We start from the raw sequence: 57,137 nt of genomic DNA, 5'->3' as shown, positions 1-57,137 counted from the left end.
AAATTACATAATGTCATATGACATAATATGAATTTCGAAGAGTGTCGAGCCCTATTGCTGCTCGGCGAGCATGCGGTAGCGGCGTTGGCTGGCCAGCATGTGGGCGCGCATTGCCTGGCGGGCGCGTTCGGGATCCTGATCGGCGATTGCCGCGAGGATTTCGACATGTTCGGCATAAACCTTCTGAAGATAGCTGCGGTCATTGGCTTCCGGCAGTGTCGGAAACTGGCCGCGGGGGATGGCTCTGGGGCCGAAATGGCGCAGGACATCGACATAGAATCGGTTGTTCGTGGCGGCGGCAATCGCCATGTGGAAGGCGTAATCCGCTTCCACGGTTTGCTGTCCGGTTTCGATCAGGTGCGCCATTCTGCGGTTGGCTTCGCGAATCGCCGCCTCCTGCTCGGCCGTGCGGCGATAGGCGGCGATTGCCGCCGCTTCACCCTCGGCGGCCATGCGAAACTCCAGCAATTCCAGGGTTTCCGGAATGCTTTTGATTTCCACCGGCGTCAGTGACAGGACCGAATGCGCCTTCGGATCCGCGACGAAGACGCCTTTGCCCTGGATCGGCTTGACGAAGCCTGCCGACCTCAGATCGGCAATGGCCTCGCGCACCACGGTGCGGCTGACGCCGAATGTCGCTTCAAGCTGCGGCTCGGTTGGCAACTGGTCGCCGACCCGTAGCTTCCCCGTCTCGATCTGCGCCCGCAACTGATCGATGACCTGCTGCGCCAGTCTTTGCCGGCCACCGCCGAGTGTCGTCATTGTCCGTTCCCCCAATCCCTTTGCATCAAGTCTCCCGCTCGGGTCTTGCAAATCATATCAGACTTCGATAAATCATAATACGACATACGGGCGACATAATATGTCTTTTATAGTAGTCTAGGGAGGACTGACAATGAAGCATTTTTCTAAGGGCTTATTCGTCGGCGCCGTGATCGGCGCCCTGACGATCGCTGCTCCGCTCTCGCAGGCCGCCACACCGCAGGACCAGTTGGTGGTCGGCACATCGCTGGCGCAGGTTCTGTCGCTGGATCCGCAGCAGGCGACCGAAGGCAAAGCGGTCGAGATCATGTCGAATCTCTACGATCGGCTGGTCGCCAGCACCGCGGACGGCAAGATTCTTCCGCAGCTGGCAGAAAGCTGGAAGGTTGACGACAAGGGCATCACCTTTACGCTGCGCAAGGCCAATTTCGCCTCCGGCAATCCGGTCACCTCGAAGGATGTCGTTTATTCATTGGCGCGGCTCTTGAAGATGGACCAGGCGGCCGCCGCCAACCTCAAGCGCGTCGGCTACGACAAGGACAATGTCGAAAAGCTCGTCAAGGCCGTCGACGACCAGACGGTGCGGATCGATCTCTCCGAACAGGTGACGGCAGAGCTTCTGCTCTACCGGCTGACGACCACCACCACCAGCGTGGTCGACAGCGTCGAGGTCGAGAGCCACGCCGTCGATAACGACTACGGCAACGCCTGGATGCGAACCCATTCGGCTGGCTCCGGTCCGTTCACCCTCAATCGCTGGTCTCCGAACGAACTGGTAATCCTCGATGCCAACAAGGATTATATGACCGGCGCGCCAAAGATGCGTCGCGTCATCGTCCGGCATGTGCCTGAAAGCCAGGTCGAACGGCTGATGCTCGAACGCGGCGATATCGATATTGCGAGCGCCCTGACCGCCTCGGATCTCGCGACGTTCCAGGACAAGAAGGGCTTTGCCATCCAGCGTATTCCGACGGGCGGTTTCTACGTGCTGTCGATGAATGCCGGCAACAAATACCTCTCCAACCCGAAGGTTCGCGAAGCCATTGCTTACGGCATCGACTATAAGGGCATCGAAAAGACCATCATGGGTCCTTACGGGCGGGCGAGAAACGTACCCGTTCCGGAGAATTTCGAATACGCCATCCCGAACCCCGATTGGCATCTCGACGTCGAAAAGTCCAAGCAGCTGCTGAGCGAGGCAGGCTTCAAGGACGGCTTCTCGCTGTCGCTGAAGACGATCGCGCAAACGCCGCGCATCGATCTTGCCACCGCCATCCAGGCATCGCTTGCCCAGATCGGCATCAAGATCGACATCCAGCAGGGCAACGGCTCGGAAATCATTGCCGCCCATCGCGCCAGGGATTTCGATCTGCTGATCCCGCAGACCAGCGCCTATATGCCGAACGTCCTCGGCTCGATGGAGCAGTTCTCCTCCAATCCCGACAACTCGAAGGAAGCCAACAATGCCGGCAATTTCGTCTGGCGCTCGGCCTGGGACATCCCGGAACTCACGGCCCTGACGGCGAAAGCATCGATGGAGCCGGACGCCAAGAAGCGCGGCGAAATCTATGTTCAGATGCAGAAGATGTTCGTTGAACAGAAGCCGGCGGTGCTCCCACTCTTCGAGCGCTTTGAGCCGATCGTCCTGTCCACCAAGGTCGAGGGATATGTGGGGCATCCGTCTCAGCTGACGCGTCTCGAGAACGTGACCAAGGTCGAAACCCAGTAATACTTCCCAGGACAGCCGATCATGAAGGAACTCTCCGTAGCCGAATTTGGCCGACGGCTGGCGCATTTGCTGGTCAGCCTGTTCATCCTCTTATGTGTGACCTTCGTGATCGGCCGCGTCTTGCCCACCGATCCGGTCGGCGCGATTGTCGGCGAGCTCGCCGATCCCTCAGCCTATGCGGCGATGCGGGCGCGTCTGGGGCTCGATCTGCCGATCTACCAGCAGTTTTTCCTCTATCTGAACGGGCTGGCCCACGGTGATTTCGGCACCGCCGTCCTCACCGGCAATCCGGTCTCTGCAGACCTCGCTCAAGCCTTTCCGGCAACGTTTGAACTTGCGACGCTGGCGGTGATCATTTCGACCTTCGTCGGTGTCCCGCTCGGGCTGGTCGCAGCACTCTTTCGCGACAGCTTCATCGACAAGACGGCCCGCGTGGTCGCGCTCGTCGGTAATTCGATCCCGGTTTTCTGGTTCGGCATCGTCGGGCTCGTCATCTTCTATGCCGGCCTCAACTGGGTCGGCGGGCCGGGCAGGATCGATGTCTTTTACGAAGGCCTCGTCACGCCGCAAACCGGGCTGTTGTTGATAGACAGCCTGCTGCAGGGCGAGACGGAAATCTTCTGGAATGCGCTCGGCCATATCATTCTTCCTGCCGTCATCCTCGCCTACGCGGCGATGGCCTACATCACCCGCATGACGCGCAGCTTCACCCTGGAGCAGTTGAGCCAGGACTATGTCATCGCTGCCCGAGCCAAAGGGGTGAGCCCGCTCGGCACGATCTGGCACCACGTCCTGCCGAACATTGCGGTGCAGTTGATCACCATCCTGGCCATTTCCTATGGCGGTCTGCTCGAAGGCGCCGTCGTGACCGAGATCGTTTTCTCCTGGCCAGGCATTGGCCAGTACATGACGAACGCGCTGATGATCGGCGACATGAACGCCATCGTCGCCGGCACCATCATTGTGGGATTCATTTTCATGTTGTTGAACTTCCTGGCCGACGTCGCCTACGCCGTCTTTGACCCGCGCATGCGGGAGGCGGCCCGATGAGCGATGTCATCCGCAGCGAGATTCATATCCGCCCGCCAAGTGTGTCGACCCGTATCGCGGCGTCGTTTGCGCGCGCCGGCCGCAAATTGGCCCACGAGCCGCTCGGTCTTGCCGGTTTCGTCATCCTCGGTCTACTTTGCATTGTCGCGATCTTCGCGCCGCTCCTGGCGCCCTACGATCCGGCCATACAGTCGCTTGGCGAGGCCTTGCAGCCGCCGAGCCTCGCGCATCTGGCGGGCACGGACGAATTCGGTCGAGACATCTTGAGCCGCCTGATCTTCGGCACGCGCATCACCATCCAGACCGTGCTGTCGATCTCCTTGATTGTCGGGCCGATCGGCCTTTTGATCGGCGTCGTTGCCGGCTTCTTCGGAGGGCGCACCGATGCGCTACTGATGCGCGCCACCGACATCGTTCTCTCTTTCCCGTCGCTGATCCTGGCGCTCGCCTTTGCTGCGGCACTCGGCGCCGGCTTGACCACGGCAATCATCGCGATCTCGTTGACCGCATGGCCGCCGATTGCGAGGCTCGCGCGCGCCGAGGCCCTTGTCGTCAGAAACGCCGACTATGTGGTCGCCGCCCGCCTTTATGGCGCCTCGCCGATGCGCATTCTTCTCCTCTATATCGCGCCGATGTGCGTCCCGTCCGTCATTGTTCGCCTGACGCTCAACATGGCAGGTATCATTCTGACGGCGGCTTCGCTTGGCTTCCTCGGCCTTGGCGCCCAGCCGCCGGCGCCGGAATGGGGCGCGATGATCTCCAGCGGCCGCAAGTTCATGCTCGATTATTGGTGGGTTGCCGTGATGCCGGGTATCGCCATCCTCCTCACCAGCCTTGCCTTCAACATCGCCGGAGATGCTCTGCGCGACCTTTTGGATCCCCGCCATGCAAGATCGTGATCTGCAGCCCGTTCTTTCCGTCGAAGGATTGACCGTCCGTTTCGGCCGAGGCGCCGTGCCCGCCGTTTCCAATGTCAGCTTCGACGTCGGGCGCGAACGCGTCGGGATCGTCGGAGAATCCGGTTCCGGCAAATCGACGACGGGTCGCGCGATCATGCGCCTTTTGCCGCCGGCCGCGGTGGTCTCGGCCGAACGCATGGATCTTAGCGGCGATCCGTTGCTTTCAAAGAGCGAGCGTCAGATGGGAGCGCTGCGCGGCAAGGACATCGCGCTGATCATGCAGGATCCGCGCTATTCGCTGAATCCGGTGCTTTCGATCGGCAAGCAGATCGCTGAAGCCGCCCGCCTTCACCTCGGTCTTCACAAGAAACAGGCGTATGAGGCTGCCCGCGCCATGCTGGAGCGCGTGCGCATCAGCGATGCGGACCGGGTCATGGCGCTTTATCCCCACCAGATCTCGGGCGGCATGGGCCAGCGCGTGATGATCGCAATGATGCTGCTGGCGCGGCCGAAGCTTGTCATCGCCGACGAGCCGACCTCGGCGCTCGATGTCAGCGTCCGCAAGGACGTGCTGCTGCTGCTCGATGAGCTGGTGCGCGAGAACAATTCCGGACTGCTGTTGATCAGCCACGACATTCGCATGGTGGCAGCCTTTTGCGAGCGCATCATCGTCATGTATGCCGGCCGGATCGTCGAGACCCTGACCCGTCTCGAAGACGCCAGCCATCCCTATACCCGCGGGCTGATCGCTGCGCTGCCCGATCCCAGGAATCCGGTTCGCCGGCTTGCGGTCCTCGACAGGACGAAACTCGATCTGGAGACGGCGCAATGATCAATGTGCGTGACCTCGATGTCGTCTTTGCCTCCGGCAAATCAAGCAACCATGTCGTCAGGGGCATCAGTTTTCAGGTTGGCCAGGGGGAGACGCTCGGCATTGTCGGTGAATCCGGATGCGGTAAATCGACGGTGCTGCGTTGCCTCGCCGGTATGGAGTCTGGTTGGACCGGTCACATCGAGCTTGGCGGCAAACCGATCGGCAAGAAACGCTCCCGCGAGGAGCTGAAATTCGCGCAAATGGTGTTTCAGGACCCTTACGGATCCCTGCATCCGCGCCATCGTATCGGCACCGCCCTGGCGGAACCGCTGCGCGCTATGGGCCATTCCGATATCTGGTCGAAGGTCGAGAGGGCGTTGATCCAGGTTGGTTTGCCGGCGAGCTTCGCAAACCGCTTTCCGCACGAGCTTTCCGGCGGCCAGAGGCAGCGGGTGGCCATCGCGCGGGCACTGATCCTGTCGCCGCCCATCCTGTTGCTCGACGAGCCGACATCGGCGCTCGATGTCTCGGTCCAGGCTGAGATCTTGAACCTACTTGCCGATCAGCGCGAGGAAAAGGGCCTGACCTATCTGCTGGTCAGCCATGACCTCGCCGTCATCGCCCATATGTGCGACCGGGTGCTGATCATGAAGAATGGTTGCTTCGTCGACGAACTCACCAAAGCGGATCTACAGGCCGGCAACACGCATGATGCCTATGCGCGAGAACTGTTTGAGGCGAGTTTTATCGAGGCTTGATAATCGACCACTGTGGTGTGGAATTGTCCGGTTTGCGCTAATGGCTGCCCCTCACCCTAACCCTCTCCCCGTAAAAAAACGGGGAGAGGGGACGTGCCACGCGAGAGCGAGCGTGGACGATGAGGGTGCGGCATATACCCTTCGCCCCGTTTACGGGGAGAAGATGGCGGCAGCCGGATGAGGGGCGGTCCCTGCAATCTCCAGGGCCGAGGCGTCGAAGATGACATAGAATCAACGCCATGCACTTGGTGGCGTGGCTCGTCAGCGACCTTCCGTAACGGCAGACACATGCCTGACCGCTGCGACGCTACCCCTTTCGACGAGATGGCAGGCAAGCTCGACCCGCCGCCGCGGCGCCGCAAGGCCGAGCATCATGTCGCGCAGCAGATCGAGCGCGGTGCGCCGAGTTCGCGCATCGGAATATGCACCGTCGAGAGCGGCGGATTGAGAAAGGCCGACTGCGGCAAGTCGTCTATGCCCATCACCGAGATGTCCTGCGGCACGGCGTAACCCATCGCCTGCAATCCGCGCACCGCGCCATTGGCAAGACTGTCGCCCGCCGTCAGGATGGCGGTGAAGGAGAGACCCTTCCCGCGGACAAGACGAGTGATTGCTTCGGCGCCGAGTTCCGGCAGCCAGTCGTCGACCTCGAGCACCAGATCGGCATCGGCGGCCAGCCCATGATGCTGCAGGGCATCGCGCCAGCCCTCAAAGCGCCGCTCGATCGTCCGCCGACCCGGCCTCAGCATGAACAGGATGCGTTCATGCCCGGCCTTGATCAGCCGCTCGGCGGCAATGAAGGCGGCCGAGCGGTTGCAGGGCGTCACACTCGAAAGCCGCATATAGGGATCGTCGCTGTTGACGAGCACGACGGGCTTTCCGAGATTGGCGGCCTCCGCCAGCATCTCCTCTTCGTCGACAGTCAGGATCAGCATGCCGCCGAAGCTCGGATCGTCACGTATCTCGGCGAGGACGCGGGCCTCATCCCCCTTGTCGGCAACCGGGCGTATCGCCAGTTCGATGCCGAGGGCGGCGGCACGCGCGTTCAATCCTTCTAGCACATAGAGCGTGAACTGGTTGCGGACATAGTCGATCATCGCCGCGCCGGAGGCGACGAGCATGACCTTCTTGCCGGCGACGCTTGCCGGCAGGGCGTAGCTGACCGCACTTGCCGTTTCCAGAACCAGCTTGCGAATCTCCGGCCTGACGCCCTTTTCCCCTGCCAGTGCACGAGACACCGTGCTGATCGAGACGCCGCATCGGGCGGCAATGTCGTCGAGGCGCGTGCGCCTGCCTTTTTTCTCTTCCGCCGCCATGTCATCTCCTCACGCCCTCTCCATCATGCAAAAATCTTTCAGATTGCGCAAATGGAATGCCTATGCACAATTGTTGCCTGAGGAGTCCGCGACAAGCGGCAGAGCAGGGAGGCTTTGAAATGTGGCTAGACGGCCAGTCCATGCGTCGGGCGTTTTACCCGTACCAAGGCTTGAGCGGGCTGAAATATGACCACTGAGCAGCAATCCCATCTCCGCCGCGCAACGCCAAAGGCTAGCCCGATCGTCTACTGGCAGCTCGCCCATCTGTGGCAGGAGCGCTACGACGTCGCCGACCGTCCGATGGAAGGCAGCATGGATCCATTTTTCTTCGTCACCAAGACGAAGAATTTCATCCCGCATGAATATCCCTGCCGCACCGAATTCAAAAAATCCTTCTCCGGCCGGCGGCCGCAACCGGCTGCCGAATTCGATGCCGTCCGCTGGTGGCTTCCCTTCCCCGTGTCGATCTCTCCGGCTTCTGGTTCCGCCCGACACGCATCGGCTGCTGGGCGCGCACCTTCCTCGATGCCCGCTCAGTGGGGCGTGCGACGCTTCGCCTGTCGACCTGCGGCGGCGCGATCCTCTTCGTCAATGGCAGGGAGCAGGGCTTCATGGCGCCTTACCAGCGCAATCTCGAAGCCCAGCAGCTGTTCGAGGTCGAGCTGGCGGCCGGCCCCAACGAGATCCGCGTCTATTTCGACGATCTCGCCGAGCGTGACGCCCGTTTCTATTTCCAGCTGGATTATGTCGAAGGGCCTGAGGTCGAAACATCAGTTCCCGTTCCCATCGCCGCCGGCGATGCGGATGCGCTGGAGGTCATCCTCGAAGGCATGCGCTTCGACCGCACTGCCTATCTCGGCGAAGACGTGACGATCCTCTTCCCCGCGCCGCTGCCGGTGGCGCTGACCTGCCATGTCGAGATCGAAGGCGACTTCATGTCGATCGAGCGCTTCGATTATGATTTCGAGCTGGAAGCGGGAGCAACGAAACTGGCGCTCGGAACCTCGGCGGATATGCCCGCCGATTTCCGCCATTTCCGCATCACGTTCAAAACAGGTACGTTTTCGCTCGGTCGCACGCTCGGTGTCGAGATCTGTCATCCTGAGCGGCAGGGGGAGGCACCCGCCGCCCTTGAGGACCGCGTCGCCGAGGCGCTGGCCGAGGTTGCCGCCCATTCCGAGCCCGACACGGTCTGCGCTTTCGCACGCCTTGCGCTGGGGCAGGGCGGCGAGGAAACCGAGGCGATGATCTCGGCGATGCTCCCGGTCATCGAGGATTGCCACGACTGCGCCGATTTCGTACTGGTGCCGCTGCTCTTTGCCTATACGCGCTGGAGCGATCTGCTGTCACCCGCGCTGCGCGACAGGATCGAGCATGCCGTCCTCAATTACCGCTACTGGATGGATGAGCCTGGCAACGACGTTCAGTGGTATTTTTCGGAAAACCACGCGCTTCTCTTCCATACCGCCGCCTATCTCGGCGGCAGGCTGTTCCCCGATGCCGTCTTCGTCCGTTCCGGCCGCACCGGCGCCGAGCAAATGAAGGTCGGCGAAGGGCGTGTCCGCGCCTGGCTCGATCATTTCGAGCGCTGGGAAATGGCCGAATGGAATTCCGTTCCCTATTTCCCGATCGACCTCAAGGGCCTGACGGCGCTGACCGCCTGTGCGCCGGATGAGACGATCCGCAACCGGGCGAGCGCCAGCATCGTCCGCCTGATGGAGATCGTCGCCCGCTCGGCCCATCATGGCATGCTGACCGGCAGCCAGGGCCGCTCTTACGAACATACGCTGCGCCCCGGCCGCTCGGTCGAACTCTCCGCTATCGCCCGGCTGCTTTGGGGCCGCGGCTGGTACGGCCGGCGCGTCCACGCTTTGCCGCAGCTTGCCGTCTGCATTCGCGATCATGGCCTGCGTTTTCCAGAAGCGCTTGCGGCGATTGCGGCGCACCAGTCCGACGACGCGCAGGAATGGACCTTTTCCCAAGGCGAAAACCGTTTCGCCGCCCTCTACCACTACAAGACCCGTGACACTGCGCTCGGCACCATCGCCCATTATCGTCCCGGCGCCTGGGGCTACCAGGAGACGGTGCTGCATCTGCGTCTGGGCGACCGGCCGGAAGCGCAGATCTGGATCAACCATCCCGGCGAGACCATCCAGTTCGGGTATGGCCGGCCGAGCTTCTGGGGTGGCTGCGGAACATTGCCGCGTGTGCATCAGTATCGCGATCTGGCGATCCTCGATTTCGAGATCCACGAGGGCCAGCCTGATTTCACCCATGCCTGGTTCCCGCTCGAGGCCTTCGACGACACGGTGGTCGACGGCAATCTGGCGCTCGCCCGCTCCGGCAACGGGATTGCGATGCTGATCGGCAACGGAGCATTGGGGCCGGTAAAGCAAGGCCCGACGACGGATATCGAGCTGCGGCTGGCCGGCCGCAACGGCCGCTGGATCGTCCGTCTCTCGGATCTCGGGCGCGAGGGTGGCCTTGGCGGCATGCAGGCGCGTTTCGCCGCGCTCTCGGCCCGCCGCGACGACGAGGGCGCACTGATCGTTATCGATCCGGATTATGGCCGGGTCGTCTTCGAAGAAGACGGCACCGTGCACGCCGAAGGCCGTATTCTTCGCCCGATGGACTGGTCGGTGCGGGGAGACGCGGTACATCTGAAGATACCGGGCAGGCAGCCTCGGCGAGCGGCCTCGTAGACGACGCGTCCGGCAGGTGGAGGACCGGCCGGACGCAGGAATTGATCGATCAAGAGGAGGAAAAAATGACCAGAATGAAATCGATCGGCGCGGCTTTTGCTGCAGTTCTCTTGAGTTCTGTTGCCGCCCATGCCGGCGACGTGCGCATCATGTGGTATTCCGACGGCGGCGAAGGCGAGGTGATCAAGGACCTGCTCTCGCGCTTCTCCAAGGCCAATCCTGATGTCAACGTCATCCTCGACGAGGTCTCCTACGACGTCGTCAAGGAACAACTGCCGGTGCAGCTTGAAGCCGGGCAGGGGCCGGATATCGCCCGCCTCACCAATCTGAAGGCGCAGGCACAACACTGGCTCGATCTTCGCCCCTACCTCACCGACGCGAAATACTGGGAGGATAATTTCGGCGCCCAGGCCGACTGGATGCGTCCGGACGGCTCGACTGCCATCACCGGCTTCATGACGCAGCTGACGCTGACCGGCGGCTTCGTCAACAAGACGCTGTTCGAACAGGCCGGCGTCGAGATCCCCGGCCCGAAAGCCACCTGGGACGACTGGGCAGCGGCGGCCAAGAAGGTTGCCGACAGCCAGAAGGTCTTCGCCATGGCGATCGACCGCTCCGGCCACCGCGTCTCCGGCCCGAATATCTCCTACGGCGCCAACTATATCGCTGCTGACGGCAAGCCGGCGCCGATCGATCAGGGCGCCAAGGACTTCCTCAGCCGCTTCGTCAAGTGGAACGAGGACGGCACCATCAACAAGGATGTCTGGGTCAGTGCTGCCGGCACCACCTACCGCTCCGCCGCAGAGGACTTCATCAATGGCGGCCTTGCCTATCTCTATTCGGGCAGCTGGCAGGTTTCGGGCTTCTCCCAGAAGATCGGCGACAATTTCGACTGGGTGATGGCGGGCAGCCCCTGCGGCACGGCCGCATGCTCCGGAATGCAGGGTGGCGCCGGTCTCGTCGCCGTCAAATACACCAAGAACCCGAAGGACGTCGCCAAGGTGATGGATTACCTGGCAGGTGCCGACGTGCAGAAGGAATTTGCCGAACGCAGCCTGTTCATTCCAGCGCATAAGGGTGTCGCCGCCGGCCAGATTGACTTCAAGACCGACAATCCGCATGTGCAGGCGGCGCTGAAGGCCTTCGTTGAGGCGGCCGGCCAGACGGCGGCACCCGCCATGAAGCTGCCCGGCTGGAAGTGGTCGGATGCCTATTACAGCGCCATCGTTGCCCGCATCAGCCAGGTGATCGCCGGCGAAATGAAGCTCGACGACGCCTATGCCCGCATCGACGAGGATATCAAGGCCAAGGTCGCCGGCAACTGACGGAAGAACAGATGACGGCGAAGACGGTTTCTTCTGAACCACCGGCGAGAACCGGTCTGCGGCAGGCGCTCTTGGCGCCTGTCCGGCTTGCCATGGGGATCGTCGACATTCCCATGCGTGGCTGGCAGAAACTGACCGGGCTGAACGGCATGGCGGGCGTCTTCCTGGCGCCGAACATGCTGATCTTCACCGTCTTCGTGCTGCTGCCGCTGGTCATCAACTTCATCTACTCGACGACGAGCGGCAGCGCCATCTTCCTGCAGAACAGGACCTATGTCGGCGCCGACCAGTACCGCATCCTCTTCGATTGCCGCAGCTATCTCGATCCCTCGACCTGTGCCGCCGACACCTTCTGGGCGGCGGTGCGCAATACCGCCGTCTTCGTCGTCTTCCAGGTGACTGTGATGCTGATCGCGGCGCTCGCAACGGCGCTGATCCTCAACCGCGAGCTTTCCAATCGCGGCTTCTGGCGCGCCGTCTTCTTCTTCCCGGTGCTGCTGTCGCCCGTCGTCGTCGGCCTGATCTGGAAATGGATCCTGCAGCGCGAAGGCCTCTTGAACTATGCGCTGAGCCCCTTCGGTTTCGAACCCTTTTCCTGGCTCAGCGATCGTTTCTGGGCCTTCTTCTTCGCCGTCTTCGTCTCGGTCTGGGCGCATATGGGCTTTTATGCGCTGATCCTGCTCGCCGGCCTGCAGGCGATCCCGAGGGATCTCTATGAGGCAGCCGCGATGGACAGCGCCCGTCCGACCCGCATCTTCTGGCGCATCACCCTGCCGCTGCTGATGCCGAACCTTATCGTCGTCCTGGTTTTGGCGCTGATCCGCGCCGTGCAGATCTTCGATGAGGTCTTCGTGCTGACCGGTGGCGGGCCGGGCACCAGCACCATGTACATCACCCAATATATCTACGAGACCGGCTTTGCGAGTTCGCTGCGCAATCCGGGGCTGGCGTCCGCCGCTTCGATCCTGATGGGCATCGTGCTCGTCATCCTGACATTGGTCCAGCTCGGCGTCAGCAGCCGCAACGAGAAGAAGGGGGCTCGCCAATGAGCGCTGTCTCTGCTTTTCTGCTCCGTCGCCGCGGCCGCGGTTGGCACTGGACGGATGTTGTCACCTGGAGCTGGTTGATCTCGGGCGTCTTCCTGATGTTCGGCCCGGCCGTCTGGCTGGTCTTCTCTTCTTTCAAGACGCCGGCGGCCCTTGCCGAATTCCCGCCGTCCTTCCTGCCCTATGTCACCGAACAGGCAGTGGTGCCGGGTTACGACAAGCCGTTGCCGCTCTATAATGTCACGATGCCCGATGGCAGCACGCGTGTGCTCGCCGAAGTCCGCCGCATCGGCATCATCGGCCAGATGGTCGATCCGAAACAGCCGGGCGAAATCGTCAAGGCGAATATCAAGGACCGCACACCGGTGCGCCAGGTCGAATTCGCCGGCGGCAATTACACCGAACCTTTCCAGCGCTTCGATTTCTTTCTGTTCCTGCGTAACTCCGTCTTCGTCACCGTCGTCGCGACGGCCATTACGTTGCTCGTCAATTCCATGGCCGCTTTCGCGCTATCGAAATACCAGTTCCCCGGCCGCACCGCCGTCATGCTGATGATCCTGGCGACGCTGATGGTGCCGCTTTCGGTCATCGTCGTGCCGCTCTATTCCGTCATCGGAACGCTGAACCTCTTCGACAGTCTCTGGGGCGTCATTCTGCCGACAGTCGCCACCCCGACGGGCGTCTTCCTGCTGCGCCAATACATGCTGACTATCCCCGACGAATTGCTCGATGCCGCGCGCATGGACAAAGCAAGCGAGTGGCAGATCTACTGGCGCATCATCCTGCCGCTGTCGGCGCCGGCGCTGGCGGTGCTGGCGATCTTCTCGGTCGTCTGGCGCTGGAACGATTTCCTCTGGCCGCTGATCGTGCTGTCGCGCAAGGAACTCTATACGCTGCAGGTCGGCCTCAATGTTTATGCCGGCGAACTCAATGTGCAATGGCACTACATCCTCGCCATGACCGTCGTCTCGATGATCCCGGTCGTGCTGATCTTCGTCTTCCTGCAGCGCTTCATCACGACGGGCATCGCCGGCTCGGGGCTGAAATAGGCCAATCTTAATATAAGAAACAGGAGAGTGCATGAGCGGGCTCGAGCTCAGGAAAATCGTCAAGAACTTCGGCGCCGTCGAGGTCATTCGCGATGTCTCGCTTCATGTCAACGACGGCGAGTTCGTCGCTTTCGTCGGCCCTTCCGGTTGCGGAAAATCGACGCTGCTGCGCCTGATCGCCGGCCTCGATAAGCCGACTGGCGGCAGCATTGCCATCGACGGCAAGGATGTTACCGCTATCAGCGCCGCCGATCGCGGTCTGGCCATGGTCTTCCAGTCCTATGCGCTCTATCCCCATATGAGCGTCCGGGAAAACCTCGCCTTCGGTCTCGAGAACACCAAGGTGGCGAAAGCCGAGATCGAAGCGCGCATCACCGACGCCGCGCGCATGCTGGAGATTGAGCCCTTTCTGCAGCGCCGCCCGGGCCAGCTCTCCGGCGGCCAGCGCCAGCGCGTCGCGATCGGCCGCGCCATCGTGCGGCGGCCGGATGCCTTCCTGCTCGACGAACCGCTATCCAATCTCGACGCTGAACTGAGGGTCAGCATGCGGGCCGAACTCGCAGCCCTTCACGCCCGCCTGAAGGCGACGATGATCTATGTCACCCATGACCAGGTTGAGGCAATGACGCTGGCCGACCGCATCGTCGTCTTGAGAGGCGGCAGGATCGAGCAAGTGGGAACACCGCTCGAACTCTACAACAAGCCGGCCAACCGCTTTGTCGCCGGCTTCATCGGCGCGCCGCACATGAATTTCCTCGAAGGTGCGATTGTCGGTCACGAGGGCGGTTTCGCTGAGGTCGAAACCGTCGGCGGCCATCGTCTCTCGGTGATTGCCAAGGAGGCACGCCCGACGGGCGAAAGGGTCAGCATCGGCATCCGGCCGCAACACATCACCCTTGCCGATGAGGGCTCAGCGGGCAGGCTGGACACCCGCATCACCCTTGTCGAGGAACTGGGCTCGGAGACCGTCGTCCACGCCGACGCAGCCGGGAAGAAATTGATTGCGGTTTTTGCCGGCCAGCAGCGGATGAAATCGGGCGACAGCCTGCCGCTGCATCTCGATCCCGATGTGCTGCACCTTTTTGGCGAGGACGGCCGGCGCCTGTCCTGATGGGCTGAACCGCTCGTCAGCTTCCAGTCAGGCGCTCCCAATTCGCATGCGCGAACTTCGACCTGTCGGCCGTATCGAGGTCGAGATCTTTGACAAACCGCCGCGCATCGCTTCCGCGAAATTCCATACCAGACACGCGACGACGCCCGGGATTCCGCATCCTTCGCGTCTGGTAAATTCACGTCATGGGCAACGAACTCTTATATGGCCAGATACTCCGCTCGGCGAATCGAGGATTGTGCGGTCCATCCGAGGAAGGCTAGGCTGGCTGCATGCGGCTTTGGCCGCCTGTCTTCCCCCACAGCCGGGTGATATTTCCGTATTCTTGACTTAAGTCAAAGAAGGACGCAGCTCGCAGGTTCATTGTTCGCTTCTGAAGGTGGCTGAACAGACAGCCCGCGGAGGATCGTTCCCAATGGCGAACACAACCCTGCATGCCCGTTCCGAGACATCCCCGGCGACGTCGGCTCATGTTTCGGTTCCGGTGCTTGGCGCGACACTCGCCGCCTTCGCCGCGATCTCGTTCCTGCTGTGCATGCTGCTCGGCTTCGTCGCGCCTGAACGGGGCCTGCACCGACCATGGCTGCAGTTCTATCTCGGCCTGACGGGATTCGATCTTCGAAGCCTGGTGCTGGGCCTCCTTCAAAGCGTCATCTTTGGTGGCTATGCAGGAGCATTGATCGCTGCGATCTTCAACTTCATCAGCCGGCGCTTCGGCTGAGCAGCGAGTGGAGCCGCGCATATGGCCGCCGACCGCCGCAGGTTCCCATGGATGAACGCAGTGCTGACCTTCCTGGTCGCACTTGCGCTTCTGATCGCGCCCACGGCAGGCGTGAAGGCGATGCAGTGCCATGAACGTCCGGCTCACGGACACTCAGGGATCGAGCATTCCTCCGTGCTGACAAAGGACGCCCACGTCTCGCTCCAAGGCGGCCTTCACACCTCCGACCACAAGGCCTGCTGCACCGTCCAGTGCAGCTTCTGCATCGTCCTCGCCAGCTTCGACAGGACTCAAGCTCCCGCCGCCACGGGTTCGTTCCTCCGTTTCGCATGGGGCGACCAGACCGGCAGCGGTCTGGCGCTTCCACCGACGCTCGGTCCACCTCGTCTTCCGGTCTGAGGATGCCGGAGGCTGCCTCGTCGCGGCATCCGGTTGCTTCGACGGGCTTCCCTCGGGACGCCCATGACTCAATGGTCGGCACAGCCGACCCGGAAGCCAGGACCAACTACAATGAATCGCCGTGAATTTCTCAACGACCTGATGGTCGGCGCAGCCGCGCTCGGCACATCGGCCATCCTTAATCCCATGCGCGCCTTTGCACAGGCCGCTCCCGCCACAACGTCTCCTGCGCCACGCGCCTTGTCGGTCGGCTACAGGACCATCGACGTCAAGGGCAAGTCCGCCCGAGTCTTCGGCCTCGTCCAGGTGGACGGCAGACCGGGACTGGCGCTTGACGCCGGAACCGAATTCGACGTCGCCTTGTCGAGCGCCATCGACCAACCGACGCTGATCCACTGGCACGGCCTGACGCCGCCCTGGGCGGCCGACGGCGTGCCCGACAATCCGGCCGCGCTCTTGCAACCCGTCGAAACCCGTCGCTACACCTTTCCGGTCGGCGCGGGCGGCACGCACTGGATGCACGCCCATACGCTGCAGGAGCAGAACCTGCTCGCCGCTCCGCTGGTCGTGCGGACGGCCGACGACCTGAAGCGTGACGAGCAGGAGGTCGTCGTCCTGCTCCACGACTTCTCCTTCCTGCCAGCGCAGGAACTGCTGGCGAAGCTGAAGGGGAACGCCGCGTCCGACGCCATGCCCATGCAACACGGCTCGATGCAGGGCATGGCCGGGATGCAGCACATGATGTCCGGCAACGACATGGCGGGCATGGCGATGCCGGGTATGGCGGCCATGGACCTCAACGACATCGACTACGACGCCTATCTCGCCAATGACCGCACGCTCGACGATCCCGAGATCGTCAGGGTCGACAAGGGCGGCCGCGTCCGTCTGCGCATCATCAACGGCGCGACGGCGACCGCCTTCACCATCGACACCGGCCGCCTTTCCGGCGAACTGGTCGCCGTCGACGGGCAGGGTGTCGAACCGGTTGGCGGGACCTCCTTTCCGGTCGCCATGGGCCAGCGTCTCGACATCCGTGTGAGCATGCCCAAGGAGGGCGACGCCTTTCCCATCCTTGCCCTTCGCGAAGGGGCCGTCGAGCGCGCAGGCGTCATCCTGGCCACTACCGGGGCGGACGTCCGAAGGATTCAGGTCGCGGGCGATATGAAGGGACCTGTCCTTGGGCTCGATCTGGAACAGCGCCTACGTCCCGTCGCTCCCATTGCCTCCCGTGCGGCAGACCGCCGCTTGGAGCTTTCGCTGAGGGGCGACATGGTCGCCTACACCTGGGGCATCGACGGCGCGGACTGTCTCGTCGTCAAACGCGGGGAGCGGATCGAGGTCGCGATCAACAATATGTCGATGATGGCGCATCCCATGCATTTGCACGGGCATCATTTCCAGGTGGTCGGCATCAATGGAGCGCCGGTCGCCGGCGCGGTCAGGGACACCGTCCTGCTGCCGCCGATGGCGAGTGTCGTCCTGGCCTTCGACGCCGACAATCCCGGTCGCTGGCCGCTTCACTGCCATCACCTCTACCACATGGCGTCGGGCATGATGGCCTACGTGACCTACGACGGCATTGGCTGAACGCGGATCAAGAGACCGCGACGGCTTCCCCGAACTTATTCGAGCGAGGCATCCTCATGAACGACAACCATCTCACGTCGGCCTGGAGCACTTACAGCCGTACCGTTTTCATCGCCTTCGCCGCGGTCGCCCTGGCGCTCATCGCTTACGAGCACCGCGTGCACGTCCTCGGTATCCTACCCTGGCTTCTCATCCTGGCCTGTCCGCTCATGCACATGTTCATGCATCACGGGCACGGCGGTCATTCCGGTCATGATCATTCGCGTCACGATGCGCGCATGACGCCGCACAAGCCGAAGGAGAAAGAAGATGTCTGACACTCCCGCCTATGGACTCTGGAGTCTCGTGATCATCAACTCCGTGGTGTTCATCGTCTTCGCCGCGAGCTTCACCCGGCTCGAGACGAAACGTGACTGGCGATCGCTCGGCGCTTACTCCGCCTTCGTCGTGGCACTCTTCACGGAGATGTACGGCTTCCCGCTGACCATCTATCTGCTGTCCGGCTGGCTCGGCCGACAGTTTCCAGGCGTCGACTTCTGGTCCCACGACGCTGGCCACCTGCTTGAAATGATGTTCGGCTGGCGCGTCAACCCGCATTTCGGACCGTTTCACCTCGCAAGCAGCGTCCTGATCATGGCCGGATTCTGGTTGCTCGCCTTGAGCTGGCATGTGCTCTACGCCGCCCAGCAGAACCATCGCCTGGCGATCACGGGGCCATACGCGCGCGTCCGGCACCCGCAATACGACGCCTTCGTCGTCATCATGATCGGATTCCTGCTACAGTGGCCGACCCTGGTGACGCTCGTCATGTTCCCTGTTTTGGTGTGGGTCTACGTGCGCCTTGCGAAGCGGGAGGAGGAGGCTTCGCGGGCCGAGTTCGGAGCTGCATGGGACGCCTATGCCCAAGCGGTTCCCCGGTTCCTTCCGAGGTTCGGCCGCGGAACGGATGCCGCTGGAAGCCATCGTGGAGGAGCTGTCCATGACTGACCACAACGTCCATGAAGGCCATGCCCATGGCGGCCATCACCATCACGAAGGGCGGTCGGCCACGCCAGCGGCCACCAGGCCGCCGGAGGCTTCGGAGGGCGTGATCTATACCTGCCCGATGCATCCACAGATCCGGCAGGTGGGGCCTGGCACCTGTCCGATATGCGGCATGACGCTCGAGCCGGAGGTCACGACGAAGGAGACCGGGCCGAGTGCCGAACTTGTCGATATGACCCGGCGGTTCTGGATCGGACTCGCCTTGTCGCTGCCCGTTCTCGCGCTCGAGATGGGCGCCCATCTCACCAACCTGCACATGCTGCTCGGCGCGCAGCTCGCCAACTGGATCCAGCTCGTGCTTGCGACGCCCGTCGTGCTCTGGGCCGGATGGCCGTTCTTCGAGCGGGCCTGGGCCTCGCTCCTCAACCGCAGCCTCAACATGTTCACGCTGATCGCGATGGGAACGGGCGTGGCCTGGATCTACAGTATCGTCGCCACGGCGGCGCCGGACATCTTTCCTGCCACGTTCCGCGCCGCCGACGGCTCGGTCGCGATATACTTCGAGGCGGCCGCAGTCATCACCGTACTGGTGCTGCTCGGCCAGGTTCTCGAACTCCGGGCGAGGGAGCAGACCGGCGGCGCCATCCGGGCGCTGCTCGACCTCGCGCCGAAGACCGCCCGCCGCATCCGGGAAGACGGATCGGACGAGGACGTTGGGCTGGATGTCGTCGCGGTCGGGGACCGTCTGCGCGTACGGCCGGGCGAGAAGGTCCCGGTCGACGGGGAGTTGCTGGAGGGGCGCAGCTCCGTGGACGAATCCATGATCACCGGTGAATCCATGCCGGTAACCAAGGAGGTCGGCGCCAAGCTGATCGGCGGCACGATGAACCGGAGCGGCGGCTTCGTCATGAAGGCCGGCAAGGTCGGGCGCGACACGATGCTCTCGCAGATCGTTCGCATGGTGGCCGAGGCCCAGCGCTCCCGCGCTCCGATCCAGCGGGTCGCCGACCAGGTGTCGGGCTGGTTCGTTCCGGCGGTGATCCTGATCGCGGTCGCAGCCTTTATCGTCTGGGGCGTCTGGGGTCCGGAACCGCGCTTCGCGCACGGCCTCGTCGCCGCTGTCGCCGTGCTGATCATCGCCTGCCCATGCGCCCTCGGACTGGCGACACCGATGTCGATCATGGTGGGCGTCGGCCGCGGTGCGCGAATGGGCGTCCTCATCAAGAACGCCGAGGCGCTGGAGCGCTTCGAAAAGATCGACACGCTTGTCGTCGACAAGACCGGCACACTGACGGAAGGCAAGCCGAAGGTGACCGCATTGAAGGCCGTCGGAGGAACAGACGAAGCGGAACTCCTGAGGCTGGCCGCAACGCTCGAGCGTGCCAGCGAACATCCCCTTGCCGCGGCCATCGTCGCCGCCGCCCAGGAGAGGGGCCTTGCCCTGGGCGAGGCCCGAGAGTTCGACAGCCCCGTCGGCAGGGGCGTCACCGGTACGGTCGATGGCAGGAGGCTGGTCATCGGCAGCCACCGGATCATGGCGGAGGCGGGCGTCGACCTTGCGGCTCTCAATGCCGAGGCCGAAGCGCTTCGCGCCGAGGGCGCGACTGTGATCTATGTCGCGATCGACGGCAAGGTGGGCGGTCTTGTCGCCATCGCCGATCCGATCAAGGCGACGACGTCCGAGGCTCTGCGATCGCTGAAGGAGGAGAACATCCGCGTCGTCATGCTGACCGGAGACAACAGGACGACGGCGGAGGCGGTGGCCCGCCGGCTCGGCATCGACGAGGTCGAGGCGGAGATTCTGCCGGAGGACAAGGGCAAGGTGGTCGCCAGGCTTCGAAGCGAAGGTCGCGTCGTCGCGATGGCCGGCGACGGGGTCAACGACGCCCCGGCGCTTGCCGCCGCCGACGTCGGCATCGCCATGGGCACGGGAACCGACGTCGCGATCGAGAGCGCCGGCGTCACGCTGCTGAAGGGGGACCTGCAGGGCATCGCGAGAGCCCGCAAGCTAAGCCACGCGACGATGAGCAACATCCGTCAAAACCTGTTCTTCGCCTTCATCTACAACGCGGCGGGTGTGCCCGTCGCGGCAGGCGTGCTCTATCCGGCCTTCGGGCTGCTGCTCTCGCCGATCATCGCGGCCGCGGCCATGGCGCTGTCCTCGGTCAGCGTCATCGCCAACTCGCTGCGGCTGCGGCGCTCGCCGTTGGATTAGGCCAGCGCCGGTTGGTGCACGATGTGCGAATGCCTGTCCTGCGCAGGATAAAAGATGCAGGTGGAAGAAGATCACGCAAAAGGAGAATGGACATGACGACGACAAGATTGCCACATGCAGCCATGCTTGCCGCGCTGATCGCGGTCGGCGGAGGTGGTCTCGCGCTCGCGCAGACGAACGACGCCGACCCTCATCATCCTGCGACATCGGCGCAGGCAACCTCGCCGTCGGATGCGGACGACGGAACGACGGGGCAAGGTCAGGGATCCATGCCCGGCGGATCCGGCATGATGCCCGACGGAATGATGGGGCGGAGCATGATGATGCCGTCCGGCATGATGGGCGGCATGCCGATGATGTCGATGCGCGGACACATGATGAAAATCATGTTCGCGGTCGCCGACGCCGACGGAGACGGCGCGCTGTCCTTCGAGGAGGTGACGGCGATCCACAAGCGGATATTCGACAGCGTGGACGCGAACAACGACGGCAAGGTCACGACCGACGAATTGCAGGCGTTCATGCGGCCGTAGCCGGGCCGAAGGGATCCAACTTCGGAGGCTCCGCGAATAGTCGCGGAGCCTCCGTGGATATGATAAGATTGGCGATGCATTGACCACGGCGGGGGGAAATGCGCCGAGTCCTTCTGTGTCTGATCCTTTGCGCGCAGTCCGCATCCATGTCGGCGGCTTCCGAGCTCGCCACCTTCCACACCGCTTCGTTCGGCGGCAGCCGGTCGGTCAGCCTCAGTCTGGCGGAGGGCGGTCCCGCCCGCGATCCGGCCTTCGATTTCGACGTCGTCATCACGCTCTCAGAATTCGACGGTAGCGGCATCGTGCTCTATCGGGACGGAGGAAGACACGAGGCGAGCGTGCGCTGTGTTTCGCCCGCCGTGGTGCGGATCAATTCCGCCAACTATACGGTTGACGTGTCGGCGCGGCTGGGAACCGACTGGAAGCACGATCTTTGGGCGGCGCTCTGCACCGCTCCAGTTTCCTGAGCGGCACCTCGGCGTGGCTTGACCGATCGAGGCGTCAGGCCTTCCGGGGACGAACCTCCATGAACACGTATGGCGCGCCGGTTCCCGAGGGGACCGCATACACCGCATAGGACGCCTGCGGATCGTCGCCCATTCCCAAGGAGCCAGGTGGCATTCCCGGCACGGCCAGTCCTTGCACCAGCGGCCGCTCCTGCAACAGGCGTCGGACGGCCTCGAGCGGCACGTGTCCCTCGAGGTAGTATTCCTCGATGACGGCGGTGTGGCATCCCTGCACGTCGACCGGTATGCCCAACCGCACCTTGAGCGGTGCAAGGTCGTCCGTGTCGCGGGCGTCGACCGAAAATCCAGCTGCTGCCATAGCCTTCGACCATTCATGACAGCAGCCGCAGCTGGGATCCTTGTAGACCGTCATCTTCGCCGGGGCGGCGGCGCGACCTCCTCCGCCAATGAACACCAGGGCAGAGCCCGCCATTGCAATGAAACTTCTTCTTCTGTGCATCGTCTGCGCTCCTCGATGTCCTGCCGCCCGGATCGACCGACCCGGGGCGGCAGGAGGCGGTTATTTTACATTGGTGACGGTCAGCTTGCCATTCACACGCTCGGCAACGAACTCGACATTCGCGCCTTCTTTCAGTTTTTCGATCAGAGCCGGGTCTTCGACGCGGAAGACCATCGTCATCGCGGACATGTCGAGGTTCTTCAGATCCTCATGCTTGATGGTGACCTTCTTTGCCTTTGTGTCGACCTTGTTGACGACGCCCTTGGTGAACTCCTCGGCGAATGCGCCGAAGGCTGCGCTGGCGCAGAGCAGGGCGGCGAGGCCGATTTTGATCATTGCAGTTTTCATGTGTGTAGCTCCTTTGTTGCAGATTACTTGCCGGCGACGGTGACGTCGCCATGCATGCCGGCCTCGTAGTGACCGGGGATCAGGCAGGCGAACTTGAATTCGCCGTCGGTGGTGAACTTCCAGACGATCTCGCCGGATTGGCCAGCCGGAAGACGGATGGAGTTGGGGTCGGCATGTTCCATTTCCGGGAACTTCTCCATGACCTTCTTGTGCTCCAGGATCTTGTCTTCCTGATCGAGTACGAATTCGTGGTCGACGGTTCCGGCATTCTTGATCGCGATCTTCACCGTCTGCCCTTTGCGGACGTTGAAGGCTGCCGGGGTAAACAGCATCTTTCCGTCGTCGGTTTCCTTCATCGTGACGCGGATGGTCTGTGTCGCCTTGGCCTTGTCGCCGGGTTCTCCGATAGCCATCTTCTCGCCGTGGCCACCGGCATGATTGCCTGAGGCAAGTGCCGGCGACGCGAGTGCTGCGAGGGCCAGTGCCATGAGATAATTCTTCATCCGTAATTCCTTTCGATGTTGAGATTGGACCTCAGCCGTTTGTCGGCTTCGGCGTGATTTGTGTTTTCGCGTCTTTGGCCTTGGTCGCGTCCGGAAGTTCTCCGGTCCACTCCCAGGCCTGCGTTCCGGGCGGGTTTTCGTACCAGCCGGGATCTGAGTAATCGTCTGCCGAGATCCCCTCGCGGACCTTTACGACCGAGAACATACCGCCCATTTCGATCGGACCATGCGGCCCCCAGCCGGTCATCATCGGAACGGTGTTCTCGGGGATGGACATTTCCATTTCGCCCATGTCGGCCATGCCCTTGGTGCCCATGGGCATGTATTCTGGCTGCAGCTTCCTGATCTTTTCGGCGACCTTCGATTTGTCCGCACCGATGAAGGTTGGAATGTCATGACCCATGGCGTTCATCGTGTGGTGCGATTTGTGGCAATGGATCGCCCAGTCGCCGAGATACCTGGCGTCGAACTCGTAGGCACGCATCGCGCCGACGGGGATGTCGATGCTCACCTCCGGCCACCGCGCTTCCGGCCGCACCCAGCCGCCGTCGGTGCATGTCACCTCGAAATCATAGCCATGCATGTGGATCGGATGGTTGGTCATCGTCAGGTTGCCGACGCGGACGCGCACCCTGTCATTCTTCGACACGACGAGAGGGCTGATGTCCGGAAACACGCGGCTGTTCCAGCACCACATGTTGAAGTCGGTCATTTCCATGATCCGCGGCACGTAGGAGCCGGGGTCGATGTCGTAGGCGTTGAGCAGGAAGACGAAGTCTCGGTCGACGCGCATGAACTTGGGATCTTTCGGATGGATCACGAAGAAACCCATCATGCCCATCGCCATCTGCACCATCTCGTCGGAATGCGGGTGGTACATGAAGGTGCCGGATTTCACGAGGTCGAACTCGTAGACGTAGGTCTTGCCGACTGGAATATGTGGCTGCGTCAGGCCGCCGACGCCGTCCATGCCCGACGGCAGGATCATGCCGTGCCAGTGGATCGTCGTGTGCTCGGGCAGCTTGTTGGTGACGAAGATGCGGACGCGATCTCCCTCGACAGCCTCGATCGTCGGTCCCGGTGACTGTCCGTTGTAGCCCCACAGATAGGCGGTCATGCCGTCCGCCATCTCGCGTTCGACCGGTTCGGCGACGAGGTGGAATTCCTTGACGCCATTGTTCATCCGATGCGGCAGGGTCCAGCCGTTGAGGGTGACCACCGGCTGGTATTCCGGGCCGGAGCTAGGGTGGAGCGGCGGCTGCATGTCCGCCGATTCCATGGTCGGGGCCTCAGGCAGACCCATCGCCGAGGTCTTCGTCCAGGCGGCTGTGGTGAGCAGAGCGGCGCTGGCTCCAAAAAGTTGTCGTCTGTTGAACATGGTATGTCCTTTCTCAATGACCGCCGCCAGCGCTGCTTGCAGAAGCAGCGGCGACCTCGGTCTCTGCCGACGCCTTTGTCGCGCTGCCGCCGTAGATCGCAGGCGCCAGATCGGCTTCGGCCAGCCAGAAATCGCGCTTCGCGTTGACGGAGAGCAGGGTGGAGTTGATCTTGTCGCGGGTGTCTGTCAGCAGCTCGAAGGTGTTCGAGATCATGCCGTTGTAGGTCAGCAGGGATTCCTCCTCGACCTTGGTTCGCAGCGGCACGACGTTGTTGCGGTAGTGCCGCGCGATATCGTAGTTCGAGCGGTAAGCCTCGTAGGCGGAGCGTGCTTCCGAGCGGACGTTGACGGCTTTCTCTGCCAAGAGGTTCGCCGCCCGCATGTAGGCCAGCTCGGACTTGCGCATCCGGGCCTTGCCGGTGTCGAAGATCGGGATGGCGAACTCAAGCTCGACCTGCGCGGTGGTTCGCGTTTTCGTCTCGTCGTCCTCGATTTCCCGTTCCGTTTCGAAACCGGTCAGGATCTCGAGATCGGTCACATAGCGCGTCGCCTCGGTGAGACCGTAGGATCTGGCCGTGGCCTCAAGGTCGAGCTTGGCGATCTGCAGGTCGATGCGGTTCCTGAGAGCCTCGCTCTCGATGGTATCGCGTCTGACGACGGATTTGGGGAGCGGCGGCAGGCTGTTCGGGACCTGGTAGTCCAGATCGGAGCCCCAGAGGCCCATCAGCCGCGTCAGATTCTCCTTGGCGAGACGTGCCGATAGCCGAGCCTTCGCCGTCTCTCCGGCGAGTTCGGCGACGAACACATGTTCACGGGCTTGCGCGCCCTTGGCCATTGCACCTGTCTCGCCGAGTTTCTCGGCGAGTTCCGAGGCTGCGTCGGCAGTCGCCTGGGCGTGCTGGAGCTGCCCGACATTCTCCCATGAGGCGACCGCACCGATCCAGGCGCGCCGGGTGTCAGCGGCGACCTGAAGCGTCTTCACTGCCGCGAACAATTGCGCCTGCCGGAAGCGGGTGTCGGCGATCGCCATGTCCCTGTTCTTCGTGGCGAGCGCCAGGATGTTCGTCGTGATCATCCCTTCGATCGTTTTGAACGCCTGCAGTTCCGCAGTTCCGATCCCGGTCGTGCCGATGGAGACGGTCGGGTTGATGAACATGGTCGACTGCCAGGCGTCGGCGGCGCTGTCGCCAAGATCGGCATAGGCGGCCTGGAGGCCCTTGTTGTTGAGCAGCGCGATCTGGACGGCCGTCTCGACGTCGAGAGGTTTCGTTCGAGCAAGCAGGCTTTTGACCTGCGCGGCCGCCGATCGGGCCTGGTTCTGGTTCTGGATCCAGACGGTCTCTTTCGCCGTGACAATGGCGGTTTTGTTGGCAACGGAGGTGAAGCCCGCTTCCTTGCGGGAATAATCGGCGCTTGTAACGCAGCCGCTCAAGGCGAGAGGGAATGCCAGCGCCGCGATCAGTCTTGTGGTGCCGATCATGAGCCGTCTCCATTCATGGGAGACTGCAGATCGTTCTGTCTGCGCCAGGGTTTGGGATCGACCGGCTGGCGGGCGACGTAACCTGTGATCGGCGACCTGTATGCCGCCGGAAGCGCGGACGGCTGAACGACCGCAGTGGGAAACGCCACCACGTCGGGAGGAAGCGTGGATGCGCAGCCACCGACAACAAGCGGCAGCCCCACCACGAAAAACGAGGGTTTCATTTTGAAATATCCGAATAGGAGATAGCCTACAGGGCGCTCGCCCAGAAGCAGGCAAACGTCCGACTAGACCCGATCAAGCGGGTGCGTCTCTGTTCAGATATTCGGGGGACGGTGGAGGGGCGGCAGTTCGCCAAGGGTCGTCCGGTCGTCGATGAACTGCCGGATCGAGGTTACGACGGGTCCGCCGACATCCTGGCCTTCACAAATAATGCCGAGTCCGCCACAGAAATCCTTGCAGCATTCTTGCTTGACGGGCTTCGATACGCCATCTGCGTTACCGCCGGCCTCGCCCTGGGAATGGTCATGGACAACCATCTTCGTCATGTCATGGCCATCGTGATGCTGCATAGCATCGGTCTCGGACACGACCGCTGCCATTTCGGGGAACGAAGAGCCATGCATGGCGGCGCTTGCGTTCGAAAGCGAGTACCCCGCCAGTGATACGATGATCACCAGCCGTATCATCACGAGCAGCCTGCTCATTGCGATTCGGTACATCTTGCCCATTCCCAACGAACTACATGCAATGCAGCCCGATTTCAACTACGACTCATGTGTCTCCGATATTCGAGCCTTTTGTGTGGCTCGAACATCATCCCGTTCACGATCCTGGTGTTCGCCGCCAAGACCGGCCGCTATGTCGTGCTGACGCTGGCCACTCTAGAAATTCTCGGCTGACCGCTTCCGGCGCGAGAACACCATCCGGTCGACCGTTTCGTCACGGGCGACCAGCGTGTGCCAGGCCGCTGCTGCGAGGTGCAGCGCGACCATCGCCAGGATAATCCTCGACCCGATCACGTGATACGGCGCAATGGCGAACGAGAGATAGCTCGCGACGAACCCCATGCAGGCCTGTCCGATGATTGCGACGTAGAAGCCGTAGTGAAGCGCCTTCGCGCCCCGCCCGGCCCATGAATCCGGCCCGCTGGTTTCGGGCGGTTGAAGGAGACGAAGAACCAGCCGCACGCCCATCAGCAGGCCGATCACCATTCCGGCATAGTTATGAAGTTGGTGCTGGACGACGTCCCAATAGGATGGCGTGATACCCATGTGGACGGCGTGATGGGTTCTCTCGATGCTACCGCCGGTCAGATACTGGACCGGCACCATGAAGGCGACGAGCCAGTGAAGTCCTATCTGGGCGAGCGAGTAGCCACTCTTCATCGATCCTCTCCTAGCGAGAGGTGCAGACTAACCGGCGACAGTTAATGCTTTCTCATCGCCCGGTTGCAAAAAGATCTGAGTGCTACAGATCAACCGTCGATTGGAAGCTAGGGATGCGCCGGCCGCCTGATGGGCGCGCATCCGCCCTCTTGCTGCCCAGATAAAGACGGATATCGGGTCACTGCATCGGATATCCGTTGCAGCATCATGGTCACCAATCCGGGCGGCGTCGTCGATGAGATTAATAGCTGACGCGAACAAATTCGGACTGGTCGCCTTCATGGCGGCGGTCCTGATGATGGCGGCCGTGGCTTCTGCCGAGGAGGACGTTATCGCCATTCGGCAGGCGGACATGAAAGCCATGGCCGCAGCGGCAAAGACGATCTCCGGCATGTTCAAGGATTCGACGACCTACAAGGCCACCGAGTTCAAATGGGCGGCCGACACCATCCGCGACAGGTCTGGAGGCGTTCTCTCTGCACATTTCGCGTCCGCGGCCGACAGTCGGCAGTCGAAGGCCGGGCCGAACATCCTTAAGGAGCGCGACCGGTTCGACCGCATCGCCAGCGACCTGCGCGACTACGCCGTCGCGCTGGATGCCGCCGCGCAAAAGAACCCCGGGCCGATGCCTGCCAGCATGCGCATGAGGCCCGGAGAGGCCATGGGCGGCGGTCCTTTCGGCACTCACGTCCGCAACGAGCACGAACTGTCGGCGATGCCGGCGGAACACGCGTTCCACCTCATGCTGCAGACCTGCACGACCTGCCACACCCGGTTCAGAATGGAATGACGGCGGCCACTCGCCGCAACCTCGATCCAAAAATGCGCATGTCGACGAAAAGGTTCCAGGAAAACAACCGCATCCATCCATGCCGGATCCCTCTATGCGGCTCGCCGGCTCTTTCCAAATCGACGAGTCGCTCTAGCTTAAAGGGTACCTGACGAAAAGGAGAAACCTATGACCGACGCACCGAATACGGCGACCCCGGCGCGAAGAGTGTTGCGTGGCCGCCCCTACAGCATCGGCGAATTTGCCAGGAAATACCGGTTGGACGACAAGGAGGCAAAGCGCCTCTACGACAAGTTCGGCCCGTCGGCCACCGAACTCGACCTGTTGATGGCAGCAAAGCGGCGCCCGCCGGGCCTCCCGACCAATCTCGACGCCTGAAGGCGCCTCTATGAGTATCCGAACCGGAAGTTGCCTTTGCGGGGCGGTGGCCTATCGGGTGGAAGGCGAGCCGCTTCGCATCGGCCTCTGCCACTGCGCCGATTGCCGCAAATCGAGCGGCTCCGCCTTCGTCTTCTTTGCGGTCTGGCCGCGCCAGGCTTTTTCCCATAACGGCGAGATCGCCACTTTCTCCGGTCGCAGCTTCTGCCCCGCCTGCGGCGGCAGGCTTTTCTGCCTCAGGGAAGACGAGGCGGAAATTCGCCTGGGATCCCTGGACACTCCGCCGACCGACCTTGCGCCTGGCTATGAAGTCTGGATCAAGCGGCGTGAACCGTGGCTGCATCCTTTGCCCGGCGCGGATCAATTTGCTGAGGATGCGGATTGACCGACGGTTGCGCACCGAAACTTGACTTTTCTTACCAATATTTCATTTCCGCAATCCGCAATTCCGTGCCACTTCCGCGGCAACGCTAATGCCCGGTTCATCTGCGTTGTGATTATTTCGCTGCAGAGGCCGCAGGCGGCCACTGACGGATTGAGGACGACATGAACAAAATCGTAAGCGGCAGCGAAACCCGAGCAAAGACAGGCGCGGCGTCCGATCTCGCAGCGGTCCTTGCCGCGTCGGGACGGCAGGGCAAGCGCAGCCGCTGGCGCGGACGCCTGTTCATCCTGCTGATCCTCATCGCTGCCGCAGCCGTCGCCGCTTATTTCTATATGGGCCGCGGGCAAAGCGAAGTGAGCTATGCCACCCAGCCGGCAAAACGCGGTGACCTGACGGTCCTCGTCACCGCCACCGGCTCAGTGCAGCCGACCGAGCAGGTGGATATATCGAGCGAGCTTTCCGGCACGGTTCGCGACGTCAATGTCGATTACAACAGCACGGTCAAATCAGGCGAAGTGCTCGCTCTCCTCGATACCAACAAGCTCGAGGCCGATGTGAAGAGTTCGCGCGCCAAGCTCAATTCGGCCAAGGCGAACGTCGTCAAGGCCAATGCCGATATGCAATCGGCGAGCACCTCTCTCGAGCGGTTGAAGAGCCTCGTCAGGAGCAACGTTTCCACCCAGCAGAGCCTCGACGACGCCAGCTACAAATATGATTCCGCCGTCGCCGCCAAACAGATCAACGAGGCCGAGGTTCTCGCCTCGGAGGCCGACCTGCAGCTTGCCGAGGTCAATCTCGCCAAGGCGAAGATCATATCGCCGATCGACGGCGTCATCCTCACCCGCTCGGTCAATCCGGGCGCCACCGTCGCCGCCTCGCTGTCGGCGCCGATCCTTTTCACCATCGCCGGCGACCTGAAGAAGATGGAGCTGCAGGTTGATGTCGACGAGGCTGATGTCGGCCAGATCGCCGTCGGCCAGAAGGCGAAGTTCACGGTCGATGCCTATCCCGACCGGACCTTTCCCGCCGAGATCGAGCAGATCCGCTTCGCCTCCGAAGTAGTCAACAATGTCGTGACCTATAAGGCGGTCCTGTCGGTCGACAATGCCGACCTGCTGTTGCGCCCCGGCATGACGGCGACGGCCGACGTCACCGTCGAGGCCGTCAAGGACACGCTGATGGTGCCGAACGCCGCGCTGCGCTACGCCCCGGCGCAGGCCGAAAGGCGCGGCCGCGGCATTTTCGGCATCTTCGGCCCGCCACGCCAGCGCAACAACAATGCCGGTTCGGCGCTGACGGGCACACAACGCCGCGTCTGGGTGCTGCGTAACGGCCGGCCAGTGCCTGTTATCATCCAGGTCGGCTCATCCGACGGCCAGTTCACCCAGGTCGTCTCCGGCGACCTCAAGCAAGACGACGCACTGGTGACCGACGCCACGACGCGTGCGAACTAGGCGGAGAGACGGATGACAAGCCCGCCGCTCATCGAATTCAGGCAGGTCTCGAAAGTCTACGGCGAGGGCGAGGCGGCGATCCGCGCGCTCGACCACGTCGACCTGGCGATCAACGCCCATGAATTCGTCGCGATCATGGGGCCGTCAGGCTCCGGCAAGTCGACGGCGATGAACATCCTCGGCTGCCTCGACGTACCGAGCGCCGGCGATTACATCTTCGAGGGCATTCCGACCAGCGGCTTCGACCGCAGCCAGCTGACGCTGCTGCGCCGCCATATGCTCGGCTTCGTCTTCCAGGGCTTCAACCTCCTGTCGCGCACCTCGGCCGTCGAAAATGTCGAATTGCCGCTGATCTATCGCGGCATGGCGGTGCGCGAGCGGCGCGAACGGGCCCGGGAAGCCTTGGCGCTGGTCGGTCTCACCGGCCGCGAACATCACAAGACACAGGAACTGTCAGGCGGCCAGCAACAGCGCGTCGCCATTGCCCGCGCCATCGTCACCGAGCCGGCGCTGCTGCTCGCCGATGAGCCCACCGGCAATCTCGACACGAAGACCAGCGTCGAGATCATGGACCTGATGACGCGGCTGAACCGCGAGCAGGGCATCACCATCGTCATGGTGACCCACGAACCCGATATCGCCGCCTATGCGCAGCGGCTGCTGCGGTTCGTCGACGGCAAGCTGGAGACGGAAGTCGAGCACCGGAGGAGGGCGGATCATGTTCTTTGAGACGCTGAAGCTGGCGCTGCGGGCCATCAGCCGCAACATGCTGCGCTCGTTCCTGACCGTGCTCGGCGTCGTCATCGGCGTTGCCGCTGTCATCGCGCTGGTGACGATCGGCAACGGCACCACCGCGCAAGTCTCGACCGAGTTGTCGCGGCTCGGCACCAACATGCTCTTCGTCCGTCCCGGCCAGTTCGGCCCCGGCCGGGCTAGCTCCGAGGCCAAGCGCTTCAGCGTCAAGGACGTCGCTGCCATCCGCGACCAGATCGGCGGTCTGAGGGCCGTGGCGCCGCTCAACCAGTCGACGGCGACGGTGATTTTCGGCGGCCAGAACCATTCGACCAGCGTCTCCGGCACCACCAACGACTATTTCATCGCACAGGACTGGAACCTGGCGCTTGGCCGCAATTTTCTCCCCGCCGAGGAACGCGGCCAGGCGCGCTGCATCATCGGCGAAACGGTGCGCTCGCAGCTTTTCGGCAGCGCCGACCCCACCGGCCAGCAGATCCGCGTCGGGAAGGTCTCATGCCCCGTCATCGGCGTGCTGGCCAAGCGCGGCCAATCCGGCATGGGCAATGACCAGGACGATGTGGTCATCATGCCGGTCAAGGTGTTTCAGCGGCGCATCAGCGGCAACAGCAACGTGCCGCAGATCATCATCTCGGCGCGCGACGGCGTCTCCACAGCCAAGGTGCAGTCCGATGTTGAAAATCTCCTGCGCGAACGCCGCAAGATCGTGCCCGGCCGCCAGGACGATTTCAACGTCAACGACATGACCCAGATCGCCGAGGCGATGACCGGCACGACGACGCTGCTGACCGGCCTGCTCGGCGCCGTCGCTGCGATCAGCCTGCTCGTCGGCGGCATCGGCATCATGAACATCATGCTGGTCTCCGTCACCGAGCGCACCCGTGAGATCGGCATCCGCCTGGCGATCGGCGCGCTTGAAAGCCAGGTGCTCACCCAGTTCCTCGTCGAGGCGGTGGCGCTGTCGCTGTTCGGCGGCATCACCGGCATCATACTGGGCCTCGGTCTCGGCTTCGGCACCGTGACGCTCCTGAAAGTCCCTTTCGTCTTCAGCCCGCTCATGGTCGCCGTCGCCTTCCTCTTCTCAGCGGCGATCGGCATGATTTTCGGCTATTTCCCGGCGAGAAGGGCCGCGCAGTTGAATCCCATCGAGGCGTTGCGGCACGAATAATGCGCCGTGGCGAAACGCGTGATGTCCCTCTACTCTTGTCAATCGAATGCAAGCGCAATCGGAGGGTACCATCATGCCGCTCAACAGGCTGGTGATCTATGCTGGGAATGTCGAGGAAACGGCGCGGTTTTATGAGAAGCACTTCGGTTTCAAGGCGACCAGCCTGCCTGGCGACAGGATCATTGAACTGGTCGCTCAGGACGGCGGTGCGAATATCATGCTGCACCAGGCCGCCAAGGGCCAGCGGAGCGGCCAATCCACCGTCAAGTTGGTCTTCGACGTGGAGGATGTCGAGGATTTTTGCAGCCGTTGTGCGGAGAATGGCCTGGAGTTCGGTGCCATCCATAACGCCGATGGCTATCAGTTCGCCAATGCAAAAGACCCATGTCAAAATTCGATCTCGGTTTCCAGCCGGGCGTTCCGCAAGGAGTGATCGAGGGAAAGTGCCGGCCTGAGGAAACAGCCGACGCGCCTTGCCTCTGTAGGCGAGGGGAGTTTGGCGAGAAAGCCAACCGCACTCTCCGTCCTCCTCGGCCTTGAGCCGAGGACCTATGCCGCGGTTGCTGATGGATGCGTGGTGGGTTGCTCGGCTCAAGGCCGAGCACGACGGAGAGTGGGGTGGTCGGCAGGAGCCATTGACGGCGTAGACGCCCGCGCCTGCAATGCCATTCGCCGATTTCAGCAGCCTCGCGAATGTTATCTATCTGTCTCTATTCTGATATTTCGGTGCCGACTTGTCTTCGGTTTTTGACCGTGCCACTATGTGATATATCAGAATTGGCGACGGAGTTCCTTATTGCAGACTTCACAGAGCCATCTTGCCTATCTGGCGCTGGAGCATCTGATCGTCACGCTGGCGCTGAAGCCTGGCGCGCTTGTCACTGAAAAACAGCTGATCGATATGGCGGGCCACGGGCGTACGCCGGTGCGCGAGGCGATCCAGAAGCTCGCCTGGCAGGGGCTGATCCTGGTCAAGCCGCGCGTCGGGCTGCAGGTCGCCGAGATCGCGCCGGAGGATCATGGCAATGTCATGCAGGTGCGCCGCGAGCTGGAGCCGATCGCAGCGGGCCTCGTTGCCGAACATGCGAGCGACGAGCAGCGCGCGCGCCTCATCGATTGCGCCGGCGCGATGGAGGAATGCGCCGTCACCGGCGATCTCGCCGGCTTCTTCGCTGCCGACAAGGCCTTCGACGAAATCCTTGAAGATGCCTGCCCGAACGGCTTCATCACGGCAGCACTCGGCCCGGTGCAGACGCATTCACGTCGCCTCTGGTACTCGAAGGCAAGCCCGGAGCGCATGGATCGCGCCATTGCCCTGCATGTCGCCGTCATTCGCGCCATCCATCAGGGCAGGCCGGATGAAGCGCGTACCACCATGGCGGTGCTGATCGATTACCTCAGCCAGACCCCTGCATAATTCTTTAAACCGAAATCGGTTTAAGGAATTATGCAGCATTCAAAGCGCTACAGCGTCCTTTGCGCGTCTGAAAGACGCGCGGCGCTGTAGAAACGGCTCCGTTTCCGGAGCCGCCATAGGTCTGATTGTCAGAAATGCTTTAGCCGACGAAAGCGCGCTCGATGACGAATTCGGCAGGCTTGCTGTTGGCGCCTTCATCGAGGCCGGCCTTCTCGAGCAGTTCCTTGGTATCCTTCAGCATCGCCGAGGAACCGCAGATCATGCCGCGGTCGATCGCCGGGTCGAGCGGCGGCACGCCGAGATCGGTGAACAGCTTGCCGGAAGAAATCAGGTCGGTGATGCGGCCGCGATATTCGAAATCCTCGCGCGTGACTGTCGGGTAGTGGCGCAGCTTGTCGCCGACGACTTCCTTCAGCAACTCGTCATTCTGGATCTCGTGCACGAGGTCGAAACCGTATTTCAGCTCGGCGACATCGCGTGTCGTATGGGTGAGAATGACTTCCTCGAACTTCTCATAGGTCTCGGGATCGCGGATCAGGCTGGCGAAAGGCGCAATGCCCGTTCCTGTCGAGAACATGTAGAGACGACGGCCGGGCGTCAGCGCATCGAGCACCAGCGTGCCCGTCGGCTTCTTGCGCATCAGCACCTGGTCGCCCGGCTTGATCGCCTGCAGATGGGAAGTGAGCGGACCGTCCGGCACCTTGATCGAGAAGAATTCAAGCTCTTCGGCCCATGCGGGGCTGGCGATCGAATAGGCGCGGAACACCGGCTTGCCCTCGACCATCAGGCCGATCATCGCGAATTCGCCGGAACGGAAACGGAAGCCTTGCGGCCGGGTCATCGTGAAGCGGAAGAGCCGGTCGGTATAGTGCGTGACATCGAGCACCGTCTCGGCGTAGACGCCGGCGGGGATGGACGAGGCGAAGTCTTCGGTCTTTGCAGGCGCGTTCATTTCGGTAGCGGATCCCGTTTCGTCGGATGAACTGTCGGATGCGAGCGAGATATTACAAATCCGGCCGGAATTAAAGGCATTCCATTCCACGCGACGCTTCTAAAGGGAAATATGCATGTCATTGTCAGGATTCAATGGCTGGCGGGTAATGTCGTATTTCCCGCTGGCGAAGCCCGGCAAAGGATGCATATTAGAGCAGCACGCCGGAAACACATGCCGATTTTCGGCAAAAACGGTGCGACAACAAAGACCTACGGCGTCGAACCCGATTCAGCAACAGGGTCCGGCGATGGTGGCGAAAAAAAGATGCTTGCCGGGGCGAGCGCGACAGGGCGGTCGGGGGAATATGAAGATTTTCAACTACAAGCGTGTTCCTTATGCGGAGATGCGCGCCTTTTCCGTCCATATCCTGACGGCATCCGGCTCCTTCCTTGCCTTTCTCGGCGTCGTTGCCGCCGCCGAGCACCGCTTCATCGACATGTTCTGGTGGCTGGGACTTGCCCTTCTCGTCGACGGCATAGACGGGCCGATCGCCCGCAAGGTGCGCGTCAAGGAAGTGCTGCCGAACTGGTCGGGCGATACGCTCGACAATATCATTGATTACGTCACCTATGTGCTTCTGCCGGCCTTCGCGCTCTATCAGAGCGGCATGATCGGCGAGCCCTGGTCCTTCGTCGCCGCCGGCATGATCGTCGTATCCAGCGCTATCTACTATGCCGATATGGGCATGAAGACGGACGAGTATTTCTTCTCCGGCTTCCCCGTCGTCTGGAACATGATCGTCTTCACGCTGTTCGTCATTGATGCCAGCGCCACGACGGCGCTCACTGTTGTCATCGTTTCGGTGGTGCTGACCTTTCTGCCGATCAATTTCCTCCACCCGGTCCGGGTCAAAAGGCTGCGCCCGCTCAATCTCGGCGTCTTTTTCCTGTGGTCGGCGCTGGGGATTTTTTCGCTGCTGATGCATTTCGACACACCCGAATGGGCGCTCATTCTCTTCATCGTGACCGGCGCCTATCTTTACGTCATCGGCGCGGTGCTGCAATTCTTCCCCGCCCTTGGACGCGAAGCATAGGACAGGCAAGATGAGCAAAACGCAGGCGGTTTCATTTTCGAGGACGGGCGGGCCGGAGGTTTTCGACTATGTCGAGATCGATCTTCCCTCGCCCTCGGCGGGTGAGGTGCAGATCAGCCAGGCGGCGGTCGGTCTCAATTTCATCGACATCTATTTCCGCAACGGCACCTACAAGACGCCGCATCTGCCCTTCGTCACCGGCAAGGAGGGCGCCGGCACCGTGACATCGGTTGGCCCCGGCGTCGAGGATTTCAAGGTCGGCGACCGTGTCGCCTATGCCAGCGCCGACGGCGCCTATAGCGCCGAACGCAATGTCGAGACGCGGCATCTGGTGCATGTGCCTGATGGCATAGAGCTGGAGACCGCAGCGGCGATGATGCTGAAGGGCATGACCGCCGAATACCTCTTGAACCGCACCTTCAAGGTCGGCCCGCAGACGGTCCTGCTGTTCCACGCCGCTGCCGGCGGCGTCGGCCTGATCGCCGGCCAATGGGCAAAGGCGCTCGGCGCCACCGTCATCGGCACGGCGGGGTCGCAAGACAAGATCGAGCTGGCGCTCGCCCATGGCTACGACCATGTGATCAACTACAAGAGCGACAGCTTCGTCGACCGTGTCCGCGAAATCACCGGCGGCAAGGGCGTGGATGTCGTCTACGATTCGATCGGCCGCGATACTTTTCCACAGTCGCTCGATTGTCTGAAGCCTCGCGGCCTTTTTGCCTCCTTCGGCCAATCTTCCGGTCCGATCGAGAATTTCACCCTTGCGGCTTTGGCGCAGAGGGGCTCGCTCTTTGCGACGCGGCCGACGCTCTTCACCTATATCGCCGCGCGCCAGGAACTGATCGACAGCGCCAAAGCGCTATTTGATATTGTGCAAAGCAACAAAGTGCGTATCAATATCAATCAAACCTATCCGTTGCGTGAGGTTGGGCAGGCTCACGCGGATCTGGAAACAAGAAAAACAACAGGAACGACGCTGCTGATTCCATGAGATCCGAACGGACCGGTTGGCAGAAGAAATGAGGGGAACGTGTCGCCATTGAATGTGCCGGATTCCGGTGCGTTATTATCGGTCCAGAAGCTGACGAAGTTCTTCGGAAGCTTTGCAGCCTGCAATGAAATCGATCTCGCTATCGCGCCGGGCGAAATTCATGCACTTCTCGGCGAAAATGGCGCAGGCAAATCCACTTTGGTGAAGATGCTGTTCGGCGTTCTCGAGCCGACGGGCGGGCATATCCTCTGGCAGGGCCAGCCGGTTGCGATCGCATCGCCAGGGGAGGCCCGCAAGCTCGGCATCGGCATGGTCTTCCAGCATTTCTCGCTGTTCGAGGCGCTGACGGTTGCCGAAAACATCGCGCTATCGCTCGATGACGCCATCCCGATCGACAAAATCGCCGAAGAGGCGAGAGCACTGTCCATCGCCTACGGCCTGCCGCTCGATCCGCATGCCCATGTCGCCGATCTCTCGGTCGGCGAGCGCCAGCGCATCGAGATCGTCCGGGCGCTGCTGCAGAACCCGAAGCTCATCATCCTCGACGAGCCGACCTCGGTGCTGACGCCGCAGGAGGCCGACAGGCTGTTCGAGACGCTGTTCAAGCTCCGTGCCGAGGGGCGTTCGGTTCTCTATATCAGCCACCGGCTGGAGGAGGTGCAGCGCATCTGCGATCGCGCCACCGTGCTGCGCGATGGCCGTGTGACCGGCGCTTGCGATCCGAAGCAGGAAACGCCTGCCTCTCTCGCCCGCATGATGGTCGGCAGCGAAGTGGCGACCGTCACGCATCCGGAGCGCAGCGACAGGGGCGAGGTGCAGCTTGCCGTCGCCAATCTTTCCGTCGCCGCGCGCACCCCTTTCGCCATGTCACTGCGTGATGTCTCGATGGCGGTGCGCTCCGGCGAGATCCTCGCCATTGCCGGTGTCGCGGGCAACGGCCAGAGCGAGCTCTTCGACGCATTGTCCGGCGAATATCCGGTCGCCTCGGCCGAGGCGATCGTCATCCGCAAGAAGCCGGTCGGCAATCAGGGCATTACCGCTCGCCGTCTTCTCGGCGCCGGCTTCGTGCCGGAGGAGCGCCATGGCCATGCCGCCGTCTCCGCCATGAAACTGTCGGACAATCTCGTCCTTGCCCGCAATCAGTCGGATCGCAAGGCGTTTCTGGGCCTGCTCGGCATCATCCGCCACGCGGCAGTGAAATCCGCTGCGAGGCGCATTTCCGAGGCCATGGACGTCCGCAAGAGCGGCGATGACCCGGCCGCTGGCTCGCTGTCGGGCGGCAACTTGCAGAAGTTTATCGTCGGCCGCGAGCTCGACCGCCAGCCGGCGGTGCTCGTCGTCAACCAGCCGACCTGGGGCGTCGACGCCGGGGCCGCGAGCCGCATCCGCCAGGCGCTCGTCGATCTTGCAAGAGCTGGTTCTGCCGTCGTCGTCATCAGCCAGGATCTCGACGAGATCTTCGAAGTGGCGACCGATATCGCCGTCATCTCCGAAGGCCGTCTTTCCCGCCCATTTCCGGCGGGCGAACTGACGCGGGAGAAGATCGGCCTGCTGATGGGCGGCCTGCACGAGAGCAGCTCTGGCTCGGAGGCGCTCCATGCGCATTGAACTCGAAAAACGCCCCGACGTCTCGAAGCTTTTCGCCTTCGTCTCGCCGCTGCTTGCCCTTATCCTGACGCTGGTGTTCGGCGCCATCATGTTCGCCATGCTCGGCAAGGACCCGATCGCCGCACTGGAAGCCTTCTTCATCGAGCCGCTGCTCGAGGTCTGGTCGCTGCACGAACTGGCGATCAAGGCCGCGCCCCTGATCCTGATTGCCGTCGGCCTGGCGGTCTGTTATCGCTCGAACAACTGGAATATCGGCGCCGAAGGCCAGTTCACCATCGGCGCCATCACCGGCTCTTATCTGCCGATCGTCTTTTACGACTGGCATTCGCCGCTCGTGCTGCCCCTGATGCTGATCCTGGGCGCGCTCGGCGGTGCGCTCTTCGCCGCCATTCCGGCGCTGCTGAAGGCGCATTTCAACACCAACGAGATCCTGACATCGCTGATGCTGGTCTATATCGCCCAGCTTTTCCTCGACTGGCTGATCCGCGGCGCCTGGCGCGATCCGAAGGGTTTCAACTTTCCCGTTTCGCTGGATTTTGCACCGGAAGCGGTACTGCCAGCGATCTGGGAAGAGTCGGGCCGCGCCCATTGGGCCTTCGTCTTCGCCATTGTCGCCGCAATCGGCGTCTGGTTCATGCTGCGTTATACGCTGAAAGGCTTCGAGATCGTCGTGCTCGGCCAATCGGAGCGGGCAGGGCGCTTTGCCGGCTTCTCGTCGAAGAAAATGATCTGGTTCAGCTTTCTCTTTTCGGGCGCGCTTGCCGGCCTTGCCGGGATAGCCGAGGTCTCCGGCTCGATCGGCCACCTGCAGCCGGCGATCTCGCCGGGCTACGGCTTCACCGCCATCATCGTCGCCTTCCTCGGCCGCCTCAATCCGCTTGGCATCATCGCATCGGGCCTGGTGCTAGCACTCACCTATCTCGGCGGCGAGGCAGCACAGCTTTCGCTCGGCGTTTCGGACAAGGTCACCCGCGTCTTCCAGGGTCTGCTGCTCTTCTTCGTGCTCTCCTGCGATACGCTGATCTATTACAAAATCCGCCTGGTCTGGTCGCGGGTAAGGGGCGCGGCGGCATGAGCATCTTCGAAGCCATTCTGCTGACGGTCATCACCGCCTCCACCCCGCTCGTCATTGCCGCGCTGGGAGAACTCGTGACCGAGCGCTCCGGCGTTCTCAATCTCGGTGTCGAAGGCATGATGATCATGGGCGCGGTCGGTGCCTTTGCCGCGGCACAGCTCACCGGCTCGGCCTATATCGGCATTGTCGGCGGTGTCGTGAGCGGCGCGCTGTTTTCGCTGTTCTTCGCCTTCCTGACGTTGACGCTCGTTGCTAATCAGGTGGCGACAGGCCTTGCGCTGACGATCCTTGGCCTCGGCGCCTCCGGCATGCTCGGCGAGGCCTTCGTCGGCGCACCCGGCGTCCGGCTGCTGCCGATCGAGGTCCCGGTGCTTTCCGCCATTCCCTACGTCGGAACGGTCCTCTTCAAGCAGGATCTCATCTTCTACCTGTCGATCCTGCTCGTTATCGCCGTCAACTGGTTCCTCTTCAAGAGTCGCACCGGCCTGAAGATTCGTGCCATTGGCGATAATCACGCCTCGGCGCATGCGCTCGGCATCGATGTCATCCGCATGCGCTACCTCGCCGTGATGTTCGGCGGCGCCTGTGCCGGCCTTGCCGGGGCGCAGCTTTCGCTGATCTATACGCCGCAATGGACAGAGAACATGTCCGGCGGGCGCGGCTGGATCGCGCTGGCGCTCGTCGTCTTCTCCTCCTGGCGGCCTTGGCGCCTGCTGGCTGGCGGTTATCTCTTTGGGGCGGTAACGATCCTGCAACTGCACGCGCAGGCCTTCGGCATCGGCATTCCCTCGCAGTTCCTCTCGATGCTGCCCTATGCGGCGACGGTTGTGGTCCTCGTCATCATCTCGCATAATCGGCGCACGACGTTGATCAATACGCCGGCCTCGCTCGGCAAGGCCTTCGTGCCGGACCGGTGAGCAAACAACAAGACGGGTTTCGAAACTTCCAACCAACAGGGATCAATATGAAAAAACTTGCACTTGCTCTCGCAGCGACAGCTGCCCTCGTTTTGAGCATCGGTTCGGCCGCCGAGGCGGCTGACAAGACCAAGGTCTGCTTCGTTTATGTCGGCACCCGCACCGACGGTGGCTGGACGCAGGCCCATGAGAACGGCCGCCTCCAGGTCGAGAAGGAATTCGGCGACAAGATCGAGACGCCCTACCTCGAAAGCGTCCCGGAAGGTCCGGATGCCGAACGCGCCATCGAGCGCATGGCCCGCTCCGGTTGCTCGCTGATTTTCACCACGTCCTTCGGTTTCATGGACCCGACTATTGCCGTCGCCAAGAAGTTCCCGAAAGTGAAGTTCGAGCATGCGACAGGCTTCAAGGCCGCCGACAATGTCGCGACCTACAATTCCCGCTTCTATGAAGGCCGCTACATCAGTGGCATTATCGCCGGCAAGCTCTCTAAAACCGGCACGGCCGGCTATATCGCCTCCTTCCCGATCCCCGAAGTGGTGATGGGCATCAATGCCTTCGAAACTGGCGCCAAGTCGGTCAATCCGAACTTCAAGATGAAGGTTATCTGGGTCAACACCTGGTTCGACCCGGGCAAGGAAGCCGATGCCGCCAAGGCGCTGATCGACCAGGGCGTCGATATCCTCACCCAGCACACCGACACGACCGCTCCAATGCAGGTCGCCGAGCAGCGCGGCGTCAAGGCCTTCGGCCAGGCTTCCGACATGATCAAGGCTGGTCCGAACGTCCAGCTGACCGCGATCATCGACACCTGGGGCAATTATTACGTCAAGCGCGTCAAGGCGCTTCTCGACGGCACCTGGAAGTCAGAGCAGAGCTGGGACGGCCTCAAGGACGGCATCTTGACGATGGCGCCCTATACCAACATGCCCGACGAGGTGAAGAAACTCGCCGAGGAGACCGAAACCAAGATCAAGTCCGGCGAATTGCATCCCTTCACCGGCCCGATCAACAAGCAGGACGGCACGCCGTGGCTGAAGGCTGGCGAAAAGGCCGACGATGGCACGTTGCTCGGCATGAACTTTTATGTCGAAGGCGTCGACGACAAGCTGCCGGGTAAATAATCCCTTAAGCCATCTCGCGGATGCGAAGAGCGCCCTTTTGGGCGCTCTTTTTTTGCTGCAATGCATCCCAAGATTCCGATTTACAAAAGTAATACTATATGATTTTTTGACCCTGCGCCGCGAGATGCGGCATTGGGAGGAAATCATGAAATTGAAGACTGCACTTTTGAGTGCCACGATTCTGGCTGCCTGCATGTTCGGTTCGGCTTCGGCCGCCGGGTTGACTGTCGGCTTCTCGCAGATCGGCTCGGAATCGGGCTGGCGTGCGGCTGAAACGACCGTGACCAAGGAACAGGCCAAGAAGCGCGGCATCGATCTGAAGTTTGCCGATGCGCAGCAGAAGCAGGAAAACCAGATCAAGGCTCTGCGCTCCTTCATTGCTCAGGGCGTCGATGCCATTCTCATTGCTCCGGTCGTCGAAACCGGCTGGGACGACGTTCTCAAGGAAGCCAAGGAAGCCGAAATCCCGGTCATCCTTCTCGACCGTACCATCAAGGCTCCTGACAATCTCTACCTGACGGCGGTGACGTCGGACCTGGTCCATGAAGGCAAGGTCGCAGGCGACTTCCTGGTCAAGACCGTCGGCGACAAGAAGTGCAATGTCGTCGAGCTGCAGGGCACCACCGGTTCGTCGCCGGCTATCGCCCGCAAGAAGGGCTTCGAAGAGGCTCTTGCCGGCCACGACAACCTCAAGATCGTTCGCAGCCAGACCGGTGACTTCACCCGCACTAAGGGCAAGGAAGTCATGGAAAGTTTCCTGAAGGCCGAGAATGGCGGCAAGGATATCTGCGCTCTCTACGCCCATAACGACGACATGGCCGTCGGCGCCATCCAGGCGATTAAGGAAGCCGGGCTGAAGCCCGGCAAGGATATCCTCGTCGTCTCCATCGACGCCGTGCCCGATATCTTCAAGGCGATGTCCGAAGGCGAGGCCAATGCCACGGTCGAGCTGACGCCGAATATGGCAGGTCCGGCCTTTGATGCGCTCGAAGCCTATTTGAAGGACAAGAAGGCTCCGGCCAAGTGGATCCAGACCGAGTCGAAGCTCTACACGCCGGCCGACGAACCGATGAAGGTCTACGAAGAGAAGAAGGGTCAGGGCTACTGATTGAACCTGGAACCGCACCGGCCCGTCATGGACCGGTGCGGAACTGCCGTTGTCGGGCCGGGCATCATGCCCGGTTTTGGCACAGGCGTCAGGCGCAATATCAGGAAACAGCAGCCCTCATGGTTCACAATTTCGAGAATATTCTCGCAGCCTCCGGCATATCGAAATTCTTCCCCGGCGCCGTCGCCTTGGACAAGGTGGATTTCACGCTCCGCCGTGGCGAGGTTCACGCATTACTCGGCGAAAACGGCGCCGGCAAATCGACGCTGATCAAGTGCATCACCGGCGCCTACCATCGTGACGAAGGCAGCCTGACGCTCGACGGCCAGGAAATCAATCCGGCCAATACGCTCGCCGCCCAGAAGCTCGGCATCGGCACGGTCTATCAGGAGGTCAATCTCCTTTCCAATCTGAGCGTCGCCGAAAACCTCTTTCTCGGACGCCAGCCAAGGCGTTTCGGCATGACCGACGTGCGTTCGATGAACCGCAAGGCGCGCGATCTGCTTGCCGGTTATGGCATCGATATCGACGTCACCGCCGAGCTCGGCCGTTTCTCCGTCGCCGTCCAGCAGGTGGTCGCCATTGCCCGTGCCGTCGATCTCTCCGGCAAGGTGCTGATCCTCGACGAGCCCACCGCAAGTCTCGACAATCAGGAAGTGGCGCTGCTCTTCCGCATCATCGACGACCTGAAGAAACGCGGCCTGGGCATCGTCTTCATCACCCATTTTCTCGAGCAGGTCTATGCAATCAGCGACCGTATTACCGTGCTGCGCAACGGCAAGCTCGTCGGCACCCGCGACGCCGCCGACCTGCCGCGACAGGGCTTGATCGCCATGATGCTCGGCCGCGAACTGGCCCATGTCGAGGAGACGGTGCGGGAACACAGCCTTGCGGCCGGCGATGTCCGATACCGTTTTTCAGGTTACGGCAAACGCGGCAAGGTCAAGCCTTTCGATCTTGAAGTGCGCGCCGGAGAGGTGGTCGGCGTCGCCGGTCTGCTCGGCTCCGGGCGCACCGAAACCGCCGAACTGCTCTTCGGCATCGAGCATGCCGACAGCGGCAGCGCCACGATCGACGGCCAGCCAGTGACGATTTCGAGCCCGCGCGCGGCGATCGGAAAGGGTTTTGGCTTCTGCCCCGAGGACCGCAAGACCGATGGCATCATCGGCGATCTGTCGATCAGGGAGAACATCGCACTGGCGCTCCAGGCCCGCCGCGGCTGGACGCGGCCGCTGTCACGCGCCGAGCAGAATGCGCTTGCCGACCGCTACATCAAGGCGCTCGATATCCGCACCACCGATCGCGAAAAACCGATCCGGCTACTGTCAGGCGGCAACCAGCAGAAGGCGATCCTCGCCCGCTGGCTGGCGACCAATCCGAAGTTTCTGATCCTCGACGAGCCGACCCGCGGCATCGATGTCGGTGCCCATGCCGAGATCATCCGGCTCATCGAAGAGCTCTGTGCCGGCGGCATGTCGCTGATCGTGATTTCCTCAGAACTTGAAGAGCTTGTCGCCTATAGTTCACGTGTCATCGTACTGCGCGACAGGCAGCATATCGCCGAACTGACAGGCGAGCGTATCACCGCTGCCGGCATCGTCGATGCCATTGCCGCCGCCGAACACAAGATGGAGGATGCATGAGATCCTCCCTGAAAGCGCTGGCCTATCGCCTGGCGCCGCAATTGATCGCGCTCGTTGTCATTCTTCTGTTGAATTTCATCACATCACCGCAGTTTTTTAATGTCGTGGTTCAGAATGGTCGGCTCTATGGCAGCCTGATCGATGTGCTGAATCGCGGCGCGCCGGTGGCGCTGCTGGCGATCGGCATGACGCTGGTCATCGCCACCAAGGGCATCGACCTCTCCGTCGGTGCGGTCATCGCGATCTGCGGCGCCGTCGCCGCGTCGTCGATTGTCTCAGGAAATTCAGTTGCCTACACCATTATCCTGACACTTGCGATTGGGCTTGCCTGCGGCATCTGGAACGGGTTCCTGGTGGCAGTCCTCAATATCCAGCCGATCATCGCCACGCTGGTGCTGATGGTGGCCGGCCGCGGCATCGCCCAGCTGATCACCGAAGGTGCCATCCTGACCTTCAACGATGACGGGCTGACCTTCTTCGGCAGCGGATCGCTGCTGCTTCTGCCGATGCCTGTCGTCATCTGGCTTCTCGTCGGCCTGCTCGTCATCCTGCTTGTCCGCCGCACGGCGCTCGGCATGCTGATCGAGGCCGTCGGCATCAATCGCCGCGCCAGCACGCTCTCCGGCATTCAAACGCCGGTGCTGCTGATGGCGGTCTATATGCTGAGCGGGATCTGTGCCTCGATTGCGGGCATCATCGTCGCCGCCGACATCAAGGGCGCCGATGCCAACAATGCCGGCCTCTGGCTGGAGCTCGACGCGATCCTCGCCGTCGTCGTCGGCGGCAATTCGCTGCTCGGCGGCCGCTTCAGCATTCTCGGATCGCTGATCGGCGCGATGATCATCCAGGCGGTGAACACCGGCATCCTGTCCGCCGGCTTCCCGCCTGAATTCAACCTGATCATCAAGGCCGTCATCATTATCGTCATCCTCGTCATCCAGTCGCCGGCGGTACAATCGCTCGCCATCTTCGCCAGCCGCCGGCAGGGCGGTAGGGAGCAGCCGAAATGAACTCCAAATACCTGCCGCTGCTTGCGACCATCGTCATCTTCGTGCTCGCCTATGCCGGCTGCGCGCTGCAATATCCGAACATTTTGTCGACGCGCGTCATCGGCAATCTTTTGACCGACAATGCCTTTCTCGGCATCGCTGCCGTCGGCATGACCTTCGTCATCATTTCGGGTGGCATCGATCTGTCGATCGGCTCGGTCATCGCCTTTACCGGCGTCTTCCTCGCGGTGATCCTGCAGAACACCTCGATCCATCCGCTGCTCGCTTTCGCGATCGTGCTCGTCATCACTACTGCCTTTGGCGGTATCATGGGCGCGATCATCCACTATCTCGAAATGCCGGCCTTCATCGTCACCCTTGCCGGCATGTTCCTGGCGCGCGGCATGGCCTTCGTGCTCTCGATCGACAGCATCCCGATCAACCATGAGTATTATTCGACGCTGACGAGCCTCTATTATCGTCTGCCCGGCGGGGGGCGGCTGACGCTGATCGGCGGCATCATGCTTCTGGTCTTTGGTGTCGGCATTTTCATTGCCCAGCGCACCCGCTTTGGCACCAATGTCTATGCGCTTGGTGGCGGCACGCAGACGGCGCGGCTGATGGGCGTGCCGGTCGGCCGCACGACAATCCAGATCTATGCGCTCTCGGGATTTCTGGCGGGCCTATCCGGGATCGTTTTTTCGCTGTACACCTCTGCCGGATATTCTCTTGCAGCAGTCGGCGTCGAACTCGATGCCATCGCGGCGGTGGTCATTGGGGGGACGCTGCTGACCGGAGGAGCGGGATTCGTGGCGGGAACCTTGATCGGTATCCTGATCCAGGGGCTCATTCAGACCTACATCACCTTCGACGGCACGCTGTCGAGCTGGTGGACCAAGATCCTGATTGGCCTTCTGCTATTTGCATTCATCCTGATGCAGAAAGCCATCCTGTTCGTTTCCAGTCTGAACAAGAGGTACGCCTGAGGGGGAGACGGATCGCTTGCGCTACAAATTGGACGAGACACGCAAGACGGGGCGCAGAACCCGGACGAGCCACGCCCAGGTCGTCGACGAACTCGGCAAGGCGATCGTCGCCGGCACCTATCCCGTCGGCTCGATCCTGCCAGGCGATACGGAACTGGCGCAGCGTTTCAAAGTGTCCCGCACCGTCTTGCGCGAGACGATGAAGACGCTCGCCGCCAAGGGCATGGTTGTCGCCAAGGCGCGGGTCGGCACGCGTGTGACCGAAAAGAATCTCTGGAACATGTTCGACAGCGAGATCATCGCCTGGCACTTCGACAACGGCGTGACGGAAGAATTCCTGCTGCAGCTCTACGATATTCGTCTCGCCTTCGAACCCTTCGCCGCTGGTCTCGTCGCTGAAAGGGCGAATGCCGAGGAGATCGAGATGCTGCGCGGGCTGGCGCTCGAGATGGCGGCCGCCGGTCATACGGCGGACAGCCTCGCACTCGCCGACCTTCGTTTTCACCTGGCGATCGCCGAAGCCTCGCACAATCCCTTCATGCGGACACTGGGCAGCCTCATCGAAGCAGCCCTCGTCGGCATGTTCCGCATGAGCACGCCGCCAACCGAAAACGGCTTCGCCAATATCGCCGACACCCATATGCGCATCGTCGATGCGATCGTTTCCGGCGATAGCAATGCTGCGCGCCGCGCGATGGAGGACGTTATCCTGGACGGCCGCCATCATGTGCACGAAGCCTTCGTGGCCCGCGGTTCCGACGCCGTCACAGGGCCGATTTCGGCCGCAATTTCACCTTTGTGAGGGCTTTGCTTATCGACAGCGCCACGCGTCTTTTCGAGAGCCGCAAAGGACGCTGCAGCACTTTGAATGGCTGCACAATTTATCCTTAAATCGATTCCGGTTTAGGGAATTTTGCAGTATGAGGCGATAAAGCCGCCTCATGGCGCGGATTCGCGGAGCAAATCATGGAACGCACTTGTCTTGCCGTCATCCTTGCCGCCGGTGACAGCACGCGGATGAAATCCTCGAAATCGAAGGTGCTGCATCCGGTCGCCGGACGGCCGATGATCGCCCATGTGGTCGAGGCGGTCGCCTCCGCCGGCATCTCATCCGTCGCCCTTGTCGTCGGCCGTGACGCCGAGGACGTGGCGAAGGCCGCAAGCATCGACGGCGTCGTCATCGAATCCTATCTGCAGAAGGAACGCCTCGGCACCGGCCACGCGGTGCTGGCGGCGCGCGACGCGATCGCCAAGGGCTATGACGATATCCTCGTCACCTATGGCGACGTGCCGCTGCAGACCGACGGGCCGCTCAAAGCCGCCCGCCAGGGCCTTGCAGACGGCAGCGATGTCGTCGTCATCGGCTTCCACACCGACCGCCCGACCGGCTATGGCCGCCTGCTCGTCAAGGACGGCGAACTCATCGCCATCCGGGAGGAGAAAGATGCGACCGATGCCGAGCGCACCGTCACCTGGTGCAACAGCGGGCTGATGGCGATCAATGGCCGCAAGGCGCTTGATCTTCTCACGCGCATCGGCAATGCCAATGCCAAGGGTGAATTCTATCTGACCGATCTCGTCGAGATCGCCCGTTCGCTCGGCGGACGCGTCACCGCCGTCGATGCTCCTGAGATCGAGATGACCGGTTGCAACACCCGTGCCGAACTCGCCGTCATCGAGCGCTTCTGGCAGGAGCGCCGCCGCCACAAGATGATGCTGGCCGGCGTCACCATGATCGCGCCGGAAACGGTCTTTCTTTCCTACGATACCGTGATCGGCCAGGATGCGCTGATCGAGCCGAACGTCGTCTTCGGTCCCGGTGCGGTGATCGACAGCGGCGCCGTCATCCATGCCTTCTCGCATATCGAGGGCGCGCATGTCAGCGAAGGCGCGACCGTCGGCCCCTTCGCGCGGCTCAGGCCTGGTGCGGACCTCGCCAACGGCTCTAAGGTCGGCAATTTCTGCGAGGTCAAGAACGGCCGGCTGGGCGAAGGCGCCAAGGTCAATCACCTCACCTATATCGGCGATGCCGTCATCGGCGCCGGCAGCAATATTGGCGCCGGCACGATCACCTGCAACTATGATGGCGTCAACAAGAGCGAGACGGTGATCGGCGAAAACGCCTTCATCGGTTCCAACTCCTCGCTGGTCGCGCCGGTGACGATCGGTGACGGCGCCTATATCGGCTCCGGCAGCGTCATCACCGCCAACGTGCCAGCCAACGCGCTGGCGCTCGGCCGTGCCCGGCAGGAGATCAAGCCCGGCCGCGCGACACTGCTGCGCGAACGTGCGCTCGCCATCAAGGCGGCGAAGAAGGCGAAAGCCTGACCAGCCTTGCGTAACCGGCGGAAATTCAAAGTGACCGCCGAGGTGATTGAGAAATAAGCAGGAATCGTTAGGACTGGCCTCGTCATCGAAGCCTTTATGGGGATACTATATGTGCGGCATTGTGGGGATCGTCGGAACTGCGCCTGTGGCCGGGCGCCTGGTCGATGCGCTGAAGCGTCTCGAATATCGCGGTTACGATTCCGCCGGTGTCGCCACCATTCATGACGGCGTGATGGATCGCCGCCGCGCCGAGGGCAAGCTGTTCAATCTGGAAAAGCGCCTCGACAGCGAACCGCTGCCCGGCACCGTCGGCATCGCCCACACGCGCTGGGCCACCCACGGCATTCCGAACGAGACCAATGCCCATCCGCATTTCGTCGAAGGCGTCGCCGTCGTCCATAACGGCATCATCGAGAATTTCTCCGAGCTTCGCGACGAACTGACCGAGGAGGGTTCGGTCTTCCAAACCCAGACCGACACCGAGGTGGTCGCCCATCTGATGGCGAAATACCTGCGCGAAGGCCTTGAGCCGCGCGACGCTATGCTGAAGATGGTGAACCGCGTGACCGGCGCCTATGCGCTGGCTGTTATGCTCAAGGCCCATCCCGGCACGATCATGGCCGCCCGTTCCGGACCGCCGCTTGCCGTCGGCTACGGCCGCGGCGAGATGTTCCTCGGCTCGGACGCGATCGCGCTTTCGCCCTTCACCAACGAGATCAGCTATCTCGTCGACGGCGATTGCGCCGTCCTCACCTGCGATGGGGTCTCGGTGCTCGATTTCGCCGGCAAGCCGGTCAAACGCGCCCGGCAGATCTCGCAGGCGACCGCCTATGTCGTCGACAAGGGCAACCACCGCCACTTCATGGAAAAGGAAATCTACGAGCAGCCGGAGGTGATCTCTCACGCGCTCAGCCACTATGTCGATTTCGCCGAGAATACGATCGGCGCCAATGCCGCCGCGATCGACTTCAAGGCAGCGACCGGCCTTGCGATCTCGGCCTGCGGCACTGCCTATCTCGCCGGCCTCGTCGGCAAATACTGGTTCGAGCGTTATGCCCGCCTGCCGGTCGAAATCGACGTCGCCTCCGAATTCCGCTACCGTGAAATGCCGCTGTCGCCGTCGCAGGCCGCCCTCTTCATCTCTCAGTCAGGCGAGACCGCCGATACGTTGGCATCGTTGCGCTATTGCCGGGACAACGGGTTGAAGATCGGCGCCGTCGTCAATGTCCGCGAATCGACGATCGCCCGCGAATCCGACGCCGTCTTCCCGATCATGGCCGGCCCCGAAATCGGCGTCGCCTCGACCAAAGCCTTCACCTGCCAGCTCGCCGTACTGGCAGCACTGGCGATCGGCGCCGGCAAGGCGCGCGGCACGGTGAGTGCAGACGAGGAGAGGGCGCTGGTGCGCCATCTCGCCGAAATGCCGCGCATCATGAGCCGGGTGCTGAACCTCATCCAGCCACAGATGGAAAGCCTGTCGCGCGAGCTGTCGAAGTGCAAGGACGTCCTTTATCTCGGCCGCGGCACCAGTTTCCCGCTCGCCATGGAAGGCGCGCTGAAACTCAAGGAGATCTCCTATATCCATGCCGAAGGTTATGCCGCCGGCGAGTTGAAGCACGGGCCGATCGCGCTGATCGATGAGAACATGCCTGTCATCGTCATCGCCCCCTACGACCGCTTCTTCGAAAAGACCGTCTCGAACATGCAGGAGGTCGCAGCCCGCGGCGGCCGCATCATCTTCATTACCGACGAGGCCGGTGCAGCGGCCTCGAAACTGCCGACCACGGCGACGATCGCCCTGCCTGTGGTCGATGAAATCATCGCGCCGATGATCTTCTCGCTGCCAATCCAGCTGCTCGCCTATCACACCGCCGTCTTCATGGGCACCGATGTCGACCAACCGCGCAACCTGGCGAAATCCGTGACCGTGGAATAAGCCTGCAACGCCGCGACCTTCGCTTCGAAACATATTGTGCGGGACCCCGAATTCTGGCAATTTTGGTCGGCGGACAAGGGGGAAGGGCCGGCGTTCCGGCCTGTCCAGGACTGAGATGGAGTTCATCAGGACACGATGACCGACAAGACCCCCAGAATGCCGGTCGCGACCCGGCTGAGGAATAATTTTCTCGCAGGGCTGATCATCTGCGCGCCGATCGCGATCACCATCTGGCTGACCTGGACCTTCATCCACTGGTCGGACAGCTGGGTCCGCCCCTATATTCCGGCGCGCTGGAATCCGGAAAGCTATCTCAATTTCGCCATTCCCGGTTTCGGCCTGCTGATCGCCGTTGTGCTGATCACCGTTGTCGGCTTTCTCGGCAAGAACCTCATCGGCCAGAGCATCGTCCGGTTCGGCGAATCGATCGTTCAGCGCATGCCGCTGGTGCGCACGGTCTACAGAAGCGTGAAGCAGATTTTCGAAACCGTGCTGAAGGAACAGGCGAACTCCTTCAAGAAGGTCGGCCTCATCGAATATCCGGGCCCCGGCCTCTGGGCGCTGATCTTCATCGCCACCGACGCCAAGGGCGAAATCGCGTCGAAGTTCAATGCGATGGGCCAGGACATGGTCGCCGTCTTCCTGCCGCCGACGCCGGTGCCGACCGCGGGATTCCTCATCTTCGTGCCGCGCGAGAAGATCGTCATGCTCGATATGTCCCCGGAAGACGCCGCCAAGTTCCTGATTTCAGGCGGGCTTGTCGCGCCCGAACACAAGCCGGCCGATCCAAAGCAGAAGCATTTGCCGCGGCCAAAGCCGGTGGCAGTTTCCAAAGCGGAATGATGCATGTCGCCCAAAAGTGTTCAGCGGTTTTGGGGTAACGACATGTATGGAACAAAGACTTAAAGCGCGCCGTAGCGCGCTTTATCCAGCCCTGAGAAAACGGATCGCCTCGTCGCGGCGGAAAAGATAGAGCAGGGTGCGGATCGCCGTTCCCCTCTCGGTGGTCAGCTCCGGATCGCGCTCGATGAGGTAAGCCGCATCCTTGCGGGCGATCTCCAACAGGTCGGCATGCGCCTCGAGGCTGGCGATGCGAAAGCCCGGCGTGCCGGATTGCCTTGTGCCGAGCAATTCGCCTTCACCGCGCAGCTTCAGGTCTTCTTCGGCGATGCGGAAGCCATCCTCCGTCTCCCGCATGATCGAAAGCCTGGCATGGCCGGTCTCGCCGAGTGGTCCCTTGTAGAGCAGGATGCAGGTCGAAGCCTCGTCGCCGCGCCCGACGCGGCCGCGCAGCTGATGCAATTGGGCCAGGCCGAAGCGTTCGGCGTGTTCGATCACCATGATCGTCGCATCCGGCACATCGACACCGACCTCGACGACTGTAGTGGCGACGAGCAGGCGGGTCTCGCCGTTCTTGAACGCCATCATCGCGGCATCCTTCTCCGGCCCGCTCATGCGGCCGTGGATGAGGCCGATGCCCGGGCCGAGTGCGGAGATCAGCGTCGCATGCCGCTCCTCGGCCGACATCAGGTCGAGCTCCTCAGACTCTTCGACCAGCGGGCAGATCCAGTAGGCCTTCTTGCCTTCGCCAAGCGCGCTTTGCAGCCGCCCGACGATTTCGCCGGTTCGTTCCATCGGCACGGTGATCGTTTGGATCGGCTTGCGGCCGGCCGGCTTCTCGGTGAGTTTGGAGACGTCCATATCTCCGAAGGCGGCGAGCACCAGCGTGCGCGGGATCGGCGTCGCCGTCATGACCAGCATATGGGGCGAGAGGCCCTTGGCGGTCAGCCGCAGGCGCTGATGCACGCCGAAACGGTGCTGCTCGTCGACGACGGCAAGCATCAGATTGGCGTAGGCGACACTGTCCTGGAAAAGCGCATGCGTGCCGATGATGATCTGGGCAGCACCCGAGGCAATGCGCTCCAGGATTTCCTCCCGTTCGCGTCCCTTGGTGCGCCCGGTCAGCACTTCGATGTTGAGCCCGGCGGAGGCGGCAAATTTCGAGATCGTTGCGTGGTGCTGCCGCGCCAGGATTTCGGTCGGCGCCATCAGCACGGCCTGGCCGCCGCTCTCAATCACCGCCGCCATCGCCATCAGCGCCACCAGCGTCTTGCCGGAACCGACATCGCCCTGCAGCAGCCGCAGCATGCGCTCGTTGCCGGCCATATCCTTCAAAACCTCGGCGATCGCCTCGTTCTGGCTGCCGGTGAGCGAGAAGGGCAAGGTCTTCAGGATCTTGCTGCTGATGGTGCCGGTCGCATGCACCGGCTGGCCCGCCACCTTGCGCAGCCTCTGCCGCACCAGGCTCAGCGACAGCTGACCGGCGAGGAACTCGTCATAGGCAAGCCGCCGCCGGGCAGGGGCCTGCGGGTCGATATCGCTGGGGTCGCGCGGCTCGTGCAGCATGTGGAAACTGTCGCGGATCGACGGCAGGCCCTGTTTCTCAGTCAGCGCCGGGTCGATCCATTCCGGCAGCTCGGGAAAACGCGGCAGGCCGGCGTCGATGATCTTGCGCAGCGTCTTCGGCGAAAGCCCCGCCGTCAGCGGATAGATCGGCTCGACCAGCGGCAGGCTCTCCGCCTCGTCGGCCCTGACGATATAGTCGGGATGTACCATCGAGGCGCGGCCGTTGAACCAGTCGATCTTGCCGCTGACCGTCACCTCCGCGTCAACAGGCAGCTGCTTTTCCAGCCACGCCGCCTGTCCGCGGAAGAAAACCAGCGTCAGCTCGCCGGTCTCGTCATGCAGGAAGACGCGGTAGGGGATATTGCTTTTGCCGCCCGGCGGCACCTGGTGGCGGTCGACGCGCGCCGTGATCGTCACGATCGCACCCTGCGGCGCGCGGGCGATGCCCGGCTGGTTGCGCCGGTCGATCAGCGAAAAGGGCGCGTGGAAGAGCAGATCGATGACCCGGCAATCCTCCAGCGTCTCGCGCCCGAGCAGCTTGACCAGCAGGTCGGCGATCTTCGGGCCGACGCCCGGAAGGCCCGAAATAGGGGAAAACAGAGGATCGAGAATGGCGGGGCGCATGCGGCCAAAATGCGATGAACAATGCGGCCTTGGCAAGGCTGACAAGCCGCTTTCCAGGGTCTATAGAGGCGCATCAACAGGAAGGTAATGCCATGACAGGTGTCACGCTCACGAGTGCCGGTCTCGACCCGCGCCGCCGCAGAATCCTTTTCCGCTGCTGGCATCGCGGCATCCGCGAGATGGATCTGGTTTTCGGCCAGTTCGCCGAAGCCGAGGTCGCCACACTGTCGGAAGCCGAACTCGACGAGTTCGAGACGATCATGGCGGAAGAGGACAATGATCTCGTCCGCTGGATCATGGGAACATGGCCGGTGCCTGAGCGTTTCCAGACACCGATGTTTGCCCGCATCGCCGCCTATAAGCCCGATTTTGACAAGCCCCTCAGGACGCCGGAATGATCCCTGGTTTCGATGCGAAGAAGCTTGCGGCCATTGCCGAGCCGCTGACGATCGGCAATGTGCCGGCAGGTCTGGAGACGCTGCTGCTCGCCGAGCTCGCCCGAACGGGAGAGCCGGTCGCCTATGTCATGTCCGACGGCCACCGAATGGCCGATCTTGAGCAGATGCTGGGCTTCGTCGCCCCCGACATTCCGGTTCTCACTCTGCCGGCCTGGGACTGTCTGCCCTATGACCGCGTCTCGCCGAGCGCCGACACCTCGGCCCGCCGGCTTGCCGCACTCGGCGGCCTCATCGCCCATCGCAAGAAGCCGCATGCGGCAATCGTGCTCGTCACCGCCAATGCCATGCTGCAGAAGGTGGCGCCGCAGGATGTTATCGAAAGCCTGACTTTTTCGGCCCGTCCCGGCAACCAGCTGCGCATGGACGACCTTGCCGGCCGCCTGGAGCGCAATGGCTTCGAGCGGGTCGCGACCGTTCGCGAGGTCGGCGAATATGCCGTGCGCGGCGGCATTCTCGACGTCTTCGTGCCGGGTTCCGAAGAGCCGGTTCGCCTCGATTTCTTCGGCGACACGCTGGAGAGCATCCGCAGCTTCGATCCAGCCAGCCAGCGCACGACGGGACAGGTGCGCTCCCTCGATCTCAACCCGATGAGCGAAGTGACCCTGACGCCGGATACGATCAGCCGCTTCCGCAAGAATTACCTCTCCGCTTTCGGCGCGACCACACGCGACGACGCGCTCTATCTCGCCGTCTCCGAAGGCCGCCGTTACCCCGGCATGGAGCACTGGCTGCCGCTTTTCTACGAGAAGCTCGATACCGTCTTCGATTATCTCAGCGGCTTCCGTATCGTCATCGACCATACGGTGCGTGAAGCAGCCGAAGAGCGCTCCAAGCTCGTTTTCGACTATTACGACGCCCGCCTGAACTCCGGCCAGCCGGCCAAGGGCATGACGCAGGGCACGCCCTACAAGCCGGTGACGCCGGGCCAGCTCTATCTCGACAGCAAGCTTTTCGTCAAAACCCTCGACGCGCTGGGCGCGATCCGCATCAGCCCGTTCAACGAGCATGAGGGCGAGGCGCGGCGGGTCGTCAATGTCGACGCCCGTCAGGGCCAGCGCTGGGCCCGTTCGAACGCCGAAGGCGGCGGTGATGCCGAACGCATCAACATCTTCGACGTCGTCGTCAAGCATATTGCCGACCGCCGTGCCGCCGGCGCCAAAGTGCTCGTCACAGCCTGGACCGAAGGTTCGCTGGAACGCCTGCTGCAGGTGCTGAACGAGCATGGCCTCGAAAAGGTCAAGCCGATCGAGGCGCTGAAGGATGTCGGCTCGCTGGCGAGAGGCGAGGCGGCCGCTGCCGTGCTCAGTCTCGAAGCCGGCTTTCAGGCCGGCGACCTCGTCGTCATCGGCGAGCAGGACATCCTCGGCGACCGCATGGTGCGCCGCTCCAAGCGCCGCAAGCGCGCAGCCGATTTCATCTCGGAGGTCGCGGGCCTCGATGAGGGCTCGATCGTCGTCCACGCCGAACATGGTATCGGCCGCTTTATAGGGCTGAGGACCATCGAAGCCGCAGGCGCGCCGCATGCCTGCCTCGAACTGCAATATGCCGACGAGGCCAAGCTCTTCCTGCCGGTCGAAAACATCGATCTCCTCTCGCGTTACGGCGGCGAAGGCACCGAAGCCCAGCTCGACAAGCTCGGCGGCGGCGCCTGGCAGATGCGCAAGGCCAAGCTCAAGAAACGCCTGCTCGACATGGCCGATGCGCTGATCCGCATCGCCGCCGAGCGCCTGACGCGCCATGCGCCCATGCTGACGACGCCGGAAGGCCTTTACGACGAATTCGCAGCCCGCTTCCCCTATGACGAGACCGAAGACCAGGATAACGCCATCGAGGCCGTGCGTTCCGATCTCGCCGCCGGCCGGCCGATGGACCGTCTGGTCTGCGGCGACGTCGGTTTCGGCAAGACCGAAGTGGCGCTGCGCGCCGCCTTCGTCGCCGCGATGAACGGTGCCCAGGTTGCCGTCGTCGTGCCGACGACACTGCTTTCCCGCCAGCATTTCAAGACCTTCTCCGACCGTTTCCGCGGTCTGCCGGTGCGCATCCAACAGGCCTCGCGCCTCGTCGGCGCCAAGGAGTTGGCGCTGACCAAGAAGGAGGTGGCGGAAGGCAAGACCGATATCGTCGTCGGCACCCATGCGCTGCTCGGCGCCGGCATCAAATTCGCCAATCTCGGCCTGCTCGTCATCGACGAGGAACAGCATTTCGGCGTCAAGCACAAGGAGCGGCTGAAGGAGCTGAAGAGCGACGTGCACGTGCTGACGCTGTCGGCAACGCCGATCCCGCGCACACTGCAGCTTGCCATGACCGGCGTGCGCGAACTATCGCTGATCACCACGCCGCCGGTCGACCGCATGGCGGTGCGCACCTTCATCTCGCCCTTCGACAGCCTGGTGATCCGCGAGACGCTGATGCGCGAGCATTATCGCGGCGGCCAGAGCTTCTATGTCTGCCCCAGGCTTGCCGATCTCGAGGACGTGCATGCCTTCCTGCAATCGGATGTGCCGGAGCTGAAGGTCGCCGTCGCCCATGGCCAGATGCCGGCCGGCGAACTCGAAGACATCATGAACGCCTTTTATGAAGGCCGCTACGACGTGCTGTTGTCGACCACCATTGTCGAATCCGGCCTCGACGTGCCCACGGCCAATACGCTGATCGTCCACCGTGCCGATATGTTCGGCCTTGCCCAGCTCTATCAGCTGCGCGGCCGCGTCGGCCGCTCGAAGGTGCGCGCCTTCGCGCTCTTCACCCTGCCGGTCAACAAGGTGCTGACGGCAACCGCAGAGCGTCGCCTCAAGGTGCTGCAGTCGCTGGATACGCTCGGCGCCGGTTTCCAGCTGGCGAGCCACGATCTCGATATTCGCGGCGCCGGAAACCTGCTCGGCGAGGAGCAGTCCGGCCATATCAAGGAAGTCGGCTTCGAGCTTTACCAGCAGATGCTGGAAGAGGCGGTCGCCGAGGTCAAGGGTGTCGACGAGATCCACGATACCGGCTGGTCGCCGCAGATCTCCGTCGGCACGACGGTGATGATCCCCGAGAACTATGTGCCGGACCTGCATTTGCGCATGGCGCTCTACCGCCGCTTGGGCGAAATCACCGAACTCAACGAGATCGATGGCTTCGGTGCCGAGATGATCGACCGCTTCGGCCCGATGCCGATCGAAGTCCAGCATCTGCTGAAGATCGTCTACATCAAGTCGCTCTGCCGCACCGCCAATGTCGAAAAGCTTGATGCCGGCCCGAAGGGTGTCGTCGTGCAGTTCCGCAACAAGGAATTCCCCAACCCGGCAAACCTCGTCGGTTATATCGGCAAGCAGGGCACGATGGCGAAGATCCGCCCCGATCACAGCCTGTTCCTGACCCGCGACCTGCCGACGCCGGAAAAACGCCTGCAAGGTGCCGCGGTCATCATGACGCAACTGGCTGAGTTTGCGAAATAGAGCAATTCCAGCAAAAGTGTGCAGCGGTTGTCTAATCGCATTGCCTTGGTCAAGGTTATTTTGGCATTG

The 57,137-nt window shown here is 62.3% G+C and carries 52 protein-coding genes and 2 pseudogenes; 42 read left to right on the top strand and 12 right to left on the bottom strand.

The window, feature by feature from the left end:
* Positions 1 to 51 precede the first annotated feature (51 nt).
* Complete coding sequence (locus tag G9X64_RS22400; protein ID WP_029873220.1) at positions 52 to 762, bottom strand: FadR/GntR family transcriptional regulator; 711 nt, start codon at positions 760 to 762, stop codon at positions 52 to 54.
* Between the two features lie 133 nt (positions 763 to 895).
* On the opposite strand from G9X64_RS22400, the gene G9X64_RS22395 reads away from it, so the two are divergent.
* The 5 genes from G9X64_RS22395 to G9X64_RS22375 are packed head-to-tail and all read left to right on the top strand — an operon-like array spanning position 896 to position 6,012.
* On the top strand, positions 896 to 2,491 hold the full coding sequence (locus tag G9X64_RS22395; protein ID WP_168311864.1) for an ABC transporter substrate-binding protein: 1,596 nt from the start codon (positions 896 to 898) through the stop codon (positions 2,489 to 2,491).
* A gap of 21 nt (positions 2,492 to 2,512) precedes the next feature.
* Positions 2,513 to 3,541 carry an ABC transporter permease gene (locus G9X64_RS22390; RefSeq protein WP_171377410.1) on the top strand — a complete coding sequence of 343 codons (1,029 nt, stop codon included), beginning with the start codon at positions 2,513 to 2,515 and terminating at the stop codon, positions 3,539 to 3,541.
* Positions 3,538 to 4,440, top strand: coding sequence for an ABC transporter permease (locus G9X64_RS22385; RefSeq protein ID WP_029873223.1), 903 nt, complete (start codon positions 3,538 to 3,540; stop codon positions 4,438 to 4,440). The genes G9X64_RS22390 and G9X64_RS22385 overlap by 4 nt, the downstream gene beginning before the upstream one ends.
* Complete coding sequence (locus tag G9X64_RS22380; protein WP_171377409.1) at positions 4,427 to 5,272, top strand: ABC transporter ATP-binding protein; 846 nt, start codon at positions 4,427 to 4,429, stop codon at positions 5,270 to 5,272. Before G9X64_RS22385 ends, G9X64_RS22380 begins: the two co-directional genes overlap by 14 nt.
* Positions 5,269 to 6,012, top strand: a complete 744-nt coding sequence (locus tag G9X64_RS22375) for an ABC transporter ATP-binding protein (protein ID WP_171377408.1) — start codon at positions 5,269 to 5,271, stop codon at positions 6,010 to 6,012. The genes G9X64_RS22380 and G9X64_RS22375 overlap by 4 nt, the downstream gene beginning before the upstream one ends.
* 261 nt (positions 6,013 to 6,273) lie before the next feature.
* Here the strand turns inward: G9X64_RS22375 and G9X64_RS22370 are convergent.
* Positions 6,274 to 7,328: pseudogene (locus G9X64_RS22370) on the bottom strand (LacI family DNA-binding transcriptional regulator).
* A 186-nt stretch (positions 7,329 to 7,514) separates the two neighbouring features.
* Between G9X64_RS22370 and G9X64_RS22365 the strand changes: the two are divergent.
* The 13 genes and pseudogenes from G9X64_RS22365 to G9X64_RS22305 all read left to right on the top strand — a co-directional run bounded on the left by G9X64_RS22365 (position 7,515) and on the right by G9X64_RS22305 (position 21,470).
* Positions 7,515 to 10,030, top strand: a pseudogene (locus G9X64_RS22365) (hypothetical protein).
* Between the two features lie 65 nt (positions 10,031 to 10,095).
* Positions 10,096 to 11,355, top strand: coding sequence for an ABC transporter substrate-binding protein (locus G9X64_RS22360; RefSeq protein WP_171377407.1), 1,260 nt, complete (start codon positions 10,096 to 10,098; stop codon positions 11,353 to 11,355).
* Positions 11,356 to 11,366: 11 nt separating this feature from the next.
* Positions 11,367 to 12,404, top strand: coding sequence for a carbohydrate ABC transporter permease (locus G9X64_RS22355; RefSeq protein ID WP_171377406.1), 1,038 nt, complete (start codon positions 11,367 to 11,369; stop codon positions 12,402 to 12,404).
* Positions 12,401 to 13,450 (top strand): carbohydrate ABC transporter permease, encoded by a 1,050-nt coding sequence (locus G9X64_RS22350; protein ID WP_171377405.1) that lies wholly within the window; start codon positions 12,401 to 12,403, stop codon positions 13,448 to 13,450. The genes G9X64_RS22355 and G9X64_RS22350 overlap by 4 nt, the downstream gene beginning before the upstream one ends.
* Before the next feature lie 31 nt (positions 13,451 to 13,481).
* Positions 13,482 to 14,561, top strand: coding sequence for an ABC transporter ATP-binding protein (locus G9X64_RS22345; RefSeq protein ID WP_168316930.1), 1,080 nt, complete (start codon positions 13,482 to 13,484; stop codon positions 14,559 to 14,561).
* A gap of 415 nt (positions 14,562 to 14,976) precedes the next feature.
* Positions 14,977 to 15,282 (top strand): DUF5676 family membrane protein, encoded by a 306-nt coding sequence (locus tag G9X64_RS22340; RefSeq protein ID WP_168316931.1) that lies wholly within the window; start codon positions 14,977 to 14,979, stop codon positions 15,280 to 15,282.
* Positions 15,283 to 15,303: 21 nt separating this feature from the next.
* Positions 15,304 to 15,681, top strand: coding sequence for a hypothetical protein (locus tag G9X64_RS22335; protein ID WP_171377404.1), 378 nt, complete (start codon positions 15,304 to 15,306; stop codon positions 15,679 to 15,681).
* Positions 15,682 to 15,792: 111 nt separating this feature from the next.
* The gene (locus tag G9X64_RS22330; RefSeq protein WP_171377403.1) at positions 15,793 to 17,271 is read left to right on the top strand and encodes a multicopper oxidase family protein; all 1,479 of its coding nucleotides are present in this window, start codon (positions 15,793 to 15,795) and stop codon (positions 17,269 to 17,271) included.
* A 56-nt stretch (positions 17,272 to 17,327) separates the two neighbouring features.
* Positions 17,328 to 17,588: a DUF2933 domain-containing protein gene (locus G9X64_RS22325; protein WP_171377402.1), complete on the top strand. Its 261-nt coding sequence runs from the start codon at positions 17,328 to 17,330 to the stop codon at positions 17,586 to 17,588.
* On the top strand, positions 17,581 to 18,258 hold the full coding sequence (locus tag G9X64_RS22320) for a methyltransferase family protein (protein WP_168316933.1): 678 nt from the start codon (positions 17,581 to 17,583) through the stop codon (positions 18,256 to 18,258). Before G9X64_RS22325 ends, G9X64_RS22320 begins: the two co-directional genes overlap by 8 nt.
* Positions 18,251 to 20,470 carry a copper-transporting P-type ATPase gene (locus G9X64_RS22315; RefSeq protein WP_168316934.1) on the top strand — a complete coding sequence of 740 codons (2,220 nt, stop codon included), beginning with the start codon at positions 18,251 to 18,253 and terminating at the stop codon, positions 20,468 to 20,470. The genes G9X64_RS22320 and G9X64_RS22315 overlap by 8 nt, the downstream gene beginning before the upstream one ends.
* 92 nt (positions 20,471 to 20,562) lie before the next feature.
* Positions 20,563 to 21,003, top strand: coding sequence for an EF-hand domain-containing protein (locus G9X64_RS22310; protein ID WP_168316952.1), 441 nt, complete (start codon positions 20,563 to 20,565; stop codon positions 21,001 to 21,003).
* Between the two features lie 98 nt (positions 21,004 to 21,101).
* Positions 21,102 to 21,470, top strand: coding sequence for a hypothetical protein (locus G9X64_RS22305; protein WP_168311879.1), 369 nt, complete (start codon positions 21,102 to 21,104; stop codon positions 21,468 to 21,470).
* A gap of 34 nt (positions 21,471 to 21,504) precedes the next feature.
* Here the strand turns inward: G9X64_RS22305 and G9X64_RS22300 are convergent, their stop codons facing one another.
* From G9X64_RS22300 to G9X64_RS22265, 8 genes are all read right to left on the bottom strand, one after another.
* Positions 21,505 to 21,969, bottom strand: a complete 465-nt coding sequence (locus tag G9X64_RS22300; protein ID WP_168316935.1) for a DUF411 domain-containing protein — start codon at positions 21,967 to 21,969, stop codon at positions 21,505 to 21,507.
* Positions 21,970 to 22,029: 60 nt separating this feature from the next.
* Positions 22,030 to 22,317, bottom strand: a complete 288-nt coding sequence (locus G9X64_RS22295) for a copper-binding protein (RefSeq protein WP_171377401.1) — start codon at positions 22,315 to 22,317, stop codon at positions 22,030 to 22,032.
* Between the two features lie 23 nt (positions 22,318 to 22,340).
* The gene (locus G9X64_RS22290; RefSeq protein ID WP_168311882.1) at positions 22,341 to 22,820 is read right to left on the bottom strand and encodes a cupredoxin domain-containing protein; all 480 of its coding nucleotides are present in this window, start codon (positions 22,818 to 22,820) and stop codon (positions 22,341 to 22,343) included.
* Positions 22,821 to 22,851: 31 nt separating this feature from the next.
* Positions 22,852 to 24,198 carry a multicopper oxidase family protein gene (locus G9X64_RS22285; protein ID WP_171377400.1) on the bottom strand — a complete coding sequence of 449 codons (1,347 nt, stop codon included), beginning with the start codon at positions 24,196 to 24,198 and terminating at the stop codon, positions 22,852 to 22,854.
* Between the two features lie 13 nt (positions 24,199 to 24,211).
* Positions 24,212 to 25,678 carry a TolC family protein gene (locus G9X64_RS22280; RefSeq protein WP_171377399.1) on the bottom strand — a complete coding sequence of 489 codons (1,467 nt, stop codon included), beginning with the start codon at positions 25,676 to 25,678 and terminating at the stop codon, positions 24,212 to 24,214.
* Entirely contained in the window at positions 25,675 to 25,902 is a 228-nt protein-coding gene (locus G9X64_RS22275; protein WP_168311885.1) for a hypothetical protein, read from the bottom strand. Before G9X64_RS22275 ends, G9X64_RS22280 begins: the two co-directional genes overlap by 4 nt.
* 93 nt (positions 25,903 to 25,995) lie before the next feature.
* Positions 25,996 to 26,400, bottom strand: a complete 405-nt coding sequence (locus G9X64_RS22270; RefSeq protein WP_168311944.1) for a hypothetical protein — start codon at positions 26,398 to 26,400, stop codon at positions 25,996 to 25,998.
* Positions 26,401 to 26,562: 162 nt separating this feature from the next.
* Positions 26,563 to 27,066, bottom strand: a complete 504-nt coding sequence (locus tag G9X64_RS22265) for a cytochrome b (protein ID WP_168311886.1) — start codon at positions 27,064 to 27,066, stop codon at positions 26,563 to 26,565.
* Between the two features lie 235 nt (positions 27,067 to 27,301).
* Between G9X64_RS22265 and G9X64_RS22260 the strand changes: the two genes are divergently transcribed.
* The 8 genes from G9X64_RS22260 to G9X64_RS22225 all read left to right on the top strand — a co-directional run bounded on the left by G9X64_RS22260 (position 27,302) and on the right by G9X64_RS22225 (position 33,411).
* Entirely contained in the window at positions 27,302 to 27,856 is a 555-nt protein-coding gene (locus G9X64_RS22260) for a cytochrome c (protein WP_168311887.1), read from the top strand.
* A gap of 168 nt (positions 27,857 to 28,024) precedes the next feature.
* Positions 28,025 to 28,234, top strand: coding sequence for a hypothetical protein (locus G9X64_RS22255; protein ID WP_003539563.1), 210 nt, complete (start codon positions 28,025 to 28,027; stop codon positions 28,232 to 28,234).
* A 10-nt stretch (positions 28,235 to 28,244) separates the two neighbouring features.
* Positions 28,245 to 28,619, top strand: a complete 375-nt coding sequence (locus G9X64_RS22250; protein ID WP_171377397.1) for a GFA family protein — start codon at positions 28,245 to 28,247, stop codon at positions 28,617 to 28,619.
* Between the two features lie 161 nt (positions 28,620 to 28,780).
* Positions 28,781 to 30,073 carry an efflux RND transporter periplasmic adaptor subunit gene (locus G9X64_RS22245; RefSeq protein ID WP_168311889.1) on the top strand — a complete coding sequence of 431 codons (1,293 nt, stop codon included), beginning with the start codon at positions 28,781 to 28,783 and terminating at the stop codon, positions 30,071 to 30,073.
* Positions 30,074 to 30,085: 12 nt separating this feature from the next.
* Positions 30,086 to 30,802: an ABC transporter ATP-binding protein gene (locus G9X64_RS22240; protein WP_168328372.1), complete on the top strand. Its 717-nt coding sequence runs from the start codon at positions 30,086 to 30,088 to the stop codon at positions 30,800 to 30,802.
* Positions 30,792 to 31,994 carry an ABC transporter permease gene (locus G9X64_RS22235; protein WP_131622661.1) on the top strand — a complete coding sequence of 401 codons (1,203 nt, stop codon included), beginning with the start codon at positions 30,792 to 30,794 and terminating at the stop codon, positions 31,992 to 31,994. The genes G9X64_RS22240 and G9X64_RS22235 overlap by 11 nt, the downstream gene beginning before the upstream one ends.
* Before the next feature lie 73 nt (positions 31,995 to 32,067).
* Complete coding sequence (locus tag G9X64_RS22230) at positions 32,068 to 32,427, top strand: VOC family protein (RefSeq protein WP_171377396.1); 360 nt, start codon at positions 32,068 to 32,070, stop codon at positions 32,425 to 32,427.
* 363 nt (positions 32,428 to 32,790) lie between these two features.
* The gene (locus G9X64_RS22225; RefSeq protein WP_168311892.1) at positions 32,791 to 33,411 is read left to right on the top strand and encodes a GntR family transcriptional regulator; all 621 of its coding nucleotides are present in this window, start codon (positions 32,791 to 32,793) and stop codon (positions 33,409 to 33,411) included.
* Positions 33,412 to 33,550: 139 nt separating this feature from the next.
* Here the strand turns inward: G9X64_RS22225 and G9X64_RS22220 are convergent, their stop codons facing one another.
* Positions 33,551 to 34,363 carry a ferredoxin--NADP reductase gene (locus G9X64_RS22220; protein WP_020049885.1) on the bottom strand — a complete coding sequence of 271 codons (813 nt, stop codon included), beginning with the start codon at positions 34,361 to 34,363 and terminating at the stop codon, positions 33,551 to 33,553.
* Between the two features lie 346 nt (positions 34,364 to 34,709).
* Between G9X64_RS22220 and pcsA the strand changes: the two genes are divergently transcribed.
* From pcsA to G9X64_RS22150, 14 genes are all read left to right on the top strand, one after another.
* Positions 34,710 to 35,438 carry a phosphatidylcholine synthase gene (gene pcsA / locus G9X64_RS22215; RefSeq protein ID WP_012757415.1) on the top strand — a complete coding sequence of 243 codons (729 nt, stop codon included), beginning with the start codon at positions 34,710 to 34,712 and terminating at the stop codon, positions 35,436 to 35,438.
* Between the two features lie 10 nt (positions 35,439 to 35,448).
* Positions 35,449 to 36,429: a quinone oxidoreductase family protein gene (locus G9X64_RS22210; protein WP_168311893.1), complete on the top strand. Its 981-nt coding sequence runs from the start codon at positions 35,449 to 35,451 to the stop codon at positions 36,427 to 36,429.
* 39 nt (positions 36,430 to 36,468) lie between these two features.
* Positions 36,469 to 38,037 carry an ABC transporter ATP-binding protein gene (locus tag G9X64_RS22205; RefSeq protein ID WP_171377395.1) on the top strand — a complete coding sequence of 523 codons (1,569 nt, stop codon included), beginning with the start codon at positions 36,469 to 36,471 and terminating at the stop codon, positions 38,035 to 38,037.
* On the top strand, positions 38,027 to 39,112 hold the full coding sequence (locus tag G9X64_RS22200) for an ABC transporter permease (protein WP_168311895.1): 1,086 nt from the start codon (positions 38,027 to 38,029) through the stop codon (positions 39,110 to 39,112). The genes G9X64_RS22205 and G9X64_RS22200 overlap by 11 nt, the downstream gene beginning before the upstream one ends.
* Complete coding sequence (locus G9X64_RS22195) at positions 39,109 to 40,029, top strand: ABC transporter permease (RefSeq protein WP_168317814.1); 921 nt, start codon at positions 39,109 to 39,111, stop codon at positions 40,027 to 40,029. Before G9X64_RS22200 ends, G9X64_RS22195 begins: the two co-directional genes overlap by 4 nt.
* Before the next feature lie 47 nt (positions 40,030 to 40,076).
* Positions 40,077 to 41,153, top strand: coding sequence for a BMP family ABC transporter substrate-binding protein (locus tag G9X64_RS22190; RefSeq protein ID WP_171377394.1), 1,077 nt, complete (start codon positions 40,077 to 40,079; stop codon positions 41,151 to 41,153).
* Positions 41,154 to 41,298: 145 nt separating this feature from the next.
* Positions 41,299 to 42,261 carry a galactofuranose ABC transporter, galactofuranose-binding protein YtfQ gene (gene ytfQ, locus G9X64_RS22185; RefSeq protein WP_171377393.1) on the top strand — a complete coding sequence of 321 codons (963 nt, stop codon included), beginning with the start codon at positions 41,299 to 41,301 and terminating at the stop codon, positions 42,259 to 42,261.
* 119 nt (positions 42,262 to 42,380) lie between these two features.
* The gene (gene ytfR, locus G9X64_RS22180) at positions 42,381 to 43,904 is read left to right on the top strand and encodes a galactofuranose ABC transporter, ATP-binding protein YtfR (RefSeq protein WP_168311897.1); all 1,524 of its coding nucleotides are present in this window, start codon (positions 42,381 to 42,383) and stop codon (positions 43,902 to 43,904) included.
* Positions 43,901 to 44,914, top strand: a complete 1,014-nt coding sequence (locus G9X64_RS22175; protein ID WP_168311898.1) for an ABC transporter permease — start codon at positions 43,901 to 43,903, stop codon at positions 44,912 to 44,914. Before ytfR ends, G9X64_RS22175 begins: the two co-directional genes overlap by 4 nt.
* The gene (gene yjfF, locus G9X64_RS22170; RefSeq protein ID WP_171377392.1) at positions 44,911 to 45,879 is read left to right on the top strand and encodes a galactofuranose ABC transporter, permease protein YjfF; all 969 of its coding nucleotides are present in this window, start codon (positions 44,911 to 44,913) and stop codon (positions 45,877 to 45,879) included. The genes G9X64_RS22175 and yjfF overlap by 4 nt, the downstream gene beginning before the upstream one ends.
* 16 nt (positions 45,880 to 45,895) lie before the next feature.
* Positions 45,896 to 46,681: a FadR/GntR family transcriptional regulator gene (locus tag G9X64_RS22165; RefSeq protein WP_168311900.1), complete on the top strand. Its 786-nt coding sequence runs from the start codon at positions 45,896 to 45,898 to the stop codon at positions 46,679 to 46,681.
* Positions 46,682 to 46,845: 164 nt separating this feature from the next.
* Complete coding sequence (gene glmU / locus G9X64_RS22160) at positions 46,846 to 48,207, top strand: bifunctional UDP-N-acetylglucosamine diphosphorylase/glucosamine-1-phosphate N-acetyltransferase GlmU (protein ID WP_171377391.1); 1,362 nt, start codon at positions 46,846 to 46,848, stop codon at positions 48,205 to 48,207.
* Positions 48,208 to 48,316: 109 nt separating this feature from the next.
* Complete coding sequence (gene glmS, locus G9X64_RS22155) at positions 48,317 to 50,143, top strand: glutamine--fructose-6-phosphate transaminase (isomerizing) (RefSeq protein WP_171377390.1); 1,827 nt, start codon at positions 48,317 to 48,319, stop codon at positions 50,141 to 50,143.
* A gap of 135 nt (positions 50,144 to 50,278) precedes the next feature.
* Entirely contained in the window at positions 50,279 to 50,986 is a 708-nt protein-coding gene (locus G9X64_RS22150) for a DUF502 domain-containing protein (RefSeq protein ID WP_168317818.1), read from the top strand.
* A gap of 81 nt (positions 50,987 to 51,067) precedes the next feature.
* On the opposite strand, the gene recG is transcribed toward G9X64_RS22150, so the two are convergent.
* Positions 51,068 to 53,173, bottom strand: a complete 2,106-nt coding sequence (recG, locus tag G9X64_RS22145; protein ID WP_171377389.1) for an ATP-dependent DNA helicase RecG — start codon at positions 53,171 to 53,173, stop codon at positions 51,068 to 51,070.
* 92 nt (positions 53,174 to 53,265) lie between these two features.
* Here recG and G9X64_RS22140 point away from each other — a divergent pair, with 92 nt between their 5' ends.
* Positions 53,266 to 53,571: an FAD assembly factor SdhE gene (locus tag G9X64_RS22140; RefSeq protein ID WP_017960426.1), complete on the top strand. Its 306-nt coding sequence runs from the start codon at positions 53,266 to 53,268 to the stop codon at positions 53,569 to 53,571.
* Positions 53,568 to 57,068: a transcription-repair coupling factor gene (gene mfd / locus G9X64_RS22135; RefSeq protein ID WP_171377388.1), complete on the top strand. Its 3,501-nt coding sequence runs from the start codon at positions 53,568 to 53,570 to the stop codon at positions 57,066 to 57,068. Before G9X64_RS22140 ends, mfd begins: the two co-directional genes overlap by 4 nt.
* Positions 57,069 to 57,137 lie beyond the last annotated feature (69 nt).

This window comes from Rhizobium sophorae (genome assembly GCF_013087515.1).
Taxonomy (GTDB): Bacteria; Pseudomonadota; Alphaproteobacteria; order Rhizobiales; family Rhizobiaceae; genus Rhizobium; species Rhizobium sophorae.
Note: the sequence above shows the minus strand (reverse complement) of the source record. Positions and strands in the feature narration are given on the sequence as shown.

Coding starts and splice junctions, on each gene's coding strand:
- G9X64_RS22400 (WP_029873220.1), bottom strand. CDS start 762: ATGACGACACTCGGCGGTGGCCGGCAAAGACTGGCGCAGCAGGTCATC.
- G9X64_RS22395 (WP_168311864.1), top strand. CDS start 896: ATGAAGCATTTTTCTAAGGGCTTATTCGTCGGCGCCGTGATCGGCGCC.
- G9X64_RS22390 (WP_171377410.1), top strand. CDS start 2,513: ATGAAGGAACTCTCCGTAGCCGAATTTGGCCGACGGCTGGCGCATTTG.
- G9X64_RS22385 (WP_029873223.1), top strand. CDS start 3,538: ATGAGCGATGTCATCCGCAGCGAGATTCATATCCGCCCGCCAAGTGTG.
- G9X64_RS22380 (WP_171377409.1), top strand. CDS start 4,427: ATGCAAGATCGTGATCTGCAGCCCGTTCTTTCCGTCGAAGGATTGACC.
- G9X64_RS22375 (WP_171377408.1), top strand. CDS start 5,269: ATGATCAATGTGCGTGACCTCGATGTCGTCTTTGCCTCCGGCAAATCA.
- G9X64_RS22360 (WP_171377407.1), top strand. CDS start 10,096: ATGACCAGAATGAAATCGATCGGCGCGGCTTTTGCTGCAGTTCTCTTG.
- G9X64_RS22355 (WP_171377406.1), top strand. CDS start 11,367: ATGACGGCGAAGACGGTTTCTTCTGAACCACCGGCGAGAACCGGTCTG.
- G9X64_RS22350 (WP_171377405.1), top strand. CDS start 12,401: ATGAGCGCTGTCTCTGCTTTTCTGCTCCGTCGCCGCGGCCGCGGTTGG.
- G9X64_RS22345 (WP_168316930.1), top strand. CDS start 13,482: ATGAGCGGGCTCGAGCTCAGGAAAATCGTCAAGAACTTCGGCGCCGTC.
- G9X64_RS22340 (WP_168316931.1), top strand. CDS start 14,977: ATGGCGAACACAACCCTGCATGCCCGTTCCGAGACATCCCCGGCGACG.
- G9X64_RS22335 (WP_171377404.1), top strand. CDS start 15,304: ATGGCCGCCGACCGCCGCAGGTTCCCATGGATGAACGCAGTGCTGACC.
- G9X64_RS22330 (WP_171377403.1), top strand. CDS start 15,793: ATGAATCGCCGTGAATTTCTCAACGACCTGATGGTCGGCGCAGCCGCG.
- G9X64_RS22325 (WP_171377402.1), top strand. CDS start 17,328: ATGAACGACAACCATCTCACGTCGGCCTGGAGCACTTACAGCCGTACC.
- G9X64_RS22320 (WP_168316933.1), top strand. CDS start 17,581: ATGTCTGACACTCCCGCCTATGGACTCTGGAGTCTCGTGATCATCAAC.
- G9X64_RS22315 (WP_168316934.1), top strand. CDS start 18,251: ATGACTGACCACAACGTCCATGAAGGCCATGCCCATGGCGGCCATCAC.
- G9X64_RS22310 (WP_168316952.1), top strand. CDS start 20,563: ATGACGACGACAAGATTGCCACATGCAGCCATGCTTGCCGCGCTGATC.
- G9X64_RS22305 (WP_168311879.1), top strand. CDS start 21,102: ATGCGCCGAGTCCTTCTGTGTCTGATCCTTTGCGCGCAGTCCGCATCC.
- G9X64_RS22300 (WP_168316935.1), bottom strand. CDS start 21,969: ATGCACAGAAGAAGAAGTTTCATTGCAATGGCGGGCTCTGCCCTGGTG.
- G9X64_RS22295 (WP_171377401.1), bottom strand. CDS start 22,317: ATGAAAACTGCAATGATCAAAATCGGCCTCGCCGCCCTGCTCTGCGCC.
- G9X64_RS22290 (WP_168311882.1), bottom strand. CDS start 22,820: ATGAAGAATTATCTCATGGCACTGGCCCTCGCAGCACTCGCGTCGCCG.
- G9X64_RS22285 (WP_171377400.1), bottom strand. CDS start 24,198: ATGTTCAACAGACGACAACTTTTTGGAGCCAGCGCCGCTCTGCTCACC.
- G9X64_RS22280 (WP_171377399.1), bottom strand. CDS start 25,678: ATGATCGGCACCACAAGACTGATCGCGGCGCTGGCATTCCCTCTCGCC.
- G9X64_RS22275 (WP_168311885.1), bottom strand. CDS start 25,902: ATGAAACCCTCGTTTTTCGTGGTGGGGCTGCCGCTTGTTGTCGGTGGC.
- G9X64_RS22270 (WP_168311944.1), bottom strand. CDS start 26,400: ATGTACCGAATCGCAATGAGCAGGCTGCTCGTGATGATACGGCTGGTG.
- G9X64_RS22265 (WP_168311886.1), bottom strand. CDS start 27,066: ATGAAGAGTGGCTACTCGCTCGCCCAGATAGGACTTCACTGGCTCGTC.
- G9X64_RS22260 (WP_168311887.1), top strand. CDS start 27,302: ATGAGATTAATAGCTGACGCGAACAAATTCGGACTGGTCGCCTTCATG.
- G9X64_RS22255 (WP_003539563.1), top strand. CDS start 28,025: ATGACCGACGCACCGAATACGGCGACCCCGGCGCGAAGAGTGTTGCGT.
- G9X64_RS22250 (WP_171377397.1), top strand. CDS start 28,245: ATGAGTATCCGAACCGGAAGTTGCCTTTGCGGGGCGGTGGCCTATCGG.
- G9X64_RS22245 (WP_168311889.1), top strand. CDS start 28,781: ATGAACAAAATCGTAAGCGGCAGCGAAACCCGAGCAAAGACAGGCGCG.
- G9X64_RS22240 (WP_168328372.1), top strand. CDS start 30,086: ATGACAAGCCCGCCGCTCATCGAATTCAGGCAGGTCTCGAAAGTCTAC.
- G9X64_RS22235 (WP_131622661.1), top strand. CDS start 30,792: ATGTTCTTTGAGACGCTGAAGCTGGCGCTGCGGGCCATCAGCCGCAAC.
- G9X64_RS22230 (WP_171377396.1), top strand. CDS start 32,068: ATGCCGCTCAACAGGCTGGTGATCTATGCTGGGAATGTCGAGGAAACG.
- G9X64_RS22220 (WP_020049885.1), bottom strand. CDS start 34,363: ATGAACGCGCCTGCAAAGACCGAAGACTTCGCCTCGTCCATCCCCGCC.
- pcsA (WP_012757415.1), top strand. CDS start 34,710: ATGAAGATTTTCAACTACAAGCGTGTTCCTTATGCGGAGATGCGCGCC.
- G9X64_RS22210 (WP_168311893.1), top strand. CDS start 35,449: ATGAGCAAAACGCAGGCGGTTTCATTTTCGAGGACGGGCGGGCCGGAG.
- G9X64_RS22200 (WP_168311895.1), top strand. CDS start 38,027: ATGCGCATTGAACTCGAAAAACGCCCCGACGTCTCGAAGCTTTTCGCC.
- G9X64_RS22195 (WP_168317814.1), top strand. CDS start 39,109: ATGAGCATCTTCGAAGCCATTCTGCTGACGGTCATCACCGCCTCCACC.
- G9X64_RS22190 (WP_171377394.1), top strand. CDS start 40,077: ATGAAAAAACTTGCACTTGCTCTCGCAGCGACAGCTGCCCTCGTTTTG.
- ytfQ (WP_171377393.1), top strand. CDS start 41,299: ATGAAATTGAAGACTGCACTTTTGAGTGCCACGATTCTGGCTGCCTGC.
- ytfR (WP_168311897.1), top strand. CDS start 42,381: ATGGTTCACAATTTCGAGAATATTCTCGCAGCCTCCGGCATATCGAAA.
- G9X64_RS22175 (WP_168311898.1), top strand. CDS start 43,901: ATGAGATCCTCCCTGAAAGCGCTGGCCTATCGCCTGGCGCCGCAATTG.
- yjfF (WP_171377392.1), top strand. CDS start 44,911: ATGAACTCCAAATACCTGCCGCTGCTTGCGACCATCGTCATCTTCGTG.
- glmU (WP_171377391.1), top strand. CDS start 46,846: ATGGAACGCACTTGTCTTGCCGTCATCCTTGCCGCCGGTGACAGCACG.
- glmS (WP_171377390.1), top strand. CDS start 48,317: ATGTGCGGCATTGTGGGGATCGTCGGAACTGCGCCTGTGGCCGGGCGC.
- G9X64_RS22150 (WP_168317818.1), top strand. CDS start 50,279: ATGACCGACAAGACCCCCAGAATGCCGGTCGCGACCCGGCTGAGGAAT.
- recG (WP_171377389.1), bottom strand. CDS start 53,173: ATGCGCCCCGCCATTCTCGATCCTCTGTTTTCCCCTATTTCGGGCCTT.
- G9X64_RS22140 (WP_017960426.1), top strand. CDS start 53,266: ATGACAGGTGTCACGCTCACGAGTGCCGGTCTCGACCCGCGCCGCCGC.
- mfd (WP_171377388.1), top strand. CDS start 53,568: ATGATCCCTGGTTTCGATGCGAAGAAGCTTGCGGCCATTGCCGAGCCG.